At 72.1% G+C, this 56,764-nt stretch carries 50 protein-coding genes and 2 pseudogenes (2 of these 52 running past the window's edge); 23 read left to right on the top strand and 29 right to left on the bottom strand.

Features of this window, described 5'->3' with window-relative positions; all coding sequences use genetic code 11:
- A protein-coding gene (locus tag ABGB06_RS21980) for a DUF5937 family protein (RefSeq protein ID WP_347591978.1) crosses the window boundary here: on the bottom strand, nt 1–751 show its 5' portion. Its footprint begins 335 nt before the window's first position; the window shows 751 of its 1,086 coding nt (coding positions 1–751); the start codon lies at nt 749–751; its stop codon lies beyond the left edge, outside the window.
- A 101-nt stretch (nt 752–852) separates the two neighbouring features.
- On the opposite strand from ABGB06_RS21980, the gene ABGB06_RS21975 reads away from it, so the two are divergent.
- Nucleotides 853–2,073, top strand: a complete 1,221-nt coding sequence (locus ABGB06_RS21975; protein ID WP_347591976.1) for an MFS transporter — start codon at nt 853–855, stop codon at nt 2,071–2,073.
- Nucleotides 2,074–2,136: 63 nt separating this feature from the next.
- On the opposite strand, the gene ABGB06_RS21970 is transcribed toward ABGB06_RS21975, so the two are convergent.
- The 7 genes from ABGB06_RS21970 to ABGB06_RS21940 all read right to left on the bottom strand — a co-directional run bounded on the left by ABGB06_RS21970 (nt 2,137) and on the right by ABGB06_RS21940 (nt 10,436).
- Nucleotides 2,137–2,952: a phytanoyl-CoA dioxygenase family protein gene (locus ABGB06_RS21970; protein WP_347591974.1), complete on the bottom strand. Its 816-nt coding sequence runs from the start codon at nt 2,950–2,952 to the stop codon at nt 2,137–2,139.
- Between the two features lie 114 nt (nt 2,953–3,066).
- Complete coding sequence (locus tag ABGB06_RS21965; protein ID WP_347591972.1) at nt 3,067–4,560, bottom strand: FGGY-family carbohydrate kinase; 1,494 nt, start codon at nt 4,558–4,560, stop codon at nt 3,067–3,069.
- Nucleotides 4,561–4,625: 65 nt separating this feature from the next.
- Nucleotides 4,626–6,044, bottom strand: a complete 1,419-nt coding sequence (locus tag ABGB06_RS21960) for an L-fucose/L-arabinose isomerase family protein (RefSeq protein ID WP_347591970.1) — start codon at nt 6,042–6,044, stop codon at nt 4,626–4,628.
- Nucleotides 6,045–6,122: 78 nt separating this feature from the next.
- Nucleotides 6,123–6,986, bottom strand: a complete 864-nt coding sequence (locus ABGB06_RS21955; protein ID WP_347591968.1) for a carbohydrate ABC transporter permease — start codon at nt 6,984–6,986, stop codon at nt 6,123–6,125.
- Nucleotides 6,976–7,944: a sugar ABC transporter permease gene (locus tag ABGB06_RS21950; RefSeq protein ID WP_347591966.1), complete on the bottom strand. Its 969-nt coding sequence runs from the start codon at nt 7,942–7,944 to the stop codon at nt 6,976–6,978. Before ABGB06_RS21950 ends, ABGB06_RS21955 begins: the two co-directional genes overlap by 11 nt.
- Nucleotides 7,941–9,305, bottom strand: coding sequence for a sugar ABC transporter substrate-binding protein (locus ABGB06_RS21945; protein WP_347591964.1), 1,365 nt, complete (start codon nt 9,303–9,305; stop codon nt 7,941–7,943). The genes ABGB06_RS21950 and ABGB06_RS21945 overlap by 4 nt, the downstream gene beginning before the upstream one ends.
- A gap of 15 nt (nt 9,306–9,320) precedes the next feature.
- The gene (locus ABGB06_RS21940; protein ID WP_347591962.1) at nt 9,321–10,436 is read right to left on the bottom strand and encodes a glycoside hydrolase family 172 protein; all 1,116 of its coding nucleotides are present in this window, start codon (nt 10,434–10,436) and stop codon (nt 9,321–9,323) included.
- Between the two features lie 232 nt (nt 10,437–10,668).
- On the opposite strand from ABGB06_RS21940, the gene ABGB06_RS21935 reads away from it, so the two are divergent.
- Nucleotides 10,669–11,694 carry a LacI family DNA-binding transcriptional regulator gene (locus ABGB06_RS21935; protein ID WP_347591960.1) on the top strand — a complete coding sequence of 342 codons (1,026 nt, stop codon included), beginning with the start codon at nt 10,669–10,671 and terminating at the stop codon, nt 11,692–11,694.
- 82 nt (nt 11,695–11,776) lie between these two features.
- Here the strand turns inward: ABGB06_RS21935 and ABGB06_RS21930 are convergent, their stop codons facing one another.
- The 5 genes from ABGB06_RS21930 to ABGB06_RS21910 form a co-directional block, all read right to left on the bottom strand.
- On the bottom strand, nt 11,777–12,772 hold the full coding sequence (locus ABGB06_RS21930) for a DJ-1/PfpI family protein (protein WP_347591958.1): 996 nt from the start codon (nt 12,770–12,772) through the stop codon (nt 11,777–11,779).
- 59 nt (nt 12,773–12,831) lie between these two features.
- Entirely contained in the window at nt 12,832–14,571 is a 1,740-nt protein-coding gene (locus ABGB06_RS21925; RefSeq protein ID WP_347591956.1) for an ABC transporter ATP-binding protein, read from the bottom strand.
- Complete coding sequence (locus tag ABGB06_RS21920) at nt 14,568–16,340, bottom strand: ABC transporter ATP-binding protein (RefSeq protein ID WP_347591954.1); 1,773 nt, start codon at nt 16,338–16,340, stop codon at nt 14,568–14,570. Before ABGB06_RS21920 ends, ABGB06_RS21925 begins: the two co-directional genes overlap by 4 nt.
- A gap of 139 nt (nt 16,341–16,479) precedes the next feature.
- Nucleotides 16,480–17,634 (bottom strand): HAMP domain-containing sensor histidine kinase, encoded by a 1,155-nt coding sequence (locus ABGB06_RS21915; protein ID WP_347591952.1) that lies wholly within the window; start codon nt 17,632–17,634, stop codon nt 16,480–16,482.
- The gene (locus ABGB06_RS21910) at nt 17,631–18,320 is read right to left on the bottom strand and encodes a response regulator transcription factor (protein WP_347591950.1); all 690 of its coding nucleotides are present in this window, start codon (nt 18,318–18,320) and stop codon (nt 17,631–17,633) included. The genes ABGB06_RS21915 and ABGB06_RS21910 overlap by 4 nt, the downstream gene beginning before the upstream one ends.
- A 379-nt stretch (nt 18,321–18,699) precedes the next feature.
- Between ABGB06_RS21910 and ABGB06_RS21905 the strand changes: the two genes are divergently transcribed.
- Complete coding sequence (locus ABGB06_RS21905) at nt 18,700–19,764, top strand: LacI family DNA-binding transcriptional regulator (RefSeq protein ID WP_347591948.1); 1,065 nt, start codon at nt 18,700–18,702, stop codon at nt 19,762–19,764.
- Nucleotides 19,765–19,896: 132 nt separating this feature from the next.
- Nucleotides 19,897–20,616 (top strand): hypothetical protein, encoded by a 720-nt coding sequence (locus tag ABGB06_RS21900; RefSeq protein WP_347591946.1) that lies wholly within the window; start codon nt 19,897–19,899, stop codon nt 20,614–20,616.
- Nucleotides 20,617–20,758: 142 nt separating this feature from the next.
- On the opposite strand, the gene ABGB06_RS21895 is transcribed toward ABGB06_RS21900, so the two are convergent.
- Nucleotides 20,759–21,421, bottom strand: a complete 663-nt coding sequence (locus tag ABGB06_RS21895; RefSeq protein WP_347591944.1) for a TetR/AcrR family transcriptional regulator — start codon at nt 21,419–21,421, stop codon at nt 20,759–20,761.
- 206 nt (nt 21,422–21,627) lie between these two features.
- Between ABGB06_RS21895 and ABGB06_RS21890 the strand changes: the two genes are divergently transcribed.
- The gene (locus tag ABGB06_RS21890; protein ID WP_347591942.1) at nt 21,628–23,748 is read left to right on the top strand and encodes an MMPL family transporter; all 2,121 of its coding nucleotides are present in this window, start codon (nt 21,628–21,630) and stop codon (nt 23,746–23,748) included.
- Nucleotides 23,749–24,120: 372 nt separating this feature from the next.
- Entirely contained in the window at nt 24,121–25,044 is a 924-nt protein-coding gene (locus ABGB06_RS21885) for a phosphotransferase (protein WP_347591940.1), read from the top strand.
- A 184-nt stretch (nt 25,045–25,228) separates the two neighbouring features.
- On the opposite strand, the gene ABGB06_RS21880 is transcribed toward ABGB06_RS21885, so the two are convergent.
- The 7 genes from ABGB06_RS21880 to ABGB06_RS21850 all read right to left on the bottom strand — a co-directional run bounded on the left by ABGB06_RS21880 (nt 25,229) and on the right by ABGB06_RS21850 (nt 32,972).
- On the bottom strand, nt 25,229–25,882 hold the full coding sequence (locus ABGB06_RS21880) for an alpha/beta fold hydrolase (RefSeq protein WP_347591938.1): 654 nt from the start codon (nt 25,880–25,882) through the stop codon (nt 25,229–25,231).
- A complete protein-coding gene (locus ABGB06_RS21875) occupies nt 25,879–26,964 on the bottom strand; it encodes a ring-opening amidohydrolase (protein ID WP_347591936.1) in 1,086 nt (361 codons plus the stop codon). Before ABGB06_RS21875 ends, ABGB06_RS21880 begins: the two co-directional genes overlap by 4 nt.
- A complete protein-coding gene (locus tag ABGB06_RS21870) occupies nt 26,961–28,328 on the bottom strand; it encodes a nucleobase:cation symporter-2 family protein (protein WP_347591934.1) in 1,368 nt (455 codons plus the stop codon). Before ABGB06_RS21870 ends, ABGB06_RS21875 begins: the two co-directional genes overlap by 4 nt.
- Entirely contained in the window at nt 28,325–30,145 is a 1,821-nt protein-coding gene (gene atzF / locus ABGB06_RS21865) for an allophanate hydrolase (RefSeq protein WP_347591932.1), read from the bottom strand. The genes ABGB06_RS21870 and atzF overlap by 4 nt, the downstream gene beginning before the upstream one ends.
- Nucleotides 30,142–30,828, bottom strand: coding sequence for an isochorismatase family cysteine hydrolase (locus ABGB06_RS21860; RefSeq protein WP_347591930.1), 687 nt, complete (start codon nt 30,826–30,828; stop codon nt 30,142–30,144). The genes atzF and ABGB06_RS21860 overlap by 4 nt, the downstream gene beginning before the upstream one ends.
- A gap of 3 nt (nt 30,829–30,831) precedes the next feature.
- Nucleotides 30,832–32,187, bottom strand: coding sequence for a cytosine permease (locus ABGB06_RS21855; protein ID WP_347591928.1), 1,356 nt, complete (start codon nt 32,185–32,187; stop codon nt 30,832–30,834).
- An 80-nt stretch (nt 32,188–32,267) separates the two neighbouring features.
- Nucleotides 32,268–32,972, bottom strand: a complete 705-nt coding sequence (locus tag ABGB06_RS21850) for a GntR family transcriptional regulator (protein WP_347591926.1) — start codon at nt 32,970–32,972, stop codon at nt 32,268–32,270.
- 191 nt (nt 32,973–33,163) lie between these two features.
- On the opposite strand from ABGB06_RS21850, the gene ABGB06_RS21845 reads away from it, so the two are divergent.
- The 6 genes from ABGB06_RS21845 (at nt 33,164) to ABGB06_RS21820 (ending at nt 41,676) form a co-directional block, all read left to right on the top strand.
- Nucleotides 33,164–34,060, top strand: a complete 897-nt coding sequence (locus ABGB06_RS21845; protein WP_347591924.1) for an arginase family protein — start codon at nt 33,164–33,166, stop codon at nt 34,058–34,060.
- Between the two features lie 181 nt (nt 34,061–34,241).
- A complete protein-coding gene (locus ABGB06_RS21840; RefSeq protein ID WP_347591922.1) occupies nt 34,242–35,885 on the top strand; it encodes an amino acid adenylation domain-containing protein in 1,644 nt (547 codons plus the stop codon).
- A 110-nt stretch (nt 35,886–35,995) separates the two neighbouring features.
- Complete coding sequence (locus ABGB06_RS21835) at nt 35,996–37,258, top strand: hypothetical protein (protein ID WP_347592064.1); 1,263 nt, start codon at nt 35,996–35,998, stop codon at nt 37,256–37,258.
- 28 nt (nt 37,259–37,286) lie between these two features.
- A complete protein-coding gene (locus ABGB06_RS21830; protein ID WP_347591920.1) occupies nt 37,287–38,066 on the top strand; it encodes an enoyl-CoA hydratase-related protein in 780 nt (259 codons plus the stop codon).
- Between the two features lie 771 nt (nt 38,067–38,837).
- Complete coding sequence (locus ABGB06_RS21825; RefSeq protein WP_347591918.1) at nt 38,838–40,265, top strand: non-reducing end alpha-L-arabinofuranosidase family hydrolase; 1,428 nt, start codon at nt 38,838–38,840, stop codon at nt 40,263–40,265.
- Between the two features lie 346 nt (nt 40,266–40,611).
- Nucleotides 40,612–41,676 carry a hypothetical protein gene (locus tag ABGB06_RS21820; RefSeq protein ID WP_347591916.1) on the top strand — a complete coding sequence of 355 codons (1,065 nt, stop codon included), beginning with the start codon at nt 40,612–40,614 and terminating at the stop codon, nt 41,674–41,676.
- Nucleotides 41,677–41,744: 68 nt separating this feature from the next.
- On the opposite strand, the gene ABGB06_RS21815 is transcribed toward ABGB06_RS21820, so the two are convergent.
- Together ABGB06_RS21815 and ABGB06_RS21810 are read right to left on the bottom strand one after the other, a co-directional pair.
- A complete protein-coding gene (locus ABGB06_RS21815; RefSeq protein ID WP_347591914.1) occupies nt 41,745–42,242 on the bottom strand; it encodes a DinB family protein in 498 nt (165 codons plus the stop codon).
- A gap of 36 nt (nt 42,243–42,278) precedes the next feature.
- Entirely contained in the window at nt 42,279–42,923 is a 645-nt protein-coding gene (locus ABGB06_RS21810; protein ID WP_347591912.1) for a class I SAM-dependent methyltransferase, read from the bottom strand.
- A gap of 217 nt (nt 42,924–43,140) precedes the next feature.
- On the opposite strand from ABGB06_RS21810, the gene ABGB06_RS21805 reads away from it, so the two are divergent.
- Entirely contained in the window at nt 43,141–43,968 is an 828-nt protein-coding gene (locus ABGB06_RS21805) for a helix-turn-helix transcriptional regulator (RefSeq protein WP_347591910.1), read from the top strand.
- The gene (locus ABGB06_RS21800) at nt 43,958–44,167 is read left to right on the top strand and encodes a DUF397 domain-containing protein (RefSeq protein ID WP_347591907.1); all 210 of its coding nucleotides are present in this window, start codon (nt 43,958–43,960) and stop codon (nt 44,165–44,167) included. Before ABGB06_RS21805 ends, ABGB06_RS21800 begins: the two co-directional genes overlap by 11 nt.
- Before the next feature lie 138 nt (nt 44,168–44,305).
- Here ABGB06_RS21800 and ABGB06_RS21795 read toward each other — a convergent pair whose 3' ends face one another.
- Entirely contained in the window at nt 44,306–44,821 is a 516-nt protein-coding gene (locus ABGB06_RS21795) for a levansucrase (RefSeq protein ID WP_347591905.1), read from the bottom strand.
- Between the two features lie 11 nt (nt 44,822–44,832).
- Nucleotides 44,833–45,228 (bottom strand): helix-turn-helix domain-containing protein, encoded by a 396-nt coding sequence (locus tag ABGB06_RS21790; RefSeq protein WP_347591903.1) that lies wholly within the window; start codon nt 45,226–45,228, stop codon nt 44,833–44,835.
- Between the two features lie 93 nt (nt 45,229–45,321).
- Here ABGB06_RS21790 and ABGB06_RS21785 point away from each other — a divergent pair, with 93 nt between their 5' ends.
- Nucleotides 45,322–45,729 carry a RidA family protein gene (locus ABGB06_RS21785; protein ID WP_347591901.1) on the top strand — a complete coding sequence of 136 codons (408 nt, stop codon included), beginning with the start codon at nt 45,322–45,324 and terminating at the stop codon, nt 45,727–45,729.
- Between the two features lie 78 nt (nt 45,730–45,807).
- Here the strand turns inward: ABGB06_RS21785 and ABGB06_RS21780 are convergent, their stop codons facing one another.
- Nucleotides 45,808–46,020, bottom strand: a complete 213-nt coding sequence (locus ABGB06_RS21780) for a hypothetical protein (RefSeq protein ID WP_347591899.1) — start codon at nt 46,018–46,020, stop codon at nt 45,808–45,810.
- A 152-nt stretch (nt 46,021–46,172) separates the two neighbouring features.
- A complete protein-coding gene (locus ABGB06_RS21775; RefSeq protein ID WP_347591897.1) occupies nt 46,173–47,189 on the bottom strand; it encodes an alcohol dehydrogenase catalytic domain-containing protein in 1,017 nt (338 codons plus the stop codon).
- 306 nt (nt 47,190–47,495) lie between these two features.
- On the opposite strand from ABGB06_RS21775, the gene ABGB06_RS21770 reads away from it, so the two are divergent.
- From ABGB06_RS21770 to ABGB06_RS21745, 6 genes are all read left to right on the top strand, one after another.
- Nucleotides 47,496–49,061: a PQQ-dependent sugar dehydrogenase gene (locus ABGB06_RS21770; RefSeq protein WP_347591895.1), complete on the top strand. Its 1,566-nt coding sequence runs from the start codon at nt 47,496–47,498 to the stop codon at nt 49,059–49,061.
- Nucleotides 49,062–49,241: 180 nt separating this feature from the next.
- On the top strand, nt 49,242–50,384 hold the full coding sequence (locus tag ABGB06_RS21765; protein WP_347591893.1) for an ATP-binding protein: 1,143 nt from the start codon (nt 49,242–49,244) through the stop codon (nt 50,382–50,384).
- Nucleotides 50,381–51,046, top strand: a complete 666-nt coding sequence (locus ABGB06_RS21760; RefSeq protein ID WP_347591891.1) for a response regulator transcription factor — start codon at nt 50,381–50,383, stop codon at nt 51,044–51,046. Before ABGB06_RS21765 ends, ABGB06_RS21760 begins: the two co-directional genes overlap by 4 nt.
- Nucleotides 51,047–51,069: 23 nt before the next feature.
- Entirely contained in the window at nt 51,070–51,294 is a 225-nt protein-coding gene (locus tag ABGB06_RS21755; RefSeq protein ID WP_347591889.1) for a hypothetical protein, read from the top strand.
- Nucleotides 51,295–51,391: 97 nt separating this feature from the next.
- Nucleotides 51,392–52,042 carry a hypothetical protein gene (locus ABGB06_RS21750; protein WP_347591887.1) on the top strand — a complete coding sequence of 217 codons (651 nt, stop codon included), beginning with the start codon at nt 51,392–51,394 and terminating at the stop codon, nt 52,040–52,042.
- A gap of 155 nt (nt 52,043–52,197) precedes the next feature.
- A complete protein-coding gene (locus ABGB06_RS21745; RefSeq protein WP_347591885.1) occupies nt 52,198–53,496 on the top strand; it encodes a PQQ-binding-like beta-propeller repeat protein in 1,299 nt (432 codons plus the stop codon).
- Between the two features lie 19 nt (nt 53,497–53,515).
- On the opposite strand, the pseudogene ABGB06_RS21740 reads toward ABGB06_RS21745, so the two are convergent.
- Nucleotides 53,516–53,716: pseudogene (locus ABGB06_RS21740) on the bottom strand (IS5/IS1182 family transposase); the annotation flags it as partial.
- Here ABGB06_RS21740 and ABGB06_RS21735 point away from each other — a divergent pair.
- Nucleotides 53,713–54,402: pseudogene (locus ABGB06_RS21735) on the top strand (zinc-binding dehydrogenase); the annotation flags it as partial. The pseudogenes ABGB06_RS21740 and ABGB06_RS21735 sit on opposite strands and share 4 nt — an antisense overlap.
- A 995-nt stretch (nt 54,403–55,397) precedes the next feature.
- Entirely contained in the window at nt 55,398–56,330 is a 933-nt protein-coding gene (locus ABGB06_RS21730) for an NADP-dependent oxidoreductase (RefSeq protein WP_347577029.1), read from the top strand.
- 109 nt (nt 56,331–56,439) lie between these two features.
- Here the strand turns inward: ABGB06_RS21730 and ABGB06_RS21725 are convergent, their stop codons facing one another.
- On the bottom strand, nt 56,440–56,764 hold the 3' portion of the coding sequence (locus ABGB06_RS21725) for a helix-turn-helix domain-containing protein (RefSeq protein WP_347591883.1). Its footprint extends 68 nt past the window's final position; 325 of the gene's 393 nt are visible here — the last part of the coding sequence; its start codon lies off the right edge, out of view; its stop codon occupies nt 56,440–56,442.

Raw genomic sequence — 56,764 nt, 5'->3', positions numbered from 1 at the left:
TGACCGCCACCAGGTGCGGGCGGCCGAAGACGCTGGGGATGAACGTGACCCCGGCGCCACGGGCGGCGGTCGCCCTGTCCTGCACCTTGTCCACGACGATGCAGTCGCCGTCCGGTGCCAGGGTGACCGCGCCGGAGACCGAGGCGAGTGCCGCCCCGAGGCCCTGGCGCCTGAGCAGGTCGTTCTTCAGGCGCAGATCGGTGGCGAGGCGCACCGCGGCGTCCGCCCAGGCGCGGTCGAAGAAGACCTCGGCGCATTCCTCGAGGGTGTGGCGCACCCGCGCCCGTACCGCGGCCGGGTCCGCGAGCAGCCGCTCCGCGAAGGCCTCCTGCAGTGCGCCGCGGGCCTGGGCCACGTCCAGGGCCCGCTCGCGCGCGGTCGGGTCGGTGAGCGGCGACGTCCCGGGGAAACGGACCCGGTTGCTGCCGCACGTGGTGACGAGCGCGGCGGTCACGTACGCCTCGTCGTCGAGCCGGTCCACGTCGTCCAGCTCCTCGGCGAGGGTCGGCCGGGGCCGTGCGGGGATCAGGAAGTCGGCCTGCGAGGAACGCCAGAGGAACTCCGCCTCGCTGAGCCGCTCGGCCAGCTCCGGCCGCAGCCCGGCCCAGACGTCCGCGGCCCAGCCGGCGAACTGCGGATGGTGCCCCGGCTCGGCCAGCACGTGCAGCATCGCGGTCAGCTCGGCCAGCGGGGAGGCGGCGAACCGCACCCGCTCGGACGGCAGGCCGCTGATGTCGATGCGCAGCGTCATCCGCCCATCATCGCTGGCCGGGCAGCCTGCGACGGCGTCGGTTGACGATGTGCGTCAACCGACGTGCCGTGCCCCGGCGGCCGAACGCACCGTCTGACGCCGTGGCCACCATCACCAGAATCCAGCCCCGCGCCCTCGTCCGAGCCTCCGGAGGCCCCCGCTATGCCGTCGCCCTGGCCGTGGACGCGCTCGGCACCGGCCTGCTGCGGCCCTTTCTGCTGCTCTACGGGGTGACGGTGCTGAGCCTGTCCGCGCCGGCCACCGGCATCGCCATGACGGCCGGCATCGTCGTGGGCCTGCTGTGCATGCCCGCGGTGGGGCGCTGGCTGGACCGGGGCGCGCGCAGCACGGTCGTGGCGGCGTCGATGCTGGTGCGGGTGCTGGGCGTGGCGCTGCTGCTGGCCACCCCGGCGGGGCACGTCTGGCCGTTCGCGACGGCGGCGCTCTTCCTCGGCATCGGCAACCAGGCGTGGCCGGCCGCCCACGCGGCTCTCGTGGCCACGATCGCCCACGGCCGGGAACGCGACGCCGCTCTCGCCGCGGGCCGCGCCCTGCGCAACGCCGGACTGGGCGTGGGCGCGCTCGTCGCCACCGTCTGCCTGGCGGGCGGCACCAGCGCGCTGCGGGCGCTGGCGGCCGTCACCGGGCTCGCCTATCTCGCCGCGGCGGCCCTGGTCTGGTCGGTCCGCCTCCGCGCGCGACCGGCCGACACCCCGGCCGAGCACGAGGACGACGGGCCGCCGCCCCGGATGCGCGCGCTGCTGGCCGCCAACGTGGTCTACGTCTTCTGCCTCAACGTCCCCGAGATCGCGCTCCCGCTGATCCTGGTCACGCAGCTGCACGCGTCCCCGGTGTGGTCGGCGGCCATCTTCGTGGCCAACACGGTGCTGGTGGTCACCCTGCAGGTTCCGGTCACGATCCTGCTGTCCCGCTTCTCCCGGCGGGCCGTGCTGGCTCTCGCGGGCGTGGTGCTCGCCGTGTCCTACCTCGGCTTCCTCGCGGCCACCTCACTGGGGAACGGCTGGGGCGCCCCGGCCGTCGCCGCGGTGTCCGTGGTCTGCACCCTCGGCGAGATCGTCTACGCCGGCAGCGCCACCGCGCTCGTCACCGCCCTCGCCCCGGCGCACGTCCTGGGCCGCACCCTCGCCCGTTTCGAGCTCTCCACGGGCTTCGGCCTCGCCGTCTCCCCGGCGGTCATCACCGCGCTCGCACCCCACGGCCCGACCGCCCTCTGGGGCAGCCTCACCGCCGCGACGCTCCTCTCGGCCGGTGCCGTCGCCACCGAGAAGGATCGGGGGACCCCCCAGGAGAGCCGGCTGTGATCCGGAGGCGCGGCCGCGCCCGGCGAGGGAGACGGCCGCGCCCCGGCACCGGCACCGGCGGCCTCAGGCGGCGTCGGCGTGCGTCCAGCCCTCGCCGCAGGCGCCGCCGCCGTCGGCCTCGGTGACCGTGACCTCCTCGCCGGCGGGCGTGAGCAGCGGGTTGTAGAGGGCCGCGATCGCGGTGCTGGAGCGCGGCACGTAGTGGAAGATCAGCGAGCGGCGGAACCGGTCGGTGGTGCGGTTCGGGCCCGAGCCGTGCACGGTGCTGCCGTGGAAGAAGAGCGCGTCGCCGGCGCGCAGTTCGGTCTGCACCGCGGTCATGCCCTCGGGCAGTTCGAGGCCGCCGCTGGCGAACGACTCCTCCTCGTTCGCCTCGGAGAGGCAGACCAGTTCGTAGCGGTGCGACCCGGGCACCACCCGCAGGCCGCCGTTGGCGCCGTCGCAGTCGTCGACCGCGATCCACGCCGCGACGCAGGTCTCCGGGTGCGCCCGCAGGAAGAGGTTGTCCTGGTGCAGCGCCTGGCCGCGGGCGGTCGGCGGCTTGAAGTAGAACATCGACTGGGCGGCCAGGGTGGATCCGATCAGCTCCGCCACCCGCCCGATGACCCGCGGGTCGAGCATCCAGCGCCGGGCCAGCCGGCCGGCCGCCGTGTCCAGGTGTCGGTGCGGGTGGACGAAGCGTGGGTAGCGGGCGAGCACGTCGTGGTCGGGCACGTGGTCGTCCCAGCCCAGGGAGTTGTCCCGTTCGACCTGTTCGGTGAAGACGTCGCGGACCTCCGCGATCTCCTCGGGGGACAGCAGTCCGCGCACCTGGACCACGCCGTGGCGCGCATAGGCGTCTGCGAGGCGCTCTCCGGCCTCAAGCACTGTGAGTGACATACGAGGAGTGTCGCCGGATGACACCGGGCGGGACATGGGCTGGAGCGGCGCACGCATGGAAGATCCTGCCGCCCCACGCCGGACCCGCCCGGGCCCGCCCGGGTCAGCCGGGGCTCAGCCGGCGTCGGCCCGTTGCCGGGCGGCCAGCGCGTGCGCGGCGTCGCGGGTGGCCGGGTAGAGGTCGCGGTAGAGCGCGTACAGCGAGGCGTACGTGTCCCGGGTCGCCGGATCGGGGTGCACCGTGTGCTCGACCGGGTTCCAGGCGGCGATGTCGGGCGGGGCGGCGTGTCCGGTGCCGACCGCCGCGAGGAACGCGTCGCCGTAGGCCGCGCCGATGGTGTGCCGGGTCAGCTGCTGCGGCAGCCCGGTGACGTCCGAGACGATCCGGGTCCACAGCTCGCGGGCGCCGCCGCCGACGGCGACCAGCCGCCGGAGGTCGCCGCCCGCCTCGGTCATGGCGGCGAGGTTGTGCCGCACCCCGAAGGCGGTGCCCTCCAGCGCCGCCCGGTAGAGGTGCCCGCGACCGTGCCGGAGCGTCAGGCCGTGCACCAGGCCGCGCGCGTCCGGGTCGAAGAGCGGCGTCCGCTCGCCCGCGAAGTACGGCAGCATGACCAGCCCCTCGGCGCCGGGCGGGACGGTGGCCGCCTCCGCCACCAGCGTGTCGTAGTCCGCGCCGGTGAGGTCGCGCAGCCAGGCGGTGACCGCGCCCGAGGTCGCCATGCCGGCGGCCAGGCAGTAGGTGCCGGGGAACGTGCCCCGGGTGCACCACAGGTGGGCGTCCGGCACCGGGTCCGCGACGACGTTCACCAGGAACATCGTCGTGCCGTACATCAGCATCAGGTCGCCGGCCCCGGTGGCGCCGACGCCGGTGGCCTCGGCCCAGGCGTCCACGGTGCCCGCGACGACCGGGGTGCCGGCCGGGAGGCCGGTGGCGGTCGCGGCGTCCGCGGTGACCTCGCCGACCACCTCGGCCGGCCAGACCAGCCGCGGCCATTCCAGGCCCGGCGCGATCTCCTCGCACCAGTCCTCGATCCAGTGCCCGCCCCGCAGGTCGTACAGGGGCGTGCACTGGCTGGCCGAGTGGTGGTCGAGCACGTAGGCGCCGGTGAGCCGGTGCACCAGATAGGAGCTGGCCATGAACCAGCGGCGGGTGCGGGCGTAGACGTCCGGCTCCTCCTGGCGCAGCCAGGCCAGCTTGGGGCCGACGGCCTGGCTGGTCAGTGGGGAGCCGCAGCGTTCCAGCAGCGCGCTCGCGCCGAACCGGGCGTTGAGCTGGTCGATCTGCGCGCCGGCGCGGGTGTCCACGCCGTAGAGGATGGCCGGACGCAGCGGCGCGGCGGCGGCGTCGGCGGGCAGCAGGCAGGGCCCGATGCCGCTGACGCCGACCGCCGCGACCCGCTCCCCCGCCGGGGCCTGGGCCATCAGCTCGCCGCTCAGCGCGGTGAAGTCGGCCCACCAGACGGCGAGCGCGTCGTGCTCCACCCAGCCGGGACGCGGGGTGGCGGTGGCGTGCTCGCGGGCCGCCTGGGCCAGCAGCGTCCCGTCGGCGCGAAGCAGGACGCCCTTGGATCCGGAGGTGCCGATGTCGATGCCGAGCAGCAGGGTCATGGTGGGGATGTTCCCCTCTCGTCGGACGCGGTCAGGTCGTCGGGGCGGTCAGGCCGTCAGAGACGTCAGGCCGCGCCGCCGAAGCCGTCGTAGCGGATGTCGAGGAGCCGGCACACCGCCCGCAGTTCGGCGACGTGGTCGCCGGGGACGGCGTGGATGTGGTTGGAGCCGAAGCGGCCGAGGAACTCCTCGGCGGGGGCGTCGAGCCGGGCGAAGGCGTGCGGCCACTCGAAGGTGGAGGCGCGCATCAGCCGGTCGTTGGTCGCGTCGTCGTACGTCTCGAACGCGCCGCGCATCACGTGCATCCGGTACTGGCCGTCCAGCCGGGTCAGCCGGGCGAAGGTGAGGTCGCCCGGCGCCGCCAGGTGCTGGACGGAGGCGCCGCCGGCCGGGAAGTAGAAGACCTCGGGGTGGAAGTGGACGCGCGAGAGGTTCTCCGCCGGATCGGCGGAGCGGGCCGCGTACCAGGTGGCGTGCTGGCCGGAGTTGCACAGGTCCCAGACGTCGCGGTCGGCGTGGTAGTGGCGGACGTCGGCGAAGAGCACCGGGTCCCCGGTGAGCAGCTTCAGCAGCTGCATGGTCAGGGCGCCGTCCATGTCCGCCTCGGTGGCGGTGACGTGGGTGTCCTTGGGGCCCTCCCAGTCGTAGGGGTCGTTGAGGAACGCCTCGGCGACGTCCATGGTGCAGAAGTTGTTGGTCAGCTCGGGCTGGCCCTTGATGCCGGAGAAGTCCAGGTTCCACTCGTCGATGAGCTCGCGCATCGCGTAGTAGCTGCGTATCTGACGCTCCAGCAGTTCGGGGGTGAGCCGGTCGCCGTCGTAGTGCACGCCGGCGGCGTGCCGCTCCAGCCACTCGCGGGCGGCGGTGACGCGCGACTGCTCGGCGTGCTCGCTGCGCCGGACGATCTCCCACTGGTCGATCTCCTCGACGTCCACGCCGAACTGCCGCATCCACTGGTCGGTGTTCGCCACCGCGGTGTACATGCCCATCGGGCGGCCGCCGATCCGGCCGAACGTGCTGCCGCGCAGGCCCTGCACGGCCGCGGCGGCGCGCACCTGGGCGAGGATCCGCCTCCGCACCGCCGGGTCGGTCAGGTCGCCCCAGGCCCGGGCGTGCACCCGGCCGATCTGGTCCAGGCCGCCGCCGCCCGCGAGCAGGCCGACCATGCCGGGGAACTGCGGGTCGATGTTGGCGACCAGCAGCAGCGGCGTGGGGGTGGCCTCGGCGGCGAGCATGGTGAAGTGCGGGAACGTCCACACGGAGTGGTGCAGGATCGTCAGGTCCACGTGCTGGTCGGCCAGCCAGCGGGCCTGGCTGGTGGCCAACTCGTTGCTGCACACCTGCTCGGGCGCGACGACGACCTCGTGCCCGGCGTCGCGGAGCAGGGTCGCCAGCTCCGTCGCGGCGCGGGCGATGTGGTCGGTGACGTCGCGGTGGACGAAGTCACGGCCGTCGGAGATGGGCAGCAGGCCGACGCGTGCCATGGGTGGTTCCTCCCGGGGTGGTGGTGCCGTGTGGGGCGGTGTGGTGGTGCGGGGTGGTGCGGTGGAGCCCTGGGTGCCCTACTTCAGTCCGGACGTCTTGATGGACTCGACGATCTGGCGCTGGAAGGCGAAGAAGAGGGCGAGCATGGGCAGGGCGGCGACGGTGGCCGCCGCCAGGACGTAGTTCCAGTTGGAGGCGTGCTGGGTGCTGAACGAGGAGATGCCGAGCTGGACGACGGCGAGGTCCTCGTCGGTGGTGGCGACCAGCGGCCAGGCGAAGGAGTTCCAGTTGGCGAGGAAGAAGAAGACGGCGAGCGCGGCGAGGACCGGCCGGGACATCGGCAGCACGATGTTCCAGTAGACGCGCCAGTAGCCGCAGCCGTCGACGATCGCCGCCTCCTCAATCTCCCGGGGCAGGCCCAGATAGAACTGCCGGAGCAGGAAGATGCCGAAGGCGTTGAAGATGGCCGGCACGATCAGCCCGGCGTAGCTGTTCAGCAGGCCCAGCTCGCGGACCACGAGGAACAGCGGGATCAGCACCACCGGCGCGGTGATCAGCAGGGTCGAGAAGATCGCCATGAAGATCGTCTCGCGGCCGGGGAAGCGCAGCCGGGCCAGCGCGTAGGCGGCCATGGAGTGGAACAGCAGGGCCACCAGGGTGACGGTGGCGGAGACGAAGAAGCTGTTCCACAGGTAGCGCGCGAACGGGACGTCGGTGAAGACGTCGACGAAGTTGGAGAAGGTGACGTCGGTGGGGATCAGCTTCCCGTCCGTCACCGTGTCGCGGGTCTTGAAGGAGGAGGTGATCATCCACAGCACGGGGAACGCGCTGGCCAGGGAGACCACGATGGCGAGCACGGTGAGCCCGAAGCGGGCGCTGAACAACGGTCGTCCGGACCGCCGGGGTCGGCCGTTCGTCGCGAGTCGGGTGTCAGTTGTCATCGTCGAACCTCCCGCCCCGCGTCAGCGCGAAGATCACCGCCGACAGCGCGACCATGATGAGCACCAGGAAGGAGCCCATGGCGGCGGCGTAGCCGTACTCGCCGAACATGAACGCCTGCTGGTAGATGTAGAAGATGACCAGCGAGGTGCCGTTGGCCGGGCCGCCGTTGGTCAGCACGAAGATCAGGTCGAGCCCGCCGGTGATGGCGGCCACGGTGGACATCAGCAACACGAAGAAGCTGGTGGGCCGCAGCAGCGGCCAGGTGATGGTGCGGAACGACGTCCACGGTCCCGCGCCGTCGATCTTCGCCGCCTCGTAGTACTCCTGCGGGATGTCCTGGAGCCCGGCGAGGAAGATGATCATGTAGTAGCCCATCATCACCCAGACGGTGACGGCGATGACGGAGGCGAGCGCCAGTTCCGGCTCGCCGAGCCAGGACCTGCCCTCCATGCCGGCCGCCCGGATGGCGCGGTTCACCACGCCGACCTGCTCGTCCAGCATGAACTTCCACAGCAGGCCGACCACGACGAGGCTGATCACGTGCGGCAGGAACAGCAGGGTCCGGTAGGCCGCCATGCCCGGCAGCTTCTGCTTGACGAGCAGGCCGAGCGCCAGGCTCACGCAGAACAGCACGGGCACGAGCACCAGCACGTACACGGCGGTGATCTGCATCGAGTCCCAGAAGAGCGGGTCCCGCATCATCCGCTGGTAGTTGCCGAACCCGACGAACTCGTAGCTGCCGAAGCCGCTGACCTGGTAGAAGCCGAGCACGATGGACAGCACCATCGGTATGCCGACGAAGACGAGCAGGCCGAGCACGTCCGGCGCCAGGAACAGGCCGGCGGCCAGCCACTCGCGGTGCTTGCGGCCCAGGCGCCGGCGCGGCGGCGGGGCGGCCGGTTCGGTGGCGGTCGCGGCGCCGCCCGGGGGCGCGACCGTGATGTCTGGGCTGGTCATACCAAGCTCGCCCCCTGGTAGCTCTCGAGGTAGGCGTCGATCGACTGCGAGGCGCGGGCGGCCTCGTCGGCCACGTCACGGCCGGCGAGCATGGTGCCCTGGATGGCGTCGGAGACGGCCTTGTACACGACGGGTGGGTAGCGCGGCTCGCCCCGACCGCCGGGGTAGATCTCGTCCTTGAACTTCCTCATGGCCCAGAAGTCGTAGCCGCCGCGTTGGGTGGCCCGTTCCAGGACGGTCGCGCGCGGGGCGACGTCGGACTTGGCGACGGTGCACCACTCGACCATCCGGTCGATGCAGTCGTCCTCCATCGTCCCCATCGCCCAGGCGCAGAACTCGGCGGCCGTCTCCGGGTCGCGGCCCTGGGCGTTGGCGCAGAACGCCCAGCCGCCCAGCGTCGTCGTGTACTCCCCGCCCGGGGGCACGGGCAGCCTGAAGAAGTCGTACCGGAAGTCGGGCGCGTACTGGCGGAAGCTGGAGACGTTCCAGATGCCGTTCTGCCAGATCGCGGCGAGGTCCGAGGTGAACGCGGATATCAGGTCCCCGGCGGCGGGCAGGGTGCGGGGCGCGATGCCGTGCTGGACGGCGTCCTGCCACAGCTGGAGCGCCTGCCGGGTGGCGCGCGAGTCGAAGGCGGACGCGCCGTCGGGACCGATCAGCGCGCCGCCGCCCTGCCACATCCACGGGTACCAGGTGAAGTTCTGGTAGTAGCCGGGCGCGGTGTCGAAGACCAGGCCGGCCCGGGTGGCGGTGCTCAGCCGGTCCCCCACGTCGAGCAACTGGTCCCAGGTGGTGGGGATGTCGCCCTCGGAGAGGCCCGCCCGCTCCCACGCGTCGACGCCGTAGAACATGGCCAGCGGCTCGATCTCCATGGGCAGGCCGTAGACCTTGCCGTCCACCGTGCGGCTCTCCAGCGAGTCGCCGTAGTCGTCGATCACCGCGCGGTCCAGATGCGGGGTGAGGTCGACGAGGACGCCGCCGTTGTAGTAGCGCAGGAAGTCGCCGGGGCTGATCAGGAAGATGTCGGGGCCCTGCCCGGCGGCGAACGCGGACGGCAGCTTGGCGCCGTCGGTGTACGTCTCGCCCGGCACGTAGACCAGCTCCACCTGGGTGCGGTGGGTGTCGTTCCACTGCTGGACCAGGTCGATGAACCACTGGGACTGGGCCATCACGGCCGGGTCGGAGGACTCCTCCGGCGCGTAGGCCTGCCAGAACTGCAGCGCGCCGCTGGCGTTGGCCGAACCGCAGCCGGTCAGCAGCGCGGGGGCGGCCGCCGCCGCGGCGGCCGTGCCCGCGCCGGCGAGGAAGCCGCGGCGGGACGGACGCGGACGGTGCCCGACGCCGTTGTCGTGTGTGCGCATGCGGGTAACCCCTCGTCAGTCGACTTCGAGGGTGAGCAGGTCGGGCGTCCGCGGCCGGCCCTCGGAGGGGCCGGGCGCGTCCAGGTAGAACAGCGCGGTGCTGGCGATGTCGTCGCTGGTCGGGCGGTACCGGTGCCGCAGCCCGTTGTGGTTCCCGGGGCCGATGCCCAGGCTCTGCACGGTGACCCGCAGGTCCTCGGCGAACCGGATCGGGTCCGGGATGTGCCAGCGGTACATCCCGAAGCGCTGCTGGCTCGCGTAGAGCCCGTCGGGCCGCAGGATCTGGTTCAGGCCCAGGTAGGGCGTGGTGAAGGCGGTGTAGCCCTGGCCCGGCACGTCGAAGTTCCAGGCGCCGCCGAAGTAGTCCTCGGTGCCGGTGCCGCAGATGGTGGGGAACTCGTCGTCCCCGTCGAGGTAGAACTTGACCTCGCCCTCGCCCCACCAGCCCGGGTCGTTGACGCCCCAGGCCAGGTAGGTGCCGACGTAGTGGCCCGCGCCGGTCACGCCGTCGAGGAGGGTGTGCACCTCGCCCCTGGGCACCGGGTGGCTGCGCCGCCACTGGGCGTGGAACCAGGACCGCTCGGCGTCGGACTCGGCGTGCTCGGCCAGCTCGTAGTCGACCTGGTAGTAGAGCGTGATGGCCTCGGCCCGCAGGTTCTCCAGCGTGATCCGGGCGCCCTGCCGGAAGGGCATCGGCCAGTAGCTGTTGAAGCCGCCGTTCGGATTGGCGGCCACCGGCACGGACGAGACCTGGCTGAACGCGTTCCAGCCGTTGCAGAAGAAGTCGCCGAGCGGCACCTCCACCGCCGGGGCCTCCTCGCCCTCCCAGTACATCCGCAGGATGCTGCCGCGCCACGCCTGGTGCGGGGCGGTGGTGCACCAGATGTGCCGGATGGTGCCGGGCCCGGCGATGTCGGCGAGGGTGGCCGTCTCGCCCGGGGCGATCTCGATGCTCGGGGAGACCTTCCAGCCGCGCCCGAGCAGGCTCGCGGCCCGCGCCCCGGTGCCCTCGGTGGCCATGCCCCCGGCGCCCTTGGCGCCCGTCGGGTTCTCCGCGCTGCAGGAACGGCTCAGCGCCGTGCTCCGGCGGGCGAGCCCGCCCAGTCCGCCGTCCAGTCCAGAGATCGACATCCTTCGCCTCACCTCGGTGTGAAATCGATTTCACGCATAGCCGCGCCTGAACCCTCCTCGCATGGCGTGAAGGGTGGGAGCGTTCGGCTCGCGGCCCGGTAACGGGCCTGTTTCCGCGGCTGAAAACCGCTTGAAATCCTTTTCTCGGGGACCTTAGGCTCACCCCCAGTGCGTGTCAAGAGTTCGGCCGCCGGAAGTCGGAGGCCCCGCCGGGAGGGGATCGCAACAGCCCATGACGACGATCAACGACGTGGCCAAGGCCGCCGGCGTCTCCCCCGCCACGGTCTCCCGGGTCTTCAACGGCGGCCGGGTCACGCCCGAGCGGGCCGAGCGCGTGCGCCGGGCCGCGACCGAGCTGGGCTTCGCCCCGAACCGGGTCGCCCGTTCGCTGCGCACCCAGCGCGGGAGCGTCATCGGGCTCGTCATCCCCGACATCGAGAACCCGTTCTTCACCTCGCTGGCCCGCGGCGTGGAGGACGCGGCCCAGCAGACCAACCTCTCGGTGGTGCTGTGCAACAGCGACGGGAACATCGACAAGGAGCGCCACTACCTGGACATCGCCCTGGCCGAGCAGATGGCCGGGGTCGTGGTGGCCGCCGCGTCCCGCGCGCGCACCGACCTGTCGGCGCTGATGACGCGCGGCATGCCGGTGGTGGCGGTGGACCGCCGGCCGCGCGGCGCCTCGGTGGACGCGGTGCTGGTGGACAACCAGCACGCCGGCGAGGTGGCCACCGAGCATCTGGTGGCCAGCGGCTACCGCCGCATCGCCTGCATCACCGGACCCCGGGGCGTGTCGACCGCCGAGGACCGGCTGGCCGGGTACCGGGGCGGGCTGCGCGACGCGCTGCTCGCCCGGTCGGTGCCCGTCGCGGAGGTCGAGGAGCTGGTGGACTCCTACATCAGGTACGCGGACTTCCGGGTCGAGGGCGGGCACGCGGCCATGGCGGACCTGCTGGCGCTTCCGGATCCGCCGGACGCGGTGTTCGTGGCCAACAACCTGATGACGGTCGGCGCGCTGCAGGCGCTGCGGCAGTCCGCGCTGGCGCCGCCGTCGTTCGGCGTCCTGTCCTTCGGCGACGTGCCCTGGGCCGGGCTGGTGCGGCCCAGCCTGACCACGGTCGAGCTGCCCTCGTACGACCTGGGGGTGACCGCGGCGGGCCTGCTGCTCGACCGGATCGCGGGCCGGACCGCGCCGCTGCAGACGGTGGTGCTGCGGACGGCGCTCCGGGTCAGGGAGAGCACCGCGGGCCCGTCCTGATCCGCGCCGCCCGGGGCGAGCCGCTCCGGGTGGCCCGCTCCGGAGTTCCTCGGCGCTGTCGCGGGTCCGCGGCCCCGCGGTCTCACCCGGCGCCGCCGAGCGGCCGCGAGCGGGCGGCGCTCTCGTCCTCCGGCTGCGCCGTGCCGAATCGGGCGCGGTAGTCCGAGGGTGCGATGCCCACGATCCGGTGGAACGCCCTGCGCAGGGTCTCGGCCGTTCCGAAGCCGTAGCGGTGGGCGATGGTCTCGACCGGGTCGTCGCGTTCGGACAGGTCCCGCTGCGCCGCCTCGATGCGCACCCGTTCGACGTAGGTCGCCGGCGGCAGGCCGATCTCGTGGGTGAACCGCCGTTGCAGATGGCGTGGGCTGAGGCTGGCCAGCGACGCCAGATCGGAGATGCCGAGCGGCGCACCGGGATCCGTGTGGATGGCGTCGACGACGCGGCGCAGCACGTCGCTCGTCGGCTGCGTGGACCACAGCGGCACGCTGAACTGCGACTGGCTCCCCGGGCGGCGGAGGAACAGGTTCAGCTCCCGGGCGACGTCCAGTGCCCTCCGCGGACCGAGGTCGGCCTCGATGAGCGCGAGGGCCATGTCCATGCCCGCCGTGACTCCGGCGGAGGTCCAGAACCGTCCGTCCCGGACGAAGATCGGGTCGCGGTCGACGAGGAGGGCCGTGTATTCCCGGGCGAGCTGGTCCGCCACCCGCCAGTGCGTCGTCACCCGACGGCCGTCCAGGAGTCCGGTCTCGGCGAGGAGGAAGGCACCGCTGCAGACCGAGGCCACCCGCCGGGCCGAGCTGGCGGCGGCGGTGACCCACTCGACCAGCGTCCGGTCGTGTCGCGCCGCGAACACGCCGTCCCCGCCCGTGACCACCACCGTGTCGGTGGCGTGGGGATCGGTCGTACGCACGGAGAGCTCCGTGTGCGTCGACAGCCCCTTGCTCGAACGGATCACACCGGCCTGGGGGGCCACCACGCGGAGTTCGTATCCGGCCTCTCCGAACACCTCGAACGGACCGGCCAGGTCGAGGGTCTCGTAGCCTTCGAAGATCACCAACGTGACCGTTCCGGAGCTCATGTCGTCGATCCGCCTTCCCTGAGGGGATGTCGTCGGCGCGGAGTGGGCCGGGGTTCGCGTCATCGTGCCGCCTCCAGGCATTCGGTGGGGGCCGGTCGTCCGGAACCGGGCAGGACCCGCCCGTCGTCGAGGCGGATGACCTGGTCGGCGCGCGCGATGGTGGCGGGGCGGTGGGAGACCACCAGCAACGTACGACCGGTTTCGGCCAGCAGTCGGTCCCACAGCCGGCGCTCGGTCTCGACGTCGAGCGCGCTGGACACGTCGTCCAACACCAGCAGGGCGGGACGGCGCACCAGGGCGCGGGCGACCGCGGCGCGCTGCACCTGTCCGCCGGACAGCCGCACCCCCCGCGCGCCCACCTCCGTGTGGAGCCCGTCCGGCATCGACGCCACGTCCCGGTCGAGGGCCGCCGTCCGCACCGCCGGCGCCAGGCCGGAGTCGTCCACGTGGCCGAGCAGCAGGTTGTCCCGCAGCGACTCGCTGAACAGCCGCGGCACCTGCGGCACGTAGGCGGACCGCGGCGGGACGAGGAACTCCGCCCTGTCCTCGACGACGACGCCGTTCCACCACACGGTGCCCGCCTGGGCCGGAAGCAGTCCGAGGAGGGCCCGCAGCAGGGTGGTCTTGCCCGCGCCCGCCGGGCCGGTCACGACGGTGAACGTGCCGCGCTCCAGGGTCAGGCTGACGTCGTGGACACCGCGACCGGACGCGGGATGCACGGCGGTGAGGCCACACACCGTGAGGCGCTCCAGAGCCGGGGCGGCGCTCGGCGCGGACAGCGCGGGTGGCCGAGGGTCGGGCGGCCTCCGGTGGGCCACGAGTGCGTCCGGCGCCGAGGGCGGAAGGAGGGTCGTCAACCGGTCGATCGCGACGTCGGCCTGGCGACGCCGCGACAGCACCTGGCCGACGTAGTACGGCACCCAGACGAGGGTGCTGGTGTAGCTGACGAACAGGGCCAGGTCGCCGACGGTGAAGTCACCCCGATGCATCGCGGGAGCGGCCAGCAGCAGCACCACGCCGACGCTCAGGTCCACGGTCATCTGGTTGAACCTGCCCAGCAGCTGCGTGACGAGCTGGTCCCTCAGCCCGGCGTCACGGCGACGCTCGTTCAGCAGCGCGAGCTGGCGCACGACGTGGTCGCCGGCGTCGGCGGACTTCACCGCGAGCACCGCCCCGAAGATCTCCCCGAGCAGCGCCGTCACCGCGCCCGAGGACTGCCGGTACGCCACCCGGGCGGCGCGGAGTCGTCGGCTCGCCATCCGCGTGACGACCACGACCGCGACCAGGGGCAGAACGGCCGCCACCGCGATGACGGGCTCGATGGAGAGCATGATCAGCATCGAGCCGACCACCAGGACGACCTTGCTGGCCGCGTTGAGCGCGGACTCGACGAACGCGAGGAAGTCGTCGACGTCGTCGCGGAAGCGGCTCACCGCCTCGCCGGACGACGTCGCCGGCGTACCGGCCTCGGGCCCGCCGCTGCGCATCTGGGCGTGCAGCAGGTTGAGCCGCAGCAGGCCGCGCATGTGCTGCCAACACCGGGCGCGCACCACCCCGGCCCACATCACGGCGAGCCGGGTGATCTCCGCCGCGGCCAGCGCCGCGACGATCTCGTAGGCGCCGAACCCGGCTCGGGCGGAGTCGCTGAGTGCGTCGAACAGTTGCTGCAACAACCAGCCGATGAGCAGCATCGTGCTGTTCCAGGCGGTCAACTGCACGAAGCTGAGCCAGAACAGGCCGATCCGGAAGCGGGAGATCCGCCCGGCCGCCCGCCACGCCGACATCGCCGGGCCGTTCATCGCGGCACCCCCTCCGAGGCCGTCGCGAGCAGGCCGGCGAACCGGGAGCCCGCACGGCCGACCAGGTCCCGACGGGTGCCGCGCTCGACGATGCGGCCGCGGTCGAGCACCAGGATCTCGTCCACCCGGTCGAGCGTGCCCAGGCGGTGGGCGATCAGGATCGCGGTCCGCCCGGCGAGCAGCCTGCCCACCGCCCGCTCGATGCGTTCCTCCCCCGCCGGATCCAGCCGGGAGGTGGCCTCGTCCAGGATCACCAGCCCCGGGTCGCGCAGCAGCACGCGCGCGAACGCGATCAGCTGGGCCTCCCCCGCCGACACCCCCACGCCGTTCGGCCCGAGCATCGTGTCCAGCCCGTGCGGCAGCGCCCGGTACCAGGGTCCGAGGCCCAGATCGGTCAGCGCGTCGGTCAGGTCGTGATCCCCGGCCCGGTGCGCCCCGAACAGCGTGAGGTTGTCCCGGAGGGTCGCCCCGAAGAGCTGCACGTCCTGCGTCACGAGGGCGACCCGTCGGCGTAGCTCGCCCAGGTGGATGTCACGCGCGTCGGTCCGGCCGATGCGCACGGTGCCCTCGGTCGGGTCGAGCAGCCTCAGCAGAAGCCGCGTCAGGGTGGTCTTGCCGCTGCCGGTGTGCCCCACCACGCCGAGCGTTCTCCCCGGCGGCAGGTGCAGGTCGATCCCCCGCAGGACCGTCGCGCCGTTCGGGTAGGCGTACCCGAGCCCGTCCAGGTCCACCGCCAGCGGCCCGGGAGGAAGAGGGGAGCGGCCCGTGTCGGGTGTCGACGGCCGCTCGTCGAGCAGCTGCTGGACACGGGCGAACCCGGCGACGGCCTCCTGGGCCACCTGTTGCTGCTCGGAGATCTGCTCCAGGGGCGCCCGGAGCAGGGTGGTGTACCGGAACACCAGATAGACCGTGCCCAGACTGATGGTGCCCGCCTCGTAGAGGATCGACCCCGCCAACAGGCTGAGCACGCCCCCGGCCGCGAAGACCGCCCCGGTGAGGACCCACGTCGTGCGCATCGCCGCCGACGCCCGGACGGAGATGCGGACGTACGACGCCAGGGTCCGCTGGAACCGGCGCACGGCGTACCCGCCCCCGGCGTTCGCCCGCAGGTCCTCCGCGCTGGTGAGCCGTTCCTCGATCTCGCCGAACAACCGTGCCGACGCCGCTCGGCGTTCGGCCACCCGCGGCACCGCGACGTTGCTCAGCCGGCCGATCGCGAGCACACCCACGAGGACGAAGCCGACCATGCCGAGCCCGATCCGCCAGTCCTCGCACAGAACCACCACCAGCACACCGACGAGCGTCAGCGTGCTGCCGACCACCTGGGTGACGAACGACGTCACGAACGACGACAGCGCGGTGACGTCGCCGTCGGTGCGCTCGATCAGCTCGCCCGGCGCGTGCCGGTCGTGGAACGACAGGTCGAGCTCCAGTGTGTGGCGGGAGACCTGTTCGCGCAGGGCGTTGGTGGCGCGCCAGGCCACCTGAGCGGTGGCGTACAGGGTGACCACGGCGAGCAGCTGCTGGGTCAGCGAGACGGTGAGGAACCCGGCGCCGATGAGGACCAGCACCGACAGCTCCCGGCCGAGCGCCGCATGGTCGATGAACATGCGGAGGAACTGCGGGCCGGCCAGCGCGAGTCCGGAGCTGACGAGCAACAGCAGCCCGATACCGGCGAGCTGGGCCACCCGGCCGCGGGCCAGCATGACGACCAGCCGCTGCCGCGTCGGCAGCGGCGCATCGCGACGGGAGAGTTCCTGGGTAGCCATGCCTTCTACGATGGCGACGCGCCTCGATGGCGTCCACGACGAGCACCCCACAGATCGCGCCACGGCCCCGACGCGCCGGGCCCGCGGTCGTCCTCGCTCGGCTCCGCCGCGGATCCTCCGGGGTGCCGGGTGACGAGGGCTACCGCGCGACCCTCGGGAGCGGCCGGCTCGGGGGGGTGTCCGGCGGCGTGCCGGGCGTGCCGGGGAGCCGGATCGTGACGAGGAGACCGCCGGTGGGGCGGGGGGTGAGGTCGAGGGTGCCGTCGTGCGCTCGGACGATGCTGTGCACGATGGCCAGCCCGAGTCCGACGCCGGCGTGCTCGTCGGCGCGCACGCGTTCCGTTCCGCGCTGGAAGGGTTCGGTGAGGGTCGGCACCAGTTCCGGCGGGAGCCGATGGCCCGTGTTCTCGACCCGCAGCACGCTCGCGTCCCGCCGCGATTCGGTGTGGACGGTGACGGTGCCGCCGGTGGGGAGGTTGTGGACGATGGCGTTCTGGACGAGGTTCGTCACCATCCGCAGGAGGAGCGCCGGGGAGCCGAAGGGCCGGGTCGTCTCGCCGGTGACGTCGAGCGCGATCTCGCGCTGTTCGGCGAGGGGCAGCAGCGTTTCGACGGCCTCCTCGGCGATGAGGGAGAGGTCGACGGGCTCGCGGGGGAAGCTCCTGCGGTCACCGCGGCTGAGCAGCAGCAGGGCCTCGGTGAGGTCGATCGCCCGCGTGTTGACCGTGCGGAGGCGTTCGATGAGTTCGCCCCGGTCCCGCGTCGGGTCGCTGTGGGCCACGTCGAGGAGCGCCTGCGAGATGGCCAACGGGGTGCGCAGTTCGTGGGAGGCGTTCGCGGCGAACCGCCGCTGTTCGCCGACGTGGGATTCGAGCTGTTCGAGCATGGTGTCGAAGACGTCGGCGAGCTCGCGGAACTCGTCCCTCGGGCCCGCCATGCGGATCCGGTGGGACAACGAACCCTTCGAGGCCATCCGCGCCGCGTCCGCGATCCGGTTCAGCGGTGCGAGCATCCGGCCGGCGAGGATCCAGCCGCCCAGGAGGCCGAACACCAGGAGGCAGGCCAGCGTCGTGGCCGCGGCGGGGGCGAAGCCGCGCACGAGGTCGGAGCGGTTGGGCCCGATGATCACCACACCGCCGAACGCCTCCTTGATGGCCTGGGGGTCGTTGGCCGGCACCCAGCGCAGCACGAACACCCACAGCACGGCCAGGAGGAGGATGCCGGCGAGGAGGAGGAATCCGGCGTAGCTGATGGTCAGCTTCAGTCGGGCGCTGAGCCCTGGGCGTCTCGTCATGGGTGCCGCCGGGGGGTCGGGTCCGCGCCGGTGTCGATGCGGTAGCCGACGCCGGGCACCGTGGCGATCAGCCACGGCTCGCCGAGTCGTTTGCGCAGGGCGGAGACGGTGATGCGGACGGCGTTGGTGAAGGGGTCGGCGTTCGCGTCCCAGGCCCGTTCCAGCAGCTCCTCGGCGCTGACGACGCCGCCCTCGGCGGCGACGAGGACCTCGAGCACCGCGAACTGTTTCCGGGTGAGCGCGACGTGTCGTCCGTCGCGGCGGACCTCCCGGCGGAAGGGGTCCAGCCGGAGGCCCGCGATCTCGCTGACCGGGGGTCGGAGGTGCGCGCGTCTGCGGTCGAGCGCCCGCAGCCGCATGACCAGCTCCCGGAACTCGAACGGTTTGGTGAGGTAGTCGTCGGCGCCGAGCTCGAATCCGGACGCCTTGTCGTCGATCCGGTCGGCGGCGGTGAGCATGAGGATCGGGATGCCGCTGCCGGAGGCGACGATCCACCGGGCGATCTCGTCGCCGGAGGGCCCTGGAATGTCGCGGTCGAGGACCGCGATGTCGTAGGCGTTGACGCTGAGCAGTTCCAGGGCGACGTGGCCGTCGCCCGCGATGTCGGCGGCGATCGCTTCCAGCCGGAGACCGTCACGGACGGCCTCGGCCAGGTAGGGCTCGTCCTCCACGATCAGCACGCGCATATCCGAAGCCTAAGCAGCTCGGCGTACCGCCGACGTATGCAAAACCAGGACCCGCTTCCCCGCCCGCCCCCGCCCGGCTGTGGTAGACCTCCCGTTCGGCGATCGAGGTGAAAGGTCCTCTCGCCGCCCGGGGTCCGGTCACGTCCCGCCAGACGCCGTCCTGCCGCACCTGCACCCGAAGGGGAAGGGGAAGAGGGGGGCAGGTGGCGTGGGGTGAGATGGGTAATCGATTTCAGCGAAACGTACAAGTGGGCCACGGGCCCGTCAACAGTCCCCACAGACTTCGGATGCGGTGCCGGGAAATCGATTCCGTGCCGACCGTCGAGCGACGATCCTGCGATGATGGGGCCCCGCATGGAGGCGAACGGGGGCGAAGCGCGTGACGACCATCCAGGACGTGGCCCGGCGAGCCGGGGTCTCGGCCGCCACGGTCTCCCGCGTCGCCAACGGGAAGGCCACCGTCGATCCCGAGCTCGCCGAGCGGGTCAGGCGGGCGATGCGGGAGCTGGACTACCGGCCCAACCCGGCGGCCCGACGGCTGCGCAGGAGCCGGAGCAACCTGTGGGCGGTGATCGTCACCGACGTCGGCAACCCGTTCTTCACCGCCGTGGTGCGCGGCGTCGAGGACGTGGCCCGGCACGCCGGCTTCTCGGTGGTGCTGGGGAACAGCGACGAGGACCCGGCCAAGGAGGGGCGGTACGTCTCCGCGATGCTCGCGGAGCAGGTGGCCGGCGTGGTCATCGCGCCCTGCGCCGGTTCGCCGCACGTCGCGCGGCTGACCGCGGGCGGCACGCCGGTGGTGGCCATCGACCGGGAGCCGCCCGCCGCCGACCGCGATCCCGCTGCGCGCGCCGACGGTGGGCGGGCGCCGGCCGTGGACACAGTGCTCGTCGACAACGAGGGCGGCGCGGAGGCGGCCGTCCGCCACCTGCTGGACGCGGGCTACCGGCGGATCGCGTGCGTCACCGGCCCGCCGGGCACGCCGACGGCCGACCGGCGGCTCGCCGGCTACCGGCGCGCCCTGGCGGCGCACGGCGCCGCCGATACCGCCGACGTCGAGCGCCTGGTGCGGCGCGCCGACTTCCGGGAGCGCGGCGGCCACCAGGCGATGGCCTCCCTGCTGGCCGAGCGGCCCGCGCCGGACGCGGTGTTCGCGACGAACAACCTGATGACCGTCGGCGCGCTGGGCTGCCTCGCGGAACGCGGCGTCGCCGTCCCGGACCGGATGGGCGTCGTCGGCTTCGACGAGATCCCCTGGGCCGACTTCGTGCAACGCGCGCCCACCACCGTGGCGCAGCCCACCCACGAGCTCGGCCGGGTGGCCGCCGAGTTGCTGGCCGACCGGATCGAGAACCCCCACCGGCCGCCGTCCACGGTCACCCTCGACACGGAGCTGCGGGTACGGGCCAGCTCCCGGGGCCCGGCGGCGCTGAACCAGAGCTGACCGCGCGTCCCGCGAGCCATCCCGCGGGGGCCGGGCGTTGCTGACATTCGGTATACCGAACGCTGTTCGTCATTTCGCCAGCCGGTGCTACGCTCATTTGTCATGTCCACTTCTCAATGAGGAGGAGTTCCGGTGAATGAATGCAGGTTCACGCGCCGCTCGTTGCTGACCGCGACGGCGGGCGTGGCGGCGCTCGGCTCCGGGTTGTTGACGGGGACCGCCGCGGCGGCGACGAGGTCGTCGGCCGGGGCGGCCGCCGATCCGCCGACGGGCACGGTGCGGGTGTTCTGGCTCAGGCCCACGGACGTGGCGTTCGACCAGCGGTACCCCGACGGCATCACCGCGGTGATGCAGGAGTCGCAGCGCTACTACCGTCAGGAGCTCGGCGCGACGTTCACGCTGAACAACCCGACGGTCGAGGTGGTCCAGGGCGAGCACGAGCGGTCCTGGTACGAGAACACGACGAACGGCGGCGAAGAGTACTGGTGGGTCGTCTTCAACATGCAGCAGGAGCTGCTGCGCAGGTTCGGCCTGGGCGCCCCCGACTCCCGCTGGCTGTGCGTCGGCGAGATCAGCGCCGAGAAGACGAACGTCTCGGGTGGTGGCGGCGGCAGTGGCTGGGTGATCCTCAGCGGCCACGACGCCGACGGCGCCGCCGGGATCAACGGTCCGATGAACCGGTGGTACGGGGGCATGGTGCACGAGCTGGGCCACGCCCTGGGCCTGCCCGACTCGACGTCAACCGACGGCACGCCCATGTCCGCGTCGTTCTACGACTATCCGAACTGCCACTTCAACCAGCAACAGAAGGACGGGATCAGGAACGGCCGGTACGGCGGCTTCCTGTCCTGAGCGGTACGTCCGCCCTGCCGTGATGCCGGACAGCCCCCCACGACCACCGCTGTCCGGCGACGAGGCTCGTTCACACCACCACCCCTACCGCGCCCGGGCCAGGATCACCGCTGGCCGGGTCCAGCGGTCCGGCCGCATCCGGTCAGGCGGGGCTCGGCGCCTCCCGCCCACCAGCCGCGTCCTCGGAGGTGGCCGAGAGAAGGGGGAGCAGGAGGTCGTCGACGATGCCGGTCAGGACCTCCTCGGGAATGGGCGCGCCGTAGACCAGGAAGTGGTGGTCGACCAGCTTGGGAGCGAAGCCGACCACCCGTGAACTGATCGCGGCGGCGGAGATCTCACCGCGGGCCGCCGCGCGTTCGAGGATCTCCCGCATCAGGCGGTCGCGGCCGACGAACATCCGGGCGCGCAGGTTTGCGGTGTCCTCGGGGTTGGTCAGGCTTTCGGCCATCAGCCCGCGCGCCGCCTCGCCGAACAGCCCGTTGAGGAGCGTCGCGCCGTGGCGCAGCAGCGCCAGGACGTCCCCGCGCAGGCTGCCGGTGTCCGCCGGCGCCGCGAGGGGCGGGCCACCACGGTGGCGCAGCGCGGCGACGACCAGCTCGGCCCGGTTGGGCCAGCGCTTGTAGAGCGAGGCCTTGCCGGTGTGGGCGCGTGCCGCGACCCGCTCCATGGTCAGCTTCCAGTAGCCGACCTCGGTGAGCTCGGCGATCGTCGCCTCCAGGATCGCCGCGTCGAGGGCTTGGCCGCGGCGGCGCGGACCCTTGCGGTGATCGGCCGCGTCAGGCACCGGCGAGGTGGCCTCGGTCACGGTCCACACCCCCGGCATATCGCTCTGCTGGCCAGGTCAACCGTAGCAAGGGGGATGCTCGGCGACCCGGACACCGGATAGAACGGTGCGTTCTCTAACGATGCTACTCTCCTTTAGAGAACGCAGCGTCTAGTTAGGGAGTGTCGATGCGGGCCCTTGGACAATGGGCGGTACGACGCCGATGGCGGGTCATCGGCGGATGGGTGGTGCTGGTAGGGGCCCTGATAGCCGCGGTGCAGCTGACCGGCGGGGCGAACTACCAGGAAGCCTTCGCCTTCCCCGAGTCCGACTCACAGACCGCCCAGGCCGTCGTGAAACGCGACTTCCCCCAGGCCGCGGGCGATGTCAATCGCATCGTCTTCCACACCACGACCGGCACGGTCAGCGACCCGTCGGTACGCGAGCGCGTGCAGCCGATGCTGAAGAAGGTGGCATCGCTGCCACACGTGGACAGCGTCGCCAGCCCGTACGGCACGCACAGCCCGTCCATCTCCCGGGACGGGAAGACCGCGTTCGCCACGGTGACCTTCGACGCGGCGGCGAGTGACCTTCCCGAGCCGGCGGTCAGCGAGTTGATCGACACGGCGCAGTCCGCCCGGTCCTCGACGTTGCAGGTGGAGCTCGGCGGACAGGCGGTCGCCGGAGTCGAATCGTCCGGCCCGGGGCCCTTGATGGCCATCGGCCTCGGGGCGTCCGCCCTGGTGCTGTTGCTGCTGTTCGGGTCCCTGACGGCGATGGCGTTGCCGCTGGTGACGGTGCTGGTGGCGCTCGGCGCCGGATACAGCGTGGCGGGCCTGCTCACCCATGTGATGAGCCTCGGCTCGTCCGCCGAGGGGATCGCGTCGATGATCGCGCTCGGTGTCGGCGTCGACTATTCGCTGTTCATCGTCTCCCGGTTCCGGTCGCTGCTCGCCGAGGGCCGCACTCCGGAGGAGGCCGCCGTCGGATCGATGAACACCGCCGGTCGCGCGGTGCTGTTCGCCGGCAGCATCGTGGTGCTCGCCCTGCTGGTGCTGTTGATGTTCGGGGTGAGTGTCACCAGCGGGATCGCCGTCGTGTCCGCGATCGAGGTGTTCTTCACCATGGCCGCCGCGCTCACCCTGCTGCCCGCGGTGCTCTCCCTGCTCGGCCACCGCGTCAACAGCCTGCGGGTGCCTGGCCGACGCCTTGTCGGCGGCACGACCATCTCGCCGCGCCACCGCCGCTGGGCCGAGATGGTGCGGCGCCGGCGGTGGATCGCCGCGGCCGGGGTGACCGTGGTGCTGCTGATCCTCACCCTGCCGGTGCTGAGCCTGCGCCAGGGCAACCCGGACGCCGGCACCAACCCGCCGCAGGCCACCACCCGCCAGGCGTACGACCTGCTCTCCGACGGCTTCGGCCCTGGCTTCAACGGACCGCTGCAACTCGTCGCGACCCTGCCCTCGTCCTCCGACGCCCCGACCATCGAGCACCTGGCGAGTGCGGTCAGGTCCGAGCCCGGGGTGGCCTCGGTGAGCCCACCCCGCACCAACCCCGCGGGCACGACCGCCGTGCTGTCGGTCGTGCCCACCACCTCCCCGCAGGACGAGGCCACCAGCGACCTGGTGCACCGGCTGCGGGACACCGTCATCCCCCGCGCCACGGGCGACAGCGGCGTCGCCGTCCATGTCGGCGGCCCGACCGCCAGCTTCATCGACCTCTCCTCGCTGCTGAGCAGCCGCCTGCTGCCGTTCGTCGCCGTGGTCCTGGTGATCGGGTTCGTCCTGCTGCTCGTGGTCTTCCGCTCCCTGGCCATCGCGCTCACCGCGGCCCTGCTGAACCTGCTGTCCATCGGAGCCGCCCTCGGCGTCGTCAGTTTCGTGTTCGAACACGGCCTGACCGGGCTGCCGGACTCACCGGTCAGCTTCGCGGTGCCCGTCATGATGATCGCGATCGTGTTCGGACTGTCCACCGACTACCAGGTGTTCCTCCTCTCCCGCGTACAGGAGGAGTGGCACACCCACCGGGACAACGACCGGGCCGTGCGCGACGGCATGGGACGGGTCAGCGGCATCATCACCGGCGCCGCCGTCATCATGATCGCCGTCTTCGGGGCCTTCGCGCTCGGCGGGCAGCTGCTGTTCGAGCAGATCGGCATCGGCTTCGCCGTCGCGGTGGCGTTGGACGCGTTCCTGATCCGCTTCATCCTCGTCCCGGCGGTCATGTACATCCTGGGCGAGAGGAACTGGAAGCTGCCTCGCTGGCTGCGGTGGCTGCCGCAGCTGCACATCGAGGCGGAGGAGCCGCACGACACGACGCCGGCGAAACAGCCATCCCTGGAAGAAGTCCGGACCGGCGGCCATAGCTAACCGCCTGGATACCGGGGCTCTCCGACATCCGTGTCCGGAGAGCCCCGGTAAGTCGCTGCGGCCGGTTCGCTCCTCCCCGGCGGATCTCCCTCATGCCCGCCGCGCCCATCGCGCTTCCGCGCCCGGTCACCCGGCGCACCGCGAATCCCGCCACGCCGGCGAGACGGCCACGCCCCATCAAGCCCGGGACCTGATCGCCGAGACGGCCACCCAGGCGTTCTCCGCCCGCTTCCTGGTTCGTGCCAGTTCGGCACGCCCAACCCGCGGCAACTGGTCGAGCCGTGGCCGTTCGTCGGCGTGGCGGATGGTCATGAGCACGCATCACGGGAAAGTCCGGTGCGTCGAGGAACTGCCCGCGCCTAACATGCGCGGGTGAACGTTTCGCATCTCGGCGCGCCGATCGGGCCGATGGTCCGCGTCCACGGCGGATTCGCCAACCGGATGTATCGGCTCGACACCGACCAGGGGTCGTTCGCGGTGAAGGAGTTGAACCTCGTCGACCGCCGCTGGGCCTATCACGTCGAGGACGTGTTCAGGTTCGAGCGGTCGGCCTTCGCCGTCGGCATCCCGATGCCGGAGCCGATCTCGGCCAGCCACGACACGCTCGTTCACCGATGGGTCGAGGGAGAGAAGGTGCCCGAAGCACCGGTGTCGGCGGCGTACGCGTTCGAGATCGGTGAGATCCTCGCGCGCATCCACGCGCTCGACGTCGCCTGGACCCCTACGTCGACCGAGGACCCGACGTCACGGGACTGGCCCGAACTCGCCGCGAGGGCGGTGGCGACCGGGCAGCCGTGGGCCGACGATCTCGCCTCTCACGTCGAGACGTTCCTCGAGATCGCCCACTTCGTCGACACCTGCGAACGGCCGGGCCCCGTCGTGCTGACCCACAAGGACATCCAACCGTGGAACCTGCTGGCTCGAAAGGGCCGGCCGGTGGTGCTCGACTGGGAGCTCTCGGGGATGCTCGACCTGTCCAGTGAGCTCGGCTCGACCGCGCTGAGCCTCGCGAAGGGACCTGGCTTCGACGACATCAGGCCGGCCATCTTCCGCTCGGTCCTCGACGGCTACGTCGCGGGGGGCGGAGCGCTGCCGCCGCCAGGTCCGAGCTGGTTCGTGTTCCTGATCGGCGGCTGGCTGGGGCACACGAGGTGGAACATCCTCCGGTGCCTCACCGGTGCCGAGGCGAGCACCGGCCCTGACCTCGCGCTGTCGCACGAGTCCGCGCGCAACGGCGTGCGCGGCCTCCCCGACCTGTTCGGCCGGCTTCCGGAGCTCGAGACGCTGCTCGGGTGACCGTGACCCTGGTCCGTGCGTGGTACGCACGTGGACGCGCGGACCCCCGGGCAGGAAGATGCTCACCGTCGTGGTCACTGCCGGACAGCGGTGGCGACAGCCCTCAATTCGCCGCCGTCTGGACGCCATCCGGGTACCGCGTACCGGGCCGGCAAGCGCGCCTGCCGCTACCAGGGCGCCGTCATCATCGCGGCCATCGACGGCCGAGTGCGGCCTGTTCGCGGATCGCGGTGGCGAAGGCGGCCGGGTGTTCGAGGTGTACCGCGTGGGCGGTGTCCGGGAGCGTGCGCCAGGGAAGGGCGCAGTGGCGGCCGAGCGCGGCCACCGAGGCGTGGCGGGCGGGCGGCGAGTCGCCGCCCACGGTGAGCAGGACGGGGCCGCAGCCCGGCGCCGGAGGAGCCGGCTCGAAGGCGCGGAACATCGCGAAGTCGCGTTCCACCTCGGCCGGTTCGTCCGACGCCTCGGCCGGGGCCCAGGCCGGGCCGTAGAGGGCCCGGCCGAATCCCGGCACGCCGCCGGTGCGCAGGCCCTCGGCGACGTGCGTCAACAGGCCGGGCGCGAGCGATCCGGCGGCGGGCTCGTGCAGCACCGCCGCCCGCAGCGGCACGCCGTGGGCGGCCAGGGCTAGGCCGAGCGTGGCGCCGCCGCTCACGCCGGCCACGACCGCGCCGGCGCAGAGCCCCGCCAGCGCCTCGACCTCCGCGTCGAGATCGCCGGAGCACGGGCGTCGCGGACAGAGCACCTCGAACCCGGCGGCCCCGTCGAGGTGCGGCAGCACCCCGCGCCAGACGCGCGGCGTGGTGGCGGCCCCGTGGATCAGGACCAGGCGCGGCGTCACGGCGCCGCCGGGTCGGGCACCCGGTAGACGACCGTCACCCCACCGCCACCGGGCGGCCCCTGGTGTTCGGCGCCGCCGGAGACGTAGAGGGCCGGCTGCCCGGCGAGTGCCGCCAGCAGCCCGCCGACGGCGGCCCTGGCGTGCCGGGTGGCGGGCACGTCGGAGTCGGTGAGCATGGTGTGCCGCTCCCCGCGCACCCGTCCCGACGGGTCGGCCTCCGCCTTGGCGAAGACCTGCACCACCTCTCCGCCTTCGGCGGCGACCCGTCCGAACAGCTCCCGCAGCGCGTCGAGGTCGATGGCGTCCCGCATCTCGCCGTGGACCGCCCGCAGCGGGTTGCCGGCCGCCCGGCTGGTGCCCAGCACGAGAACGTGGCAGTCGGTCAGTTCGGCGCCCGAGCTGGCCGAGGCGCGTGAGGACCAGACGGTGTCGGTCCGCTGTGCGGTGAGCGCGTCCAGGGCGCTGGCCTCCTCGCACTCCCCCAGCGCCAGGGCGACTCCCAGCGCCGAGGCGGCGCGGGATCGGGCCATCGACTCGTAGGTGTCCTCGGTCACCGGCTCCTCACCGGCGGCTCGGCAGGCGGCGATGCGCTCGCTCGTCAGCAGCGGGCACTTGACGAGCACGAGATCGACCTCGTCGGCGGAGAGCCCGAGCCGTTTGACGAGTTCCGCGACCAGCTCGCGGACGGCGGCGAGTTGCGGTTCTCGGCCCAGCTCGCCCGGCGCCAGGTCGCGGGTGCGGCCCGAGGCCGCGACCAGCCCTCGGTCGTGGCCCGGGTGGTGCGGTCCGGGATCGGCGACGACGAGGTTGACGTGCGGGCTGAGCACGCCCTCGGTGCCGCCGGAGAAGACCGTGACGGTCTCCGGCGGCAGCACCGGCTCCCACCGGGCGGTCGCCAGGGTGCGGCTGAAGTCGTTGACGCAGCCGTTGCCCTCGGTCTTGCCGACCACGGCGAGCACGTCGTCGAGGGCGTATCCGGCGTCCCGTAGCGCCTCGACCGGGGCCAGGTCGCCGGGATGGGCGATGGGCACCCGCAGCAGATCGACGGAGGCGGTGGGGGCGGCGGCGGCGGCGGGGTTCATGCGGATTCCTTACGGCCGAGGCTGAGGTGGTTGAAGAAGAGGTTGAGCGCGAAGGCGACGATGACCGCGCTGGATATCGAGCCGCCGGCGACGATGCGGAACCAGGAGGGGAACTCCGCGTACAGCGTGGGGGCGACGACCGGCACCATGCCCACGCCCAGCGCCAGGGCCACGATCATGCCGTTGTGGGTGCCGTCGTAACGGACCTCGCTCAGCGTGCGGATGCCGGTGATCGCGACCATCGCGAACATCACCAGGCTGACCGAGCCGATCACCGGTCCTGGCAGGGAGGCCACCACCTCGCCGAGCTTCGGCGTGAGCCCCAGCAGGACCAGCAGCAGACCCCCGGCGGCCGTGGTGAACCGACTGCGGACCCCCGTCATCCGCACCAGGCTCACGTTCTGGGCGAACACCGTGTCGGGGAACGAGGTCGCCACCCCCGCGGCCGTGCCGGACAGGCCGTCGGCGGCGAGGCCACGGGCCAGCTCCGCGCGCCCGACCGGGCGGCCGGTCATCTCGCCGACCGACATCAGGTACGCGGTGGACTCCGCGAAGACCACCAGCATCACCACGCACATCGACACCACGGCGGCCAGCGGGAACTCCGGCGCCCCGAAGTGGAACGGGTCGGGCGCCCCCAGCCAGTCGGCCTCCCCCACGGAGCCGAAGTCGGTCATTCCGAGCAGCGCCGCCGCTCCGGTGCCGGCCAGCAGGCCGATCAGCACCACCAGTTGGGCGACGAAGCCGCGCGCGAAACGGGTCAGGACCACGATCAGCACGACCACCCCGGCGGCCAGCGCCAGCCGGTCGGTGGCGGCGTAGTCGGGGTCGGTCGGATCGTCCCCGGCGATCAGGCTGACCGCCTTGCCGACCAGCGACAGGCCGATGACGGTGACCGCGGTGCCCCGCACCACGGGCGGGAAGAACCGCACCAGCCGGGCGAACGGCCAGGCGATCAGCATCCCGAAGACGCCCGCGGCGAGCATCGCACCCCAGACGGCGGGCAGGCCGTACTCGCCCTCGATGGTGATCATCGGGGTGACGGCGGTGAACGAGGCACCCGCCACCACGGGCAGCCGGGCGCCGAACAGGCGGCTCGCGCCCAGGCTCTGCACCAGCGTGATGAGTCCGGCGACCAGCAGGTCGGCGGCGATGAGCAGCCCGATGGTGTGGGTGTCGAGGCCGGCGGCGGCGCCGAAGACCAGGGGCACGGCCACGCAGCCCGTGTACATGACGGCGACGTGCTGGGCACCGAGCGCGCCGAGCCGGGTCAGCGGGAGTCGCTGGTCGACGGGGTGCGGACGGGCGTCGGGGGTGGTGTCGGGGGTGCTGCCGGGTGTGGTTGTCGACGGGTCGGCGGTCATGACGGGTGCCTCTCGTTCGGTCTGGTCCCCGTGGTGTGGAGGCGGTGCAGGTAGATCCGCCAGTCCTGGTGTTCCGAGATGTCGGGGGCGTTCAGCGCGGCGTGGTGCTCGCAGAGGAAACCGGTGGCGCTGGTGCCGTCGTCCAGTCGCACCCGGCCCAGCGTCATCGGCTCCGGCAGCGCGGCGAGGAAGCGGCCGAGCGCCGCCGGGGGGAGCGCCCAGAGCTCGCCGGCGAAGGCCCGGCCCGCGCGGCCGTCCGGCAGCCGGAGCAGCCCGGGCCGGGGCGGGCTGCCCGGCAGCGCCACCATCCGGTAGTGCGGCGCGGTGCGGACCGGGCGAAGCAGGCGGGCGCCGAGCGCGGTGAGTTGGGGGTTGAGCGGCTGGCCCGACAGGTGGGCGCCGAAGACGGCGAGGGGCAGGCCCGGCGGGCCCCAACCCGTTTCCCCGTGCTCCGCCGGGTCGCGTTCCGGTTCGGGCGCCAGCAGGGCCGCGACGTCGGCGGCCACCCGGTCGGCGAAGGCCCGCGCGATGACGGTGACCCCGAACGGGCCGCCGTCCGCCTCTCCGGCCGGGACCGCCACCGCCGAGAGGTCCAGCAGGTTGACGAAGTTGGTGAAGGTGCCCAGGCGGCTGTTGACCCCGATCGGGTCGGCCGCCACCTCGGCCAGCGACGGGTGGCAGGGCGCGGTCGGCAGCAGCAGGGCCTCGCAGTCGGCGAGGAGCTCCAGGGCCCGCTGCCGTAGCTCCGCGAGCCGCCCCAGGTCACTGGCGTAGCGGTGGGCGGGGATCCGCCCGGCGTCCTGGATGATGGCGCGCACGTTCGGATCGATACCGTCCGCATCGGCATCGGCATCGGCATCGGCATCGGCATCGGCGCCGGCGCCGGCGCCGGCCTGTGCGGCGATGAACTCGCCCACGGCGGCGAACCGTTCGGCCGCGAACCCGCCCCCGTACAGCAGCTCCGCCGCTCGGAGGAACGGTCCGATGTCCACCGGCACCAGCACCGCCCCGGCGGCGCGGAGCCGCCGCGCCGCGCCGGCGAAGGCGGCCCGCCAGGACGGGCTCAGCAGCGACTCGATCGGCCCGCCCTCCCGCGGCACGGCGACCCGCGGCGCCGGCGAGGCGGCCAGCGGAGCGTCGGAGGGCCAGTCCCGGGTGGTGGCCACCCCCGGACCGCCCCCGGCCATCAGCGCCGCCACCGTCTCGGCGTCGCGCAGTCCGGCGGCGAAGACGGTGACGCAGTCGAAGGAGCGGGCGGCGGGCACCACGCCCTCGGTCGGCACCAGGCCGATCGTGGGCTTGAGGCCGACGATGCCCTGGAACGCCGCGGGGATGCGCCCGGAGCCCGCGGTGTCGGTGCCGAGGGCGAAGTCCACGATGCCGAGCGCCACCGCCACGGCCGATCCTGAGCTGGAGCCGCCGCTGACCCGTTCCGGGTCGTGCACGGCCCGGACGGCGCCGTACGGGCTGCGGGTACCGACGAGTCCGGTGGCGAACTGGTCGAGGTTGGTCTTGCCGAGCAGGACTCCCCCGGCGTTCTCCAGCCGGGTCACGGCGGGGGCGGTGGTGGCGGGGTGGTAGGCGTAGGAGGGGCAGCCGGCGGTGGTGGCCAGCCCGGCCACGTCGATGTTGTCCTTGACGGCGAACACCCGCCCGGCGAGCGGGAGTCGTTCCCCGGCCGCGGTTCGGGTGTCGATCGCCTCGGCCTCGGCGAGCAGTTCCCGCTCGGACCTGACCGCGATCCACGCCTCGGGCCGTTCGCCCGCGTCGAGCGACGCCAGCGCCCGCCGCACCCGCGCGACGGCCGTGTCGCTCACGGGGCGTCCCGCAGGGCCGTCAGGAACTGCTCGCTGGTGGCCACCGCGCCGAAGATGCCGCCCTGCATGGTGATCATGTGCAGCGCCGCCTCGTGGTTGCTCCGCTCGGTGGCGCCGGTGCAGTCCGACAGCAACAGGCACTCGTAGCCCCGGTCGTTCGCCTCCCGCATCGTCGTGTGCACGCACACGTCCGTGGTGATCCCGGTCAGCACGAGGTGGGTGATGCCACGGGTGCGCAGCACCAGGTCGAGGTCGGTGGCGTAGAAGGAGCCCTTGCCCGGCTTGTCGATCACGAGCTCGCCGTCGGCGGGGGCGACCTCGGGCACGATCTCCCAGCCGGGTTCGCCGCGCACCAGGATCCGGCCGCAGGGACCGGCGCTGCCGATCCCTGCGCCCATCCGCTCCGAGCGCCAGCGCTTGTTGGCGGGCAGGTCGGAGAGGTCGGGCCGATGGCCCTCGCGGGTGTGGATCACCGTCATCCCGGCCTCCCGGGCGGCGGCCAGCACCCGCGCGGTCGGCGCGAGCCCGGCCCGGGTGAGGGAGATGTCGTAGCCCATCGCCGCCACGTAGCCGCCCGCGCCGCAGAAGTCCGTCTGCCAGTCGATGCACAGCAGGGCGGTTCGGGCGACGGCGATCTCGCCGTCGAACGGCCAGGCGTACGGGGTCGCGTTGATGCTGCTCACGGTTCAGGTCCTTTCGGGTGCGGCGGCGGGTGCGGCCGCGCGGGTGCGGAGCAGGCGCTCCGCGGCGAGATGGATGGCGGCGGCGGCGAGCACGCCGGTGACGGCCTCGCAGTACTGCGGCCCCTGGTAGTGGACGAGCGTCGCCAGCCCGGCCCCGCCCGCCCACGCGGCCATCGCGCCCGGCCGCACCCCGTGCCCGCGCGCCCGGCCCTCCCGGGCGCGTCGGCGCGACGGCAGCTGGTCGACGATGATCACCGCGCCGATGGGCGGCACGAAGACGCCGAGCAGCGTCAGCCAGGTCTCGAAGTGCTCCCACACCCCGGCCAGCGCCACGACCAGGCCGAGCGCCCCGATGACGGGAACGAGGCGGCGCATCGTGGCGCCGGTGAGCTGGCCCCAGCCGACCGCCGCGTTGTAGAGGCAGTGCGCCGAGACCGAGCCGAGGTTGACGAAGACGAAGACGACGGCGGCGGCCGTGAGCCACCCGCCCTCGTCGGTCAGCAGCCCGAGGAAGTCCCCGCCCGCCGAGCCGGGCGCGGCGGCGGCGCCGGCGGCCACGACGACGGCGCCGACCAGCAGGGCGAGGAGGTTGGCCACCGGGAACGCGGTCAACGACGCCAGCACGGCCTCGCGTCCGTTGCGCGACCAGCGGGTGAAGTCGGCCGTCATGGTGCCGGAGTCGATGAACCCGGCCACCACCATCGTCACGCAGGCCCCGAACGCCAGGGTGCCGCCCGCCGGGGCCTGGCCCTCGTAGGCCAGCACGTCGCCCGGGCTCGAGTCGCGCAGCGCCAGCACGATCGCCACCCCGCCGAGCACCAGGTACATCGGCGCCGCGATCCAGCCGATGGCGGCGAGCGCGCGGATCCCGGCGTAGGCGACGGCCACGTACAGCACGCCCGCGATCGACACGGTCGCCGCCGTGTGCCAGCCGAGCGCCGCGTGGAGCGTGGCACCGGTGAGCCCGACCTGGAAGGCGAACCAGCCGATGACGACGGTCGCGAGGAACGCCGAGGCGAGGGTGGCGCCGCGCGGGCCGAAGGTGACGGCGGCGATGCGGGTGAAGGTGTCGCCGGTGCGCCCGGCGAGGTAGCTGAGGGCGCCGACGTAGCCGCCGAGGATGAGGCAGCCCAGCAGGATGGCGACCAGGCCGGTGGCGAAGCCCAGGTGGTAGACGATGACGCCGCCGAAGACCGCGTTGGTCAGCACCATCGGGAAGCCGAACCACACCGAGGAGACCGACAGCAGGGAGCGGCGGTGCTCCTGCGGGACGGGACGGTCCTCGAACTCGTCGGCGAGCTCGATACCGGAGGACGAGTTGTCCGGTGGGCGCGCGGTTTCCGGGCGGGCGGTGGTCATGGGTGTCTCCAGGGAGCGGAGGGGAGCGGAAGGGAGCGGAAGGGACGAGAGCCGGGGAGGCGCGTGCGGGCGGAGGCGGATCAGCCGTTGTGCAGCGCCATTCGGGCGATGGCGCGGGCGGCGCGCTCGCCGACCACGTCGAGCGACGCGCCGACGTGCTCGCGCAGCGCGGTCAGCGCCTCGGGCAGCCGGCGGGCGAGCACGTGCTCGACGATGTCGAGGTGCTCGGTGACGGTCAGCTCGATCCGGTCCTCGGTGAGGTAGTCGTACATACGGACGGGCCGGATGCGGGTGGTCACCGACTCCAGGGTCTCGGTGAGGCGGGGGTTGCCCGAGGAACGCAGCAGGGTGTGGTGGAAGTCCTCGTCCTGGAGCACGAACCCGGGATCCGGTGCCGGCATGTCGCCGCGCAGCGCCCGCCAGTGGTCGCGCAACGGCTCCAGCAGCTGGACGTTGTGGACGACGGAGTCCGACTCCAGCGCGCGGGCGATACCGCGGAGCTCGACGGTGATCCGCAGCTCGTACAGGTCGCGCAGCTCGGCGAGGTTGGGACGGGCGGCGTAGTAGCCGTCGGGGTGCCGCTCCACGAGGCCGTCGGCGACGAGGCGGACCAGCGCCTCGCGCACCGGAGTGCGGGAGACCCCGAGCCGCTCGGCCAGCTGCACCTCCACCAGTCGCGTGCGCACGCCGAACTCGCCCATCAGCAGCATCCGGCGCAGTTCCGCGTAGGTCTCCTCGCGCCGGTTACGGACCGTGCGCTTCGGCTCGGCCGCCGCTGTGGACATCGCTGTATACACGGGTGCATCCATGGGCGGGGACGCTAGGCAGCGGCGGTTTCCATGGCTTTGACCTCAGGTTTTCGCGATGTTTCGGCGTGTTACAGATCGAACGCCCGTGTTACCTCCCGGCCGGGGACATCACGGCGCGTTGCCGTGTCAGGGCCCGCGCGGAGGGGTTCTGTGGTGGTATGCCCCCCATGGAGACTCATCGGTTCGCCGTCGTCGAGGCGCCGTCCGCGCTCGGCCTGCGGAACGACGGCGTCGCGCGGCTGCCCGAGGCGCTGCTCGCCACCGGGCTGGCCGAGCGGCTCGCCGCCCGACGCGCCGGCCGCGTCGAGCCGCCGCCGCGCGAGCCGGAGCCCGACGCCGACACGGGCGTACGCAACGCGGACGGCGTCGCCGGGTACGCGACCCGGCTGGCCGCGGCGGTCGGCGACGTGCTGGACCGCGGGGAGTTCCCCGTGCTGCTGGGCGGCGACTGCTCGATCCTGCTGGGCAGCATGCTGGCGCTGCGCGATCGCGGACGCCATGGCCTGCTGTTCGTCGACGGCCACGCGGACTTCTACCAGCCGGCGGCCGACCCGGAGGCCGAGGCGGCGTCGATGGAGCTCGCCTTCGCCACCGGCCGCGGCCCGCGGCTGCTGGCCGACCTCGAAGGACGCGGCCCGCTGGTGCGGGACGAGGACGTCGCCCTGTTCGGCTTCCGGGACGGCGAGCAGCAGGCCCTCGACGGCTCCCAGCCGGTCCCGCCCCGGCTGCCCACCTGGGACCTGGCCAAGGTGCGGCGGCTGGGCGTCGAGGGCGCCGCCCACCAGGCCGTCGACCAGGTGACGCGGCCCGAGCTGGCCGGCTTCTGGATCCACCTCGACGCCGACGTCCTCAACGACGCCGTGATGCCGGCCGTCGACTACCGGCTGCCCGGCGGTCTGGCCTGGCACGAGCTGGCGACCGTGCTCGACACGGCGATGGCCTCGGGACGGGCCGTCGGCTTCGAGGTGACCATCTACAACCCGGACCTCGACCAGGACGGCGTCGCGGGGCACGAGCTCGCCCGCCTCATCGGGCGGTCGCTGGCGGGCGACCCGGCGGCGTGAGCGTTCGCCGACGTCAGGCGTTGTTCTAATTTCAATCAAAGTCTGAGACCGTCGATGGGTCCGTAAGTGACCTACGGGGTTTGGGTGTTCTTTTGCGGTCGCGGGGGCGAAACGGGGGGCCGCAGTGAGCTGCCCCGCCTTGACCCCCGTAGGGCCTCCTACGAGAAGGGCCTGCACCGCCATGTCACCTGCCATACCGCGCGTCATCGAACGCGCCAGCTCTCTACGAACGGCGCCACCACCACCTCCCGACGACTCCGGTCCCCCCTGGACCTCGCCCCTGCTTCGTCGGCTCAGCGAGCGCGACCGGCGGCTCTTCCAGTCCTACGGAAGAGGTCCCAGCCGTCCGGTCCCGCACACCCACGTCCACCACGCCTTCGAGGCACACGCGGCGACCCGTCCCAGCGCGGTGGCCGCCGAGCACCTGGGCGACTCCCTCACCTACGGCGAACTCGACCGGCGGGCGAACCGGCTCGCGGCCCGACTGGTCGGGCTCGGCGTGCGGCCCGGCGACCGGGTCGCACTGTTCACCCGCCGGTCCCTCCCGATGCTGGTCGGCCTGCTGGGCACGCTCAAGGCCGGCGCGGCGTACGTGCCGCAGGACGTCGGCATCACCCCGACCGCCCAGCTGCGCCACGTACTGACGGCGACCGGGGCGCGGGTGGTGCTCACCACCTCCGACCACGCCGCCGCCATCCCGCCGCCCGAGGCGGGTCCCGCCCCCACCGTGCTGGCCGTCGACCGGCTGGTCGACGAGCCCGCGGGACCGGGGACCGACCACCCGCCGCCCACGCCCGACGCCTCGGGCGACGACGGCTGCTACGTGCTCTTCACCTCCGGCACCACCGGCATGCCCAACGGCGTCACGGTCACCCACCGCAACGTCTGCAATCTCCTGCTCACCCGGCCGGGAGATCTCGGCATCCGACCGGGCGACCGCGTCGCCCAGATCCTCAACGTCGCCTTCGACATGGCCGCCTGGGAGATCCTCGGCGCGCTCTGCCACGGCGGCACCCTGGTCGTCCGCGGCCCGGACATCGCCGCGGCGGTGCGCGAGGCGCACGTCGTCGTGGCGACGCCCACCATCCTCAGCACGCTCGACCCCGACCGTTGCGGCCGGGTGCGGACGGTGGCCGTCGCGGGCGAGCCCTGCCCGCGCGCGCTGGCCGACCGGTGGGCGCGCGGCCGCACGTTCTACAACGGCTGCGGCCCCACCGAGACGACCATCGTCAACACCATGCAGCGCCACTCGCCCACGGCGGCCCGGCTCACCATCGGCCGTCCGACGCCCAACAACACCGTCTACGTCCTCGACGAGCGCGGCCTGCCGTGCCGCATCGGCGAGACCGGCGAGATGTGGGCCGGCGGCGCCGGCGTTTCCGCCGGCTACCTCGGCAATCCCGAGCTCAACGCCGAGCGCTACCAGCCCGATCCGTTCCTCGGCCCGGGACACCTGATGTTCCGCACCCGGGACCTCGGGCGCTGGACGTTCGACGGCGAGCTGGAACATCTGGGCAGGACCGACGACCAGGTCAAGATCCGCGGCTTCCGCGTCGAACTCGACGCGGTGTCCGCGGTCCTGGAGGCGATGCCCGGCTGCTCCCGGGCGGCCACGCTGAAGCTCGACGACCGCACCCTGGTGTCCTTCGTCGCGCCCGGCGACCTGTCGGGGACGGCCGCGCGGGCGGCCGTCGCGGCGGCGCTGCCGTACTACTGCGTCCCGGCCGCCGTGCTGCCCCTGCCCCGGCTGCCGTTGACCAGCCGGGGAAAGATCGACAAGGCGGCGCTCCGCGCCCTCGCCCCGACCGAGGGGGCGGCCTCGTGACGGCCCCGACCGCGACGGGACAGAGCACGACGGGACAGAGCGCGACCGGACAGAGCGCGACCGGACAGAGCGCGACGAGCCCGGTCGTCCCGGCCCCGACCGACACCCGGGTGGACCTCCCACCGCCGACCGGGCTGCTGCGCCGGGCGTTCAAGCACCCGCTGCTGATGCACTACCACCGGCTCGCCGCCCTGGTCTGGGCGGCGAACCTGGCGGCCCTCTGGTACGGCATGGCCGACGGCGACCTTGCGGCCCAGTCCGTCTCCCACCTGACGCTGGCCAACCTCACGCTCGCCGTGCTGGTGCGCCAGCAGTACGTGATCAACGGGCTGTTCTGGCTCGCCACCCGGGCGCCCACCCGGTGGCCGCTGCGGGTCCGCTGGACGCTCGCGAAGGTCTACCACTTCGGCGGACTGCACGTCGGCGGCGCCACCGCCGGCACGCTGTGGTTCCTGGTCCTGCTGGTCCTGCTCGTCACCCGCGGCGCGCCGGCCGGCGTGCTGGCGGTGTCGTGCGTGCTGGCCCCGCTGCTGCTCGTCCTGGTCGGCACCGCGCTCCCGCCGTTCCGGGCGCGCTTCCACGACCACTTCGAGCGCATCCACCGGTTCGGCGGCTGGACGGTGCTGCTGCTGTTCTGGGTGCAGACGCTGCTGGTCGTCGCGGACCGCGGCGGCTCGCCGTGGACCGCCGTCGAGACGTGGCTGCTGGGTCTGGTGACGATCAGCGTCGCCCTGCCCTGGCTGCGGCTGCGACGGGTCGAGGTGGTCGTCGAGCGGCCGTCCCCGCACGTGGCGTTGGCGCACTTCGACCACGGCGTGACGCCGTTCGCCGGATCCTCCACGGCGATCAGCCGCAGCCCGTTGAAGGAGTGGCACTCGTTCGCCAACGTCCCGGCGCCCGGGCGGACCGGCTTCCGGCTCACCATCTCGCGGGCCGGCGACTGGACCGGGTCGTTCATCGACGACGCGCCCACCCGGGTCTGGGTCAAGGGCATCACGACCGCGGGCGTCGCCAACATCGAGACCCTCTTCACCCGGGTCGTCTACGTCGCCACCGGCAGCGGCATCGGCCCCTGCCTGCCGCACCTGCTCGCCCAGCTGGTGCCGGCCCGGCTGGTCTGGGCCACCCGCGCCCCGCGCCGCACCTACGGCGACGCGCTGGTGGACGAGATCCTCGCCGTGCAGCCGGAGGCCGTCGTCTGGGACACCAGCGAGCACGGCAAGCCGGACCTGGTGGCGCTCGCCTACGCCGCCCACCGGGACTTCGGCGCGGAGGCCGTCATCTGCATCTCCAACAAGTCGACGACCTGGAAGGTGGTGCACGGTCTGGAACGGCGCGGCATCCCCGCGTACGGCGCCATCTGGGACTCCTGACCCGAACCCTCGAACCGGAGGTTGATCCATGCCCCACGAACACACGCATCTGAAGGTGGAGCAGGACGGTCGGGTCGTCACGGTCCGCCTGCACCGCCCGGAGGTCCGCAACGCGCTCAGCTCCGAGGTGCTGACCGAACTGGTCGCCACCCTGGAGCCGCTGGACCGCGACCCGGAGGTCGGCTGCCTCCTGCTGACCGGCTCCGACCGGGTCTTCGCGGCCGGCGCCGACATCAGGGAGATGGCCGACCGGACCGCGGCGGAGATGTTCGCCGAGGACTACTTCGCGGGCTGGGAACGCTTCACCGCGCTCCGCACGCCCAAGGTCGCGGCGGTCGCCGGCTACGCGCTGGGCGGCGGCTGCGAACTGGCGATGATGTGCGACACGGTCATCGCCGCGGACACCGCCGTCTTCGGACAGCCGGAGATCCGCCTCGGCGTGATCCCCGGCATCGGCGGCACCCAACGCCTCACCCACCTGGTCGGCAAGGCCAAGGCCATGGACCTGATCCTCACCGGCCGCACCATGGACGCGGAGGAGGCCGAACGCAGCGGCCTGGTCGCCCGGGTGGTGCCGGCGGACCGGCTGATGGACGAGGCCACCGCGATGGCCCGCACCATCGCGTCCTACGGCAAGGCCGCGGCCATGGCGGCCAGGGAGGCCGTCGACCGCGCCCTGGAGGTCGGGCTGGCCGAGGGCACGCGCTACGAACGCCGCGTGTTCCACGGCCTGTTCGCCACCGAGGACCAGAAGGAGGGCATGCACGCCTTCCTGGACAAGCGCCCGCCCACGTTCACCGGGCGTTAGCCACACCCACCCGTCGGGCCGCCGCCACACCGGCGGCGGCCCGGCGGCCCCCGGAGGGCGGTCAGCGGTCAGTGCGTCAGCCCTCCTCGTCGGGCGAGAAGGTGAAAAGGACGCCGACCGGGAGCTCGGCTTCACCCATGAGGACGAGAACCATCTGCGGGGATCGCCCGCCGTGCGCTCGGGCTGAGTCCGACGCAGGCCAGCGGACTGTTCGACGCGGGCACCACCCTGGCGGACCTGGAACGGCTCGTCAGGCAGTTCACGGGGAGTCCCACGCATCGCCCGTGACCAGCAGCCCACCAGACCCTTCGCCCGGCCGGCGGGAGCTGAGGGCCGGCCTCAACTCCGCTGGATCTCCCAGTCAGGAGGTTGCGTGCGCCCCGCCGCGTCTCATATCCCTGCATGCGGTGCGGACCCCGAAAATCAGGCCACTTAGGCTGCCGGGCGCACCCGATCAGGGGCGCGGTCTTGACGACGAGGGCCACCTGATGCAGGTTATGTTTTCGAGTCGTACGAAGAAATTTTCGGTCATGTACGGCATTCATGAGACGTACGAGGACTGGCCAGCCGTCGGTCGGATCCAGCACCGCCCAGTTCTTCCAAGGCGCGATCGCCACCTTGCCCCTCCCCGCGAGGAGATTGATCTTCCATGTCCTGGCTCTCTGCGGAGCTCTCTCTCCGCCCGCTCTCGCGGTGGTCACCGAGGGCGGGGCCGACCGGAATGGTTACTCAGGGATCAGTCAGGGATCAGTCAGAGATCAGGAGGTTCCCATGCGAAGAAAGAGAAGTATCAGCCACGGGCATCTGTCCGCGGTGCTCACCGCCGCAGTTGCGGCCCTGGCCGCATTAGCGGCGATGCTCGTGGTCAACCCGGCTCAGGCAGCCACCACCGGCACCGTGCGCGGCGTTGGTTCCGGCCGGTGTCTCGATGTGCCGAACGCCAGCCAGACCGAGGGCACGAACCTGCAGGTCTGGGACTGCCACGGCGGGACCAACCAGCAGTGGACGCTGACGGACAACAACCAGCTGACGGTGTACGGCAACAGGTGCCTGGACGTGCCGAACCACGCCACCACGGCCGGGACCAAGCCGGTGATCTGGGCCTGCAACGGCGGTACGAACCAGCAGTGGCGGGTGAACTCCGACGGCACGGTCGTCGCCGTGGAGTCCGGGCTGTGCCTGGACCTGTCAGGCGGCGCCACGGCCAACGGCACGGCGGTGCAGCTCTCGGCGTGCAACGGCGCCAACAGCCAGAAGTGGACCGGCCTGTCCACGCCGGGCGGCTCGTGTTCACTTCCCTCGACGTACCGCTGGACGTCGACGGGTGCACTGGCGCAGCCGGCCAACGGGTGGACCTCGCTGAAGGACTTCACCAACGTCGTCTACAACGGCCAGCACCTGGTCTACGGCTCGAACGTGTCCGGGGGAACCTCCTACGGCTCGATGGCCTTCGCCCCCTTCACGAACTGGTCGGACATGGCCTCGGCCACCCAGACCAAGATGAACCTGGGCATGGTGGCGCCCACGCTGATCTACTTCGCGCCCAAGAACATCTGGGTGATGGCGTCCCAGTGGGGCCAGTGGCCCTTCTTCTACAGCACCTCCACCAACCCCACCAACCCCAACAGCTGGTCCGCCCCGCAGCCGCTGTTCACCGGCAGCATCCCCGGCTCCGACACCGGCCCGATCGACCAGACCCTGATCGCCGACGGCAACAACATGTACCTGTTCTTCGCCGGCGACAACGGCAACATCTACCGGGCCAGCATGCCGATCGGGAACTTCCCCAGCAGCTTCGGCTCCTCCTACACCACCATCATGAGCGACACCAAGGCAAACCTGTTCGAGGGAGTGGAGGTCTACAAGGTCCAGGACCAGAACCAGTACCTCATGATCGTCGAGGCGATGGGCGCCAACGGGCGCTACTTCCGTTCCTTCACCTCCTCCAGCCTGAACGGTAGCTGGACCCCGCAGGCCGCCAGCGAGAGCAACCCCTTCGCCGGCAAGGCCAACAGCGGCGCCACCTGGACCAACGACATCAGCCACGGTGACCTGGTCCGCACCAACCCCGACCAGACCAAGACCATCGACCCCTGCAACCTGCAGTTCCTCTACCAGGGCCTGCCCACCGGCACACCGCCGGGCACCCCCTACAACGCGCTGCCCTGGCGGCCGGGCCTGCTCACGCTGCAGCGCTGACCGCCCTGCTGACCGAGACTCGCCACCTTGAGGAACCCCAGCCGCGCGGCGGCTGGGGTTCCTCTCTTTCGTGACAGCCCGAGAGGGCCCAGGCGGGTGCTGCGTCCCGCCACCCTGCGGACGCGTTCGCGAGGGCGGCAGCGACGGTAGACCGCCGTCCCGAGACCCCTTTCCGATCGTTCCCGGCGACCCGGAGCGGAATTGACCCATAATTTGCTGCGGAAATGAATGCCTTGACGCTTTAGCAAGCGCTCTCTATGCTTCCAGCGCTCTGATTGGCAACGCATCGAAAGCGATATTTTCGACGTGCCTCCTTCGACATCGACCTCGGGAGGAATGCGCACTCATGAAGCTTCGAGAACTGCTGTTCCGACAACGATCAGTCACCGCCATCATCGGCACGGTGGTCGCCTCGATCGCGGCGATGGGACTGACCACCGTCAACGGCGCCACCGCGGCACCCGCACTCGCCTGCGACGAGGAGTTGCAGGGATGGGCGACCGTCGAGGGGAACGGCCTCAGCACGACGACGGGCGGCGGCGACGCGACCCCGCAGGTGATCACCACGCTGGAGGAACTGGAGCAGTACGGCGGCGACGCGACGCCGCGCGTCCTGGTCGTCTCCGGAACCATCACGACCGGCTCCTACGCGGTGGACATCGCCAGCAACAAGACGCTGGTCGGCGCCGACGAGAACGCGACCATCCACGGCGGAATCAACATCCGCGAGGGCAGCAGCAACATCATCGTCCGCAATCTGAACTTCCACGGATTCTGGCCCGACCCCGGCCCTGACGACACGATCGCCGCCCGGGGCGCGCACCACCTCTGGTTCGACCACCTGAACGTCTGGAACGCCGGCGACGGCCTGATGGACCTCACCCAGGGCTCGGACTTCATCACGGTGTCCTGGTCGAAGTTCTGGTACACGGACACCTCGCACGACCACCGGCTCGCCAGCCTCGTGGGCTCGGACGCCTCTCCCGACCAGGACGCCACGGACGCGGGCAAGCTGAACGTCACCTACCACCACAACTGGTTCGCCGAGGCGGTGGACCAGCGCATGCCGCGAATCCTGTTCGGCAAGGGCCACGTGTTCAACAACTACTACACGTCGACCGACAACGGTTACGCCGTCGGCGTCGGCGCCCTGGCCTCGGTGCTGATCGAGAACAACTACTTCAAGGACGTGAACAACCCGCACCAGTTCATGTACGTCCGGCCCTCGTACATCACCGCCGAGGGCAACATCTACGACGACACCAGCGGCGTCCAGGACACCGGCGCCGGCGGCGAGGGCGGCGGCGTCACGCCCTTCACCGACCCCCCGTACGACTACACGCTGGACGACGCCGACGACCTGCCGAAGACGGTCAGCGGCTGCGCGGGACCGACGCTGTCCCTCATCTGAGCCCGGCCTGGCCGTGCGCCGCGCGACGCCCGCGCGGCACACGGCCGCCCGGGCTCGGCCCTTGACATTCAGGCCAGTTGGTGGCGGATGTCGAGCAGGTGGTGGCGCAGTTCGTGCAGGGTGTGCACGGCGAGCCAGCGCAGTGAGCGTTCCTCCCGCTCGGGGAACGGGTAGATCAGCGCGCGCTCCCAGTCGGCCGGCGACAGCCGGTCGAGGACGTTGGCGAACAGCGTCGCCGCGTCCCGTAGTTGACGGGCGACGTCGGCGGGCCGCTGGTCGGCGTACCCGTCGTGCTCCACCCGTTCGTCGCGCCCCATGGACTCGGCGACGGGCGTGTCCCCACGCCGCGCGGCCAGTACTCGTTCCCGCTGGACGAGCAACACGTCGCGCATGTGGCAGGCGTACTCCAGAGGCGACCACACCTCGGGGGACGAGCGACGCCGCAGGGCCGGCGGGTCGGCTCGCAGCAGGTCCGTGTAGGCGTCCGCGTGGCTCGTGACGAGGGTCGAGACCGTGGGAGCCAGAGCGAGGTCGTACTCGAAGCCGCATTCCAGGCAAGCCGTCATGCGGTGACGCTAGCAAGCGCTTCCCGGGCCGGTCCGTCAGCCGGCGCGGCGGGCCAGGAGGTAGCCGCGGCGGGTGTCGGCCTCGTGGGCGTAGGGGGCGCGTTCCATGCGCATCTCCACGACGAAGCCGGCCGCTTCGAGCAGCCCGGCCACGTGCGCCGGGTCGAGGAAGCGGAAGTCGAGATCCACGTCGTGGCCCCACCACTCGTCCAGGTGCCGCACCTCCTCGCCGACGTGGAAGGAGAGGAGCAGAAGTCCCAGGGGGCGAAGCACGCGCGCCATCTCCCGGAAGGCGCGGTCGCGTTCCTCGGGAGCCAGGTGGATGATCGTGTAGAGGGCGACCGCGGAACCGAACTCGCCGTCCCTGGCGGGAAGGTCCAGCAGGTCACCCTGCCGGAACGACACCCCGTCGAACCGGCGACGGCCGGCCTCGATCATGCCGGCGGACAGGTCGATCCCGATCGCCCGCGCGCCGTGGTCGACGAACCACGCCGCCACATGCCCGGGACCGCAACCGAGGTCGGCGATCGGCGCGTCCGGCGCGGTCTGCTCCAACAGGGCGGCGAGCAGCGCCCGGTCGAGCGGCTTCTCGGCGATCTCGCCGAACAGCCGCACCGCGTACTCCTCGGCCACGGTGTCGTAGCTGCGCCGCACCGATTCGTGCTGGACGTGATCACCCATGTGGCTCAGCCTGCCATCACGCGGCGCGGGGCTGACGGGTGGGCCGCCACTCGCCGTCACGTCATCGCGCCGCGCTCACGGAACGGTTCGACACCGCTCCTTCCTGTCTCGGGAGCCGGTCACTCATGACACTCAAAACCCGCCAGACTCGTCGCGGTCTCGATACTCTTGCCGTTGTCGAATCCGAAATGACTTTGTAGCAAACGGAGGTTCAGCAATGGAGCTGAATCCTGACGACGAGCGAATGACACCGCGCGAGGTTTTGGCCAGACATTTGCGGCGGCTGCGGGAGGGCGCGGGACTTTCGCTGCGCGGGCTGGGAGAGGAGCTCCGGTACCAACACACCTACTTCGGCCGGATCGAGAACGGCGGTCAACTGCCGTCCGAGGCGCTGGCGAAGGCGATCGACGACTACTTCGGCACGGGCGGGCTGTTCGCGGACCTGCTGAAGGCAGACCGCGACGCGAAGATCCCGGACTACGGGAAGGTGCTGCGGAAGGAGAAGGAGGCTGTCCGCATCCATAGCTTCAACAGCACCGTCATCCCTGGGCTGCTCCAGATCGAGGAGTATGCGCGGGAACTCACGCGCAACGGGCAGGCATGGGACACCGAGGAGCAGATCGAGCGGTGGGTCGCCGACCGAATGCGCCGCAAGCGGCTGTTCGAGCGTGAGGTGCCGCCGCAGTACCTCGTGGTGGTGGACGAGGCGGTGCTGGCCCGGCCCGTCGGCGGGTCCCGGATCATGTGTAAGCAGTTGGAGCACGTGCTGGCGGCGGTCGAGAGTGTCTACAACACCGTGCAGGTGGTCCCGTTCGCCGAAGGAGATCACGGCATGGCGGGCGGCACCGTCACACTTCTCACCCTGGCTGATGGGACTATGATCGGCCACGTCGAGGGCCCAATGACGGGTGAGCCGGTCATGGCACCGGACCGGGTGATCAAACTGTCCCGCAAGTTCGACAGGGTCCGATCCAAGGCGCTCTCGGAGGAACGCTCACGTCTCCTGATCCTGCGATACCTGAAGGAGTACGGCCATGCGTACTAGGCACCTCTCGGACGCGTCGGTACTTAGCGAACGCTGGCGGAAGTCGAGCTTCAGCAACGAGGAGGGCGGCGACTGCGTCGAGGTGGCCGATGGCATACCCGGCATAGTCCCCGTCCGGGACAGCAAGATCCCCGCCGGCCCGGCCTTGCTCGTGAACGCCCACGCCTGGCAGGCGTTCGTCACCCACGTCAGCCGCTAGGAACTCGTTGCTGGTCCCCGGTTCCGAGGCGGCGTTGCCGGGGCTGTGACGAACGGCTGGTGCCCTGCTCGGCGGCGTGTGATGACGACCCGACCTCCCGGATCACCGCCGCCGCGGCCATCATCAGAGCGCACCGACTCAGGCCGACATGGAAAAGGCGCTGCCCGAGAAGTAGTAGTCGCTCTTCTGCAGCAAATGCGACGCGTAAGTTCGGCCGATGATGGGTGAACCGCGATACACCCCCACGTACCGGCGTATCACATCCACGACCACGGGGCGGGCGAAGCAGGCGAACTGTGTCCGCTGCTTCTGCTCGGCCCAGGCCACCGCCTGCGGATCGATCCTGGTGCTGATCAGGGCGGGGAAGACAGCCACCCCGGTCTGCAATCCCCTGGGCAGACCTCCCTTGTGGGCCTTGGCGTACCGAATCGCGTGCTGGGTGAAGTCGGCAATCACCGGAACGGTAATCTCCGGAACGGCCGCGGCCAGGGTGAACAGGTGCAGCTTGGTCGCCCCCCACCCCACCCGAAAGTCCGACCGGCGGCCGATCAGCACTGGCGTGCCGCCTTCGTTGTGCCACCGCGGGGAGCAGCCGTCGGCGGCCAACTTGTCCCCCACCGAACTGAGATACGCAGGCGTCGGGTCAACCGTCATGCTCGCGATTTTCACATGGCAGCACTGCCAGCGTCGAAGTCGCGGCGGGCGGACTCGATGTGGGCGAGGTAGCGCTGGGTCCAGGCGCACATTCCGCTGACCGCCTCGCGCAGGCCCTGGCCCGGTTCGGTGAGGGTGTACTCGACCCGTGGCGGCACGGTGGGGTAGACGGTCCGCTCGACCAGGCCGTTGCGTTCCAGGATGCGCAGGTTCTGGGTGAGCATCTTGTGGCTGATGCCGTCGACCTCGTTCCGCAGGGCGCTGAAGCGGAGCGTGCGTTCGCCGAGCGCCTCGATGATCAGGAACGCCCACTTGTTGGCGACGTCCGAGAAGATCTCCCGCGCCAGGGAGTCGGCGCGGGTCAGGTCCGCCTCGTCGTGCGAGCCCGCGAGCTGCTTGGTCACCATGAGGTTCCCCAGTCACCGAAAAGTTCGTTCTTCCAGGTCAGCCTTCACTCTCCTATGGTTCCCGAGTAACCACAAGAGAGCAGGAGACGCGGTATGGCCCTCACCCTCGTGAACCCCGACGGACTGCCCACGGTCGACGTCTACCGACAGGTGTCGGTCGCGTCGGGCTCGAAGCTGGTCTTCCTCGCCGGACAGGTCGCCAAGGACGCCGACGGGGTCACGATCGGCGAGGGCGACCTCGCCGCCCAGGTCGAGCGGTGCTATCTCAACGTCGCCACCGCCCTCGCCGAGGTCGGCGCCTCCTTCGACGACGTGGCGAAGCTGACCGTGTACGTCGTCGACTGGACCGCGGACCGAATGCCCGCTCTGCTGGCGGGGATCGAACGGGCCGCGGCGGAGCTGGGAACAACCCCGGTACCGCCGGCCACGCTGGTGGGCGTCGCCGCCCTCGCCGCGCCCGACATGATGGTCGAGGTCGAGGCCACCGCGGTCATCGACTGAACAGGGAGTAGCCGACGGCGCCCGCCGGGTCCCCTTCCGGGGCCGGCGGGCGCCGTCGGTGTCATGAGAGGGCGCGGGTCAGGCGTCGTTCTCGCAGGTGTTGGTCTCGCGGGAGAAGACGTGGATGGGAGCGGAGGCGATCGCGGGGTGGTTGATGATGCAGGTCTGCTTGACGGGTGAGAGCAGGTGGTAGTCGATGTCGAAGATGGGCTGGGCGGTGGCGGTGCCGACGGACCCGATCAGGCCGGCCGTGGCAAGAGCGAATGCGGTGAGGGCGGTGCGGACGCGCATGGGCTGAGTCCTCCTGGCGATACGTCAGGGCCGCCCGGTGCGGCCCTTCGGGCCGAGGCTTCCGCATGCTCGCGAGGATGCCGCCGCACGCCACGACCAGGCACAACGGAGCCACCTGGACGGCCGAACGGACCCGCCCGCGTCAGGCGCGGTCAGGCGCGGGGGTCGATGTGGAACTTGGGGCCGGGGCCCGCGCCGGGCGGCCGGGTGCCGGCGAGGATGTCGGCCGCGGCGTCGAGGCCCCGGGTGGCGGCCATCAGCGGCCGGGGATCGACCGCGCCGGACGCGTAGGCGGCGATCGCCGGGGCGAGCCCGGCCGAGGCGCCGAGGATGCCGACGGCGGTGACGTCCCGCAGCACCAGGGTCCGGGTGTCGACGGTGCTGGGCCGGGCGGCCAGGCCGATGCAGACGACGCGGCGGCCCGGCTCCACGAGGTCGAGGGCCCGGGCCGGGAGCTCCCGCGCGGTGGAGGCGTCGATGACCGCGTCGTAGGGCTGGTCGTCGGGCAGGTTCTCGGCGGTCCAGGCGCCGTGCACGCCGAGGGTGCGGGCGAAGGCCAGCGACGGCTCGGTCACGCCGAGCACGTGCACCTCCGCGCCGCGGGCGAGGGCGAACGCCGCCGCGAGCAGGCCGATCGTGCCGGGGCCCGCCACCAGCAGCCGCTCGCCGGGCGCCAGCGCCGCGGCCTCGACGGCGCGCAACGCGTTGCCGCCGGGCTCCACCAGCGCCCCGGCCGTGGCGTCCACGGCCGCCGGCAGCGGGTGCAGGGCGCCGGCCGGGACGGTGAGTTGCTCCGCGAGCGCGCCGTGCCAGCCACCGCGCACGCCGATCTCGAAGCGGTCGTCGCACACGTGGTGCCGCCAGGCGCGGCAGCGCCGGCACCGGCCGCAGCCCAGCATGGTGTCGGCGGTGACGCGCTGCCCGAGCCAGCCGCGCTCCACGCCGTCGCCCAGCGCCGTGACGACGCCGCACCACTCGTGGCCCGGGCGCATCGGGTAGCGGGCGTGGCCCTGGTGCAGGTACGCCATCGCGCCGGTGAAGAACTCCACGTCGGTGCCGCACACGCCGGCCCGTTCGACGTCGACGACGACGTGGCCCGGCGCGGCGGTCGGCGGCTCGACGTCCTCGACGCCGCCGCGCCCCGGTTCGGTGATGACGAACGCTCGCACGCGGTCTCTCCTCCTCGTTCGGTGGAGTCACCCTGCCCGCCGTCGGGACCGCTGGAAAGGGGTCCGGAGGGTCCGGGCGCGACCAACCGTCGGGCCCCGCACCGCGGTTCGCCGACGTCGCGGCGGTCGAAGCGCTTCCGTGAAGGGTTGTGACGGGTTAATGTCCCGCAAGGCACGTCGGAGCACGGAACCTGACTGTCCTGCCCGAATACCCGTCGCTTGTGCGTTAGTTGTGACGGATTCCGGTCTGGTTGTCGAGGCCCGCACGCGCCGCCCGTCCCGAGGTAACTCTCTTTCGGAGCCGACATGCCAAGACGACGCTGGGCAGGATCGCTGCTGCTCGCTCTGTCGCTACCGCTTCTCATCCCGCTGGCCGCCTCGGCAGCCCCCGAATCCCCGTCCGCCGACTCCTCCGTCAGCGCGTCCACCGCTGCCGCGTCAGCCGAAACGGCCGCCGCCACGGTGCCGTTGGAGGAGGTGACCGCGAGCGCCACCCAGGTCGCCTCGGGGCTGCGCCGCCCCATCGCCATCGCCGCGCCCGACGACGGCACCGACCGGCTGTTCATCGCCGAGAAGAGCGGCAGGGTCCGCGTCTACCACCCGGACACCGGCCTCGCGACCGCCCCGCTCATCGACATCACCTCCTCCGTCGCCGAGACGGGCAACGAGCGCGGGCTGATCGGCATGGCCCTCGCGCCCGACTTCAACGAGAGCCAGGAGCTGTACCTGGCCTACACCGCCCTGCCCGACGGCGCCGTCACCCTGGGCCGTTACTCGCTGGCCGACGCCACCCTGGAGCCGCTGATCTCCCAGGAGCACGCCGAGTACAGCAACCACAACGGCGGCCAGATCACGTTCGGCCCCGACGGCTACCTGTACTGGGCCATCGGCGACGGCGGCGGCTCCGGCGACCCGTTCGACAGCGGCCTGCGGCTCGACACGCTGCTCGGCAAGATCCTGCGCGTCGACGTCAGCCGCAGCTGCGGGGACCTGGCCTACTGCGTTCCGGCGGACAACCCGTTCGTCGGCGTCGCGGGCGCCCGCGAGGAGATCTGGATCTACGGCGTGCGCAACCCGTGGCGGTTCTCGTTCGACGAGGCCGACGGCTCGTTGTGGATCGGCGACGTCGGCCAGGGCCGGTGGGAGGAGATCGACCACCTGAAGCGCGCCGAGCAGGCGGGTGCCAACCTCGGCTGGTCCTGCCGCGAGGGCTACGAGGTGTTCGACGAGGCCCAGTGCGATCCGGGCGGCGACTACACCGACCCCGTGTTCACCTACTCCCCCTACACAGGCGGCTGCGCGGTGATCGGCGGCCGGGTGTACCACGGCGAGCAGTACGCCGACCTGGTGGGCGGCACGTACATCGCCACCGACTACTGCTCCTCGTCGGTCTGGGCGCTGCGTTCGGACGGCCGCGGCGGCTATCTGCAGGCGGAGATCGGCGAGATGCCGACGCAGGTCACGGCGTTCGGCGCCACGCCCGAGGGCGAGTTCTACGTCGTCAACGACCTGCCGGGCGGCCTGCACCGGGTGTCGTTCGAGCGGACCGAGCCGACCTGCACCGTCACCGCCGACGTGCGGGCGTGGGGCACCGGCATGACCGTGGACCTCACCATCACCAACAACACCGACACCGCGATCGACGGCTGGTCGCTGGAGTTCCCCCTGCCCTGGGGGCAGACCATCATCTCCGACTGGGCCACCACCATCTCCCAGTTCGGCGACATGGTCACCGCCACCAACGGCGACGGCAACGGCCGGATCAACCCCGGCGCCAGCGTGACCTTCGGCTACCTGGCGGAACACACGGAAGGCGCGGGACCACCGGGTCGCTACCTGCTCAACGAGGCGACCTGCGCACACGGCGACTGACCACCGCCGTCCCTGGGGCCCGGGCCGGCAGCCCTGCTGTCGGCCCGGGCCCTTCCGGTTCCCCGTCGGCCGGCCGGCGCGCCCAGGTGCCGATCGGCACCGCGGACTCCGCGTTCCGGCCGGTCCGGGTGCCGTTCGGCACGGGCCAGGGCCCACACCGGGCCGGCTATCCTCCCGGGCATGTCCACGCCCCTGCGGAGCCCTCGCCCGCCCGCGCTGGCCTGCGCGGCGGGCCTCGTCTCGTTGGGCGGCACCGCGTGCGTCACCGCGGTCGGCGGCCAGTACGGGGAGGGTGAAGGCCCGGGCGTCGGCTGGCAGTTCGCCGAATGCGGGGCGCTGCTGCTCCTACTCGCCCTCGCGGCGCGCGCCGCGCACGGCCGGGCGCAGCTGTGGGCGCTCGCGCCCGCGGCGATCGCCGTGCCGACGCTGCTCCTCCGGTTCGACCGCGGCCCCGTGAGCGCCGCCGTGGCGTTCCTGGGGGTCGCCACCTGGGCGCTGCTCGCCCTGCTCGTCGCCGCCGCCGGCCGCTACCTCGGCTGGCTCGACGCGCGACGGGTGCGCGCCGTGGCCGCGGCCCGCCGGGCGCAAAGCTTGCAACTCGCCCGCGACCTGAACGACTTCGTCGCGCACGACGTCAGCGAGATGCTGGCCCAGGCGCAGGCCGGCCAGATCGTGGCGGCGCACGATCCGGAACGGGCCGCCGACCTGTTCCGCGGTATCGAGCTCGCCGGGCAGCGGGCCCTCGCGGCCATGGACCGCACGGTCCACATGCTGCGCGACGGCGACCCCACCGGCGGTGAGTCCGCCGAACCCCACACCCGTCTGCCCACGACGGCCGACCTGCCCGAACTCGCCGCCAGGTTCAGCGCGGTGGGCGGCGCGCACGCCCACCTCGACCTGGACCCGGCGGCCGCGCGCGTCGAGGACCGGGCGCTGGCCACCACTGTCTACCGGATCGTGGTGGAGGCACTGACGAACGTGCGCCGGCACGCGCCCACCGCCAGCCGCGTCGACATCACCGTGCGCCGGCTGCCGGGCGCGCACGGCGACACGCTGCGGGTCACCGTCGCCGACGACGGCCGCGGCACGTCCGCCGTCGCGGCGGGACTCAGGCGGCGCCGCGGCGGACGCGGTCTGCCGGGGCTGACCGAACGGGTCGCCGCCCTGGGCGGCAGCCTCACCGCGGGCCCGCGCTCGCGTGACGGAAACGGCGACGGGGACGGGGACGGTTGGCGGCTGTCCGCGGTGCTGCCACTCGATCCCGTGCCGAGGGCGGCCGTTTCGGCGCCGGCCGCGCCCGCTCCGGCGGGGCCGCGAGAATGACCCGCGTGCCGATCCGCGTGCTGCTCGCCGACGACCAGGCCGCCGTGCGCGGCGCGTTCCGGATCATCCTCGACGCGCAGCCGGACATCACCGTGGTCGCCGAGGCCGGGGACGGCGACTCCGCCATCGCCCAGGCCCGACACCTCCGCCCCGACGTGGTGCTGGCCGACATCCGGATGCCGGGCGCCGACGGCCTGGAGGTGACCCGACGCCTGGCCGGTCCCGGCGTCGCCGACCCGCTCAGGGTCGTGGTGGTGACCACCTTCGACCTGGACGAGTACGTCAACACCGCGCTGCGCGACGGCGCCTGCGGTTTTCTGCTCAAGCGGTCGGGCCCGGCCCTGCTCACCGAGGCCGTGCGCGCGGCGGTCGCCGGCGACACCCTGATCAGCCCGCAGATCACGGTGCGTCTGCTGCGCCGGCTGGCCGCCCCGGCGCCGCACCGGCCGGGCCGCCCGTCCCCCGAAGCGCTCACCGCCCGGGAGCGCGAGATCGTGGCCCACGTCGCGCGGGGTCACACCAACGCCGAGATCGCCCAGGCCCTCGGCCTCTCCCCGGGCACGGTGAAGAACCACCTCGCGGCCGTCCAGGCCAAGCTCGGCACCCGCAACCGCGTCGAGGTCGCCGCCTGGGCCTGGGACACGGGCGAGGCGATCCCGTGACCGCCGGCCCCTAAGATCGCACGATGGACCACCTGAAGTGCACCCAGTGCGGTGCGGTCGGACTGGAACAGGGCTTCGTCGAGGACTCCGGCCAACACTCTCGGGGCTACGCGCGCTGGATCAGGGGTCCGCTGGAACGCGGGGTGTTCGGCGGTGCCAAACGGATGGGCCGGGAGCGGATGCGCATCGAGGCCCACCGTTGCCCCCGCTGCGGGCACCTGGAGCTCTTCGCCCTCCCCGACGAGTGACCCCCGTGCCGAGGGGCACGGGACCCCAGATCGGGGCCGGCTGAAGGGCCCGATCGGCACATGGCCGGCCAGGTCCCCCGGCGCCGACCCTTGATCCATGAGCCCGAAACACCAGAGCCCGAACCGCCAGAGCCCGCAGCGCCCGAACCGGAAGACAGCCTCGATACCGCGCAGGCTGACCGCCCTGTCCTGCGTGGCGGCGGCCGCCCTGACCGTCGCGGGGAGCGCGTCACCCGCGGCGCCCACCCCCGCCCGCCCCGAGAAGGCGAGCGTCGTCGGGTCGGCGCGCGTGTTCTTCCACTACGCGCCCGACGACGACATCCGCTTCGCCTTCGACGCCCACCGCGCGCCGTTCACCCGGCCCACGGACGAGGCACCCCAGGGCACCCCGACCGACGCCCGGGGCACGGTGACGTTCACCCACCGGTTCGCCGGCGAGGACGTCACCTACGTGGTCGAGGCGGAGGTGGACTGCCTGCTGACGGGCGGCCCGGTCGCGACGCTGACGGCGATCGTCACCTGGTCCTCGCACGGCCAGACCGAGGTGGGCCAGCGCCTCGGATTCAGCGTCCACGACGGCGACGCGGACGGGGCCGGCGGTGGTCAGGACCGCATGGGCTTCTCCTGGGGCGCGGCGGACGGGCGGGACCTGCGCCCCTGCCTGGCCCCGGCACCGTTCACGGAGGTGACCGCCGGGGACTACACCGTCCGGCACGCCAACGTGCCGCCGATGCCGCAGGGAGGTTAGGCGGTTACCGGCGGGGGCACGCCCCCGCCGACCGGCTGCCGTTCGCCGGCGGGAACCGCCGGCGCCCGCACGGGCGTCGGAAGCGGGACGGGCGGGAGCCACGGGGAATACGGGGGACGAACATGGCGGGGCCTGGTAGGCGCGTTTTGGTTGTGGTGGGTGCGCTGCTGGCGCTGCTCGTGGCCGGGGGCGTGTTGGTGGTGGTGAACGCGACCGGTGACGGCGGCGACGGCAGCGGCGACGACAAGCGGGACGGCGGCGGGCAGCCCGGCAACGTGGCGGAGTCCCTGTGGCGGACCGAGCCGCTGCCGGAGGGCGGAGACGACTTCGTCTCCGCCGTGAACAACGGTCAGGTCTGGGTCGGCCAGGAGGTGGTCGTCCTCCTGACGGGCAGCGGGATGTGGGGGTTCGACCAGTCCTCGGGCGAGGAGCTGTGGAAGCTCAAGGACCCGGAAGGGCTCGATGTCATGCCCTGTTCGGCCAGCCCGGACGCGAACGCCCAGGGCATCGGCGCCGTGCTCTACCGACCGGCGGACGACCGGGCCGAGGAGCCCAACTGCACGTCGCTCGCCGTCGTCGACACCGCCGCCGGCGAGGTGATCTGGCAGAAGGACCTCGGCGAGCCCGGGGACAGCGGGGTGGGCGACCTCGGCGGCGACGTGCGGGTCACCGTCGGGGACGAGGCGATCAACGCCAGCCTGGTGGGCCGTGTGCACCGCTTCGCCATTGAGGACGGCGAGGAACTTCCGCTGCCGGAGGCGTCGCCGTCGCCCTGTCCCGGCGAACCCGTCACCACCTGGCACACCGACACGGTCATCGTCCTGCATCACAACTGCCACTCGGACGACGAGGACGGCAGCGACCGGATCACGGCGTTCGACGCGGACACCCTGGACACGATGTGGACCAGCCCTGTTGAGAACCGCGTGGATCCTCACCTGCTGGCCGGCGAGCCCGTCGCGTTCTCCGTCTCCCGCCACGCGTCGGACGACGCCTGGCTGTGGACGTACGACGACGAGGGCGAGGTGAGCGGCGAGATCCCGGTGGACAGCGAAACCCAGACCTTCGAGGACTTCGTCACGGACTCGCTGGTGATCACGCGCGTCAGCAGCCCCGACGCCACGTTGAACGTGGTCCGGGGGTTCGATCCCCGGACCGGAACACAGCTGTGGGAGACCGAACTGGGACCACGTGCACGCCTGGTCGGGGAGCCGGACGAGGAGCCGGTGGTGACGTACGACGAGGTGGCCGCCGACGGCGTCGACGACGCCCACGTCGCCTGGCTGGACCCGGCCGACGGCGCCCTCACCGGTGACATCACCCTGTCCCGGTACTCCCGGACCAGGTGTTGTTCCCCCTACGTGCAGGACGTGGCCTTCACCGACGACACCCTGTACGTCGTCGGGGGGGAACTCGGCGGAGAGGTGCGGCTGGAGGCCCTGGCGCGGGACTAGGGCCTGTGGGGAGTCGCGATCAAGGTGTCGGTTGGAGGCTGTGAAGCCAGATGACGGTGCCGCGGAGGTGGAGGGCGGCGAGGTAGCTGTCCGGCGTCTTGTCGTACCGGGCGGCGATCCCGCGCCACGCTTTGAGCTTGTTGATCAGGCGTTCGACGGTGTTGCGGTCCTTGTACAGGTCCGCATCGTGGGTGACCGGCCGTCCGCCGCGCCGTCCACGTGGTCGACCAGGCCCTGGTCACCCGCAAGCCCTCCCGCTTGTCGCATGTCGAGGCCGCCGGTCTCGCTCTCGTGGGTGTGACGGCGTGGGAGACGCTGGTCGAACGGGCCGGGGAGCGGGTCCTGGTGCACGGCGGCGCGGGCGGGGTCGGTTCGGTTGCCATCCAGGTCGCACGTGCGCTGGGGCTGAGGTGGTCACCACCGCGCGGGAGAGGGATCACGACGTCGTCTCCCGGCTGGGAGCGGACGTCACGATCGACTTCTCGGCTGCTGACTATGTGCCGCAGGTGCAGGCCCTGGGCGAGGTGGACGTCGTGTTGGACACGGTGGGCCGGGACACCCTCACCCGCAGTCCGCTGGTTCTGGCCGACCGAGGCCGCGTGGTGTCGATCGTGGACATTACCGAGCCGCGGAACCTTCTCGCCGATTGGGGCGTGAACGCGACCTACCATTTCCTCTTCGTCAGTCCCGGCCGGGAAAAACTCGAGGCCCTCGGCCGCCTGGTCGACCAGGACGAACTCCGGCCGGTGATCGGGCGCCGTGCTGCCGCTGGCCGACGTCGCCCACGCCCACAGCCTCTTGGTGGGCGGCTCCGTCGACGAAGGACGCGGACGCCCGCGCGGCAAGATCGCTCTTGTCGTGTATCCCGTGGACGAGTCCACGCACGGTGTGGCGCCCAGACTCTGAGCGACGCGACCGGGCCGAGGTGCGGAGCGGTAAGACCGGCGGCAGACTGGTCGCGGGGATCTGTGATCGGCCCGGCTGCTGTGTGCCGTGGGGCGCTGGACTCCCGCCTGACGGTCGAGAGTTGGCTGGCTACCGCGGTCCAGTGGCCGGGACGAGCAAGCCATCGGACATGCCGACCCCTCGGGTGCCGGCCCGACCCGCTCGCGGGAACCTCGGCCAGTTCGAGCGGTGGATGCGCCGCCGTTCCGGCTTCGGTGGTGCAGTGGCCTACCTGGTGATCCTTGTAGTCGTCATTCGTCCTACAACGTCACACACTGGCACGCGGGGCTCTCCCGGCTCACCGGAACCACCGCGGGCACCAGGCCCTGGCGCACGCCAGCCTCGACATGACCGCCGAGACCCTTATCAACTGACTGTCCGACCTGGGGTGCGACGTCCGCCGCAGCTACCGTGACCTCATCCATACCGCCTACGAGAACCTGGCAGTCGTCCCCGCCGTCCCGATCCCCGTCCACATCAGAAATGGCCAGTATGCGATCAGCGGCTACGTCACCACCGGTACTGACCGGCGCGAGCGCGGGAAACCCCGTGCCGCGCCCCTCCGCGTCGAAGGAGGCAGGGGTGATTGGGAAGCGATCGACACCTCTGGATGACCGGCGAGCTCACCGACGCCGAGTTTGAGGACCACTTCATCGACGACGTCATCGTGCGGGACATCCGGAGGGGCGCCGCTTCACCGGCGCGGCAGCGACAGAGCAGGAACACCGGCACCTGGTCTACCCCGAGGGCTTCGCTACGTGCGCACCGTGTGCCAGTCCAGGTCGGGCTCCCTGGCCACGGAAGGGTGGCTCCGGCCGGTGCGGGTCAGGGCGTGGACGTCCTCACAACAGCCTTCCGGCATGGTGCCTGACACGGGTGATCGGTCCCGTTGGACCGAAGGAATGGAGCACCTCGCGCAACTGTTGTTCTCCCGTGTGAGCGAAACGATTGCAGTAGTGGCAGGCGCATATGGCGGCCCTGAGGTCCTGTCGGTGATCGATGTCGCCGTCCCGGAGCCGAGGTCGAACGAGGTACGGATCAAGGTCCGCGCGGCCGGCGTCAATCCCTTCGACTACAAGTCGTACAGCGGTGCCTTCGGTGTCGATCCGGAGAGACTGCCGGTGCGGCTCGGTGTCGAGGCGGCGGGCGTGGTGACAGCGGTCGGTGCCGACGCGATCGGCCCCGCGGGTCCGATCGCGGTGGGTGACGAAGTGATCACCTACTCCGCGCCGGGTGCCTACGCCGCCGACATCGTGGTGCCGGCCTCGTCCGTGGTGCCGAAGCCTGTCGCCCTGTCCTGGGAGCAGGCCGGCGGACTGCTGGCCGCCGGGGTCACCGCCGTACACACGCTTGAGGCGATCGGCTTGGGCAAGGGCGAGACGGTGCTGATCCACGGTGCCGCGGGGGGCGTCGGTCTCGTGGCCGTGCAGCTCGCGGTGGCACGCGGCGCGACGGTTGTGGCCACGGCGAGCCGGGGCAAGCACGACCTCCTGCGAGAGCTGGGAGCGATCCCGGTCGTCTACGGGCCGGGACTGGCGGACAGGGTGCGCGCGGTGGCGCCGGAGGGCGTGCACGCGGCTGCCGATCTCGTGGGCACCGAGGAGGCGGTGGACGTCTCTGTGGAGCTGGTGCCGGACCGCTTGCGTATCGCCACCATCGCGGGCCACGAGCGCGGGGTTCGCGTGGGAATCAAGCTCCTGGGTGGTGTGCCGGGCGCGGATCCCGGCACCGAGATCCGGGAAGCCGCCCGCCTGCAGCTCACGGAAGCCGCCACTGCAGGCCGCCTGCGCATCGTGATCGCGGACAGCTACCCTCTGCGCGAGGCCGCCACTGCCCACCGCGAGATCATGGCCGGCCACACCACGGGAAAGATCGTCCTGGTCCCGTAACCCGTTCCTGTTCCCGCACCGCTGAAGCCACACCGCGAGCGGCCGCCCGCGCGATCACCGGTCCCGGTACGCAACGGTTCGGGTGCGTGGGCGGCATGCGACCAGTTCGTCAGGTGTCCATGTCCTCGTTCTTGGCGCTCCATTCGATCAGCGGATGCAGGACACGCATCAGGCTGGCGCCTTGTTCGGTGGGCCGGTACGTGATCTGGACCGGCGTCGTCGGTACCACGAGCCGCTCAATGAGTTGGTGGCCCTCGAGCTCACGCAGACGCTGGGACAGAAGGTGGTTCGAGATTCCGGGGATCCGCGCTCGGTAGTCGACGAATCGGCGCGCGCCCCGCATCGCCGCCAGGAGCACCGCGGCGCTCCACTTCTTGCCCACGATCTCGACCGAGCGCTGAAAACTGCGGCACACGTCGTCGTCGATGTATTCG

It is taken from the genome of Streptomyces sp. B6B3, assembly GCF_039871525.1.
Taxonomy (GTDB): domain Bacteria; phylum Actinomycetota; class Actinomycetes; order Streptomycetales; family Streptomycetaceae; genus Streptomyces.
The sequence above is the reverse complement of the archived record's forward strand: the minus strand, read 5'-3'. Positions and strand labels throughout refer to the sequence as shown.

Coding starts and splice junctions, on each gene's coding strand:
- ABGB06_RS21805 (WP_347591910.1), top strand. CDS start 43,141: ATGGAGCTGAATCCTGACGACGAGCGAATGACACCGCGCGAGGTTTTG.
- ABGB06_RS21945 (WP_347591964.1), bottom strand. CDS start 9,305: ATGCGCACACACGACAACGGCGTCGGGCACCGTCCGCGTCCGTCCCGC.
- ABGB06_RS21930 (WP_347591958.1), bottom strand. CDS start 12,772: ATGAGCTCCGGAACGGTCACGTTGGTGATCTTCGAAGGCTACGAGACC.
- ABGB06_RS21850 (WP_347591926.1), bottom strand. CDS start 32,972: ATGTCCACAGCGGCGGCCGAGCCGAAGCGCACGGTCCGTAACCGGCGC.
- ABGB06_RS21840 (WP_347591922.1), top strand. CDS start 34,242: ATGTCACCTGCCATACCGCGCGTCATCGAACGCGCCAGCTCTCTACGA.
- ABGB06_RS21940 (WP_347591962.1), bottom strand. CDS start 10,436: ATGTCGATCTCTGGACTGGACGGCGGACTGGGCGGGCTCGCCCGCCGG.
- ABGB06_RS21800 (WP_347591907.1), top strand. CDS start 43,958: ATGCGTACTAGGCACCTCTCGGACGCGTCGGTACTTAGCGAACGCTGG.
- ABGB06_RS21760 (WP_347591891.1), top strand. CDS start 50,381: ATGACCCGCGTGCCGATCCGCGTGCTGCTCGCCGACGACCAGGCCGCC.
- ABGB06_RS21780 (WP_347591899.1), bottom strand. CDS start 46,020: ATGCGCGTCCGCACCGCCCTCACCGCATTCGCTCTTGCCACGGCCGGC.
- ABGB06_RS21845 (WP_347591924.1), top strand. CDS start 33,164: ATGGAGACTCATCGGTTCGCCGTCGTCGAGGCGCCGTCCGCGCTCGGC.
- ABGB06_RS21935 (WP_347591960.1), top strand. CDS start 10,669: ATGACGACGATCAACGACGTGGCCAAGGCCGCCGGCGTCTCCCCCGCC.
- ABGB06_RS21915 (WP_347591952.1), bottom strand. CDS start 17,634: ATGACGAGACGCCCAGGGCTCAGCGCCCGACTGAAGCTGACCATCAGC.
- ABGB06_RS21925 (WP_347591956.1), bottom strand. CDS start 14,571: ATGAACGGCCCGGCGATGTCGGCGTGGCGGGCGGCCGGGCGGATCTCC.
- ABGB06_RS21910 (WP_347591950.1), bottom strand. CDS start 18,320: ATGCGCGTGCTGATCGTGGAGGACGAGCCCTACCTGGCCGAGGCCGTC.
- ABGB06_RS21770 (WP_347591895.1), top strand. CDS start 47,496: ATGCCAAGACGACGCTGGGCAGGATCGCTGCTGCTCGCTCTGTCGCTA.
- ABGB06_RS21965 (WP_347591972.1), bottom strand. CDS start 4,560: ATGACCCTGCTGCTCGGCATCGACATCGGCACCTCCGGATCCAAGGGC.
- ABGB06_RS21755 (WP_347591889.1), top strand. CDS start 51,070: ATGGACCACCTGAAGTGCACCCAGTGCGGTGCGGTCGGACTGGAACAG.
- ABGB06_RS21765 (WP_347591893.1), top strand. CDS start 49,242: ATGTCCACGCCCCTGCGGAGCCCTCGCCCGCCCGCGCTGGCCTGCGCG.
- ABGB06_RS21815 (WP_347591914.1), bottom strand. CDS start 42,242: ATGACGGCTTGCCTGGAATGCGGCTTCGAGTACGACCTCGCTCTGGCT.
- ABGB06_RS21950 (WP_347591966.1), bottom strand. CDS start 7,944: ATGACCAGCCCAGACATCACGGTCGCGCCCCCGGGCGGCGCCGCGACC.
- ABGB06_RS21820 (WP_347591916.1), top strand. CDS start 40,612: ATGAAGCTTCGAGAACTGCTGTTCCGACAACGATCAGTCACCGCCATC.
- ABGB06_RS21955 (WP_347591968.1), bottom strand. CDS start 6,986: ATGACAACTGACACCCGACTCGCGACGAACGGCCGACCCCGGCGGTCC.
- ABGB06_RS21785 (WP_347591901.1), top strand. CDS start 45,322: ATGGCCCTCACCCTCGTGAACCCCGACGGACTGCCCACGGTCGACGTC.
- ABGB06_RS21970 (WP_347591974.1), bottom strand. CDS start 2,952: ATGTCACTCACAGTGCTTGAGGCCGGAGAGCGCCTCGCAGACGCCTAT.
- ABGB06_RS21855 (WP_347591928.1), bottom strand. CDS start 32,187: ATGACCACCGCCCGCCCGGAAACCGCGCGCCCACCGGACAACTCGTCC.
- ABGB06_RS21960 (WP_347591970.1), bottom strand. CDS start 6,044: ATGGCACGCGTCGGCCTGCTGCCCATCTCCGACGGCCGTGACTTCGTC.
- ABGB06_RS21920 (WP_347591954.1), bottom strand. CDS start 16,340: ATGGCTACCCAGGAACTCTCCCGTCGCGATGCGCCGCTGCCGACGCGG.
- ABGB06_RS21795 (WP_347591905.1), bottom strand. CDS start 44,821: ATGACGGTTGACCCGACGCCTGCGTATCTCAGTTCGGTGGGGGACAAG.
- ABGB06_RS21875 (WP_347591936.1), bottom strand. CDS start 26,964: ATGAACCCCGCCGCCGCCGCCGCCCCCACCGCCTCCGTCGATCTGCTG.
- ABGB06_RS21825 (WP_347591918.1), top strand. CDS start 38,838: ATGCGAAGAAAGAGAAGTATCAGCCACGGGCATCTGTCCGCGGTGCTC.
- ABGB06_RS21790 (WP_347591903.1), bottom strand. CDS start 45,228: ATGGTGACCAAGCAGCTCGCGGGCTCGCACGACGAGGCGGACCTGACC.
- ABGB06_RS21870 (WP_347591934.1), bottom strand. CDS start 28,328: ATGACCGCCGACCCGTCGACAACCACACCCGGCAGCACCCCCGACACC.
- ABGB06_RS21750 (WP_347591887.1), top strand. CDS start 51,392: ATGAGCCCGAAACACCAGAGCCCGAACCGCCAGAGCCCGCAGCGCCCG.
- ABGB06_RS21830 (WP_347591920.1), top strand. CDS start 37,287: ATGCCCCACGAACACACGCATCTGAAGGTGGAGCAGGACGGTCGGGTC.
- ABGB06_RS21810 (WP_347591912.1), bottom strand. CDS start 42,923: ATGGGTGATCACGTCCAGCACGAATCGGTGCGGCGCAGCTACGACACC.